Here is a 56,542-nt window from a genome sequence, read left to right as displayed (position 1 = left end):
CGATGCCGTTGAGTTCGGCGACGGCTTTGGGGGCGGAAATACGCAGTGGCTGCGCCAATAGTGCGGCAAGTTCGTTGACCCGTGCCGGCGACAGATCGTTCTGGCGTTCGGCAAAGGACAACACCGCGCGTTGTTCCTTGAGAGTCAGCGGGACCGGTGTGCGCCGCGGTTCGGCTTCGGGCAGTTGCGGCCGGGTCAGTGGGCGTTCGCTGTAGACCACCAGCGTGCCGGCGGCGATATCGCCGAGGCGTTTGAAAGTGGGGTGATGCAGGCAACTCAAGGTGCCGAGGAAATAACCGAACGGCAGCAGATCGACAAAGCGCAGCAGATTGCGCAGCAGCGAGGCCGACCAGCCCACCGGTGTGCCGTCGTCGTGCACCACACGCAAACCCATCCATTGTTTGCCGGGTGAGCGGCCTTGTCGCAGCACTTCAAACAACACCATGTACCACCAACTTATAGCGAACAGCAGCAGCGAACCGAGGCCCATGCCGAGCTTGCCGAGAAACGCCAATGCGATGAACAACACGCCCATGATCACCCCGCGCAAAGCCAGATCAATGGCGAAGGCCACCGCGCGCGCCGGCAACCCGGCCGGGCGCAAGGGCAGGTCGATACCCTCCGGCGTTTCGACCTGATGCCGCGTATCCAGCGGTGGGGCCAGCGGTGCTTTCCTTGGCGGTGCTGTGGGCTCGAGCATGGGCTACCTGATGTTCGCCGGTTCGGGTGCAAGTGAGGCCGATGCTAGCAGCCTCTCGGGGGAAAACGACATAACTATGTATTGCACTGCATGTAAAAGCCGCCGGTTGAAAATCCCACAGGGAAACGCATTTGCAGCTGTAGGAATCCGGAGAAATGACTGTTCGAGGGCTTCGAGGCTGGCCGTGGCAACCCGGTAGCGCCTAGACTTCGCCGATCTTCAGTTCAGGGACCGCCCGTGACTTCCATCTTCTGGTATGACTACGAAACCACTGGCATCAATCCGCGCAACGATCGTCCGTTGCAGGTGGCCGGGATTCGCACGGACCACGCACTCAATGAAATCGACGAGCCGGTCAACCTCTATTGCCAGCCGAGCGACGACATCCTGCCGCATCCGGCGGCGTGCGCGATCACCGGCATCACGCCTGGCCAGCTTGCCGAAAAAGGTTTGAGCGAAGCCGATTTCATGACCCGCGTGCACGCGCAACTGGCGGCACCGGGCACCTGTGGCGCCGGCTACAACACCCTGCGTTTCGATGACGAAATGACCCGCTACAGCCTGTACCGCAATTTCTTCGACCCCTACGCTCGTGAATGGCAGGGCGGCAACAGTCGCTGGGACCTGATCGATGTGGTGCGCGCCGCCTATGCATTGCGCCCCGATGGCTTGGTCTGGCCGACCGACGACGAGGGGCGGGTGACGCTCAAGCTCGAACGCCTGACCGCCGCCAACCAGATCGATCACGGCCATGCTCACGAAGCCTTGTCGGACGTGCGCGCGACCATTGCGCTGGCCAGGCTCATTCGCGAAAAACAACCGAAACTCTATGACTGGCTGTTCCAGTTGCGCAGCAAACAGAAAGTCATGGACCAGATTCGCCTGCTGCAACCGCTGGTGCACGTCTCTGGGCGGTTCTCGGCGGCGCGCAGTTATGTCGGTGTGGTGCTGCCTCTGGCCTGGCACCCAAAGAACCGCAACGCCCTGATCGTCTGCGATTTGCATCTCGACCCGCAGGGATTGCTGGATCTGGATGCGCAAACCCTGCGTCAGCGTTTGTACACACGCCGTGACGAGCTGGCAGAGGGCGAGTTGCCAGTGCCGCTCAAGCTCATTCATGTCAACCGTTGCCCGGTGGTGGCCCCGCTTGCAGTGTTGCGTGCGGAAGATAAGCAGCGTCTGGGCCTGGACATGGCTTTGTATCAACAGCGCGCACTGCGGCTAACTGACGCACAACAAGTCTGGAAAGATAAAGTTGCCGAGATTTATGTCGCTGAAGATTTCACTCCCAGCGAAGATCCGGAACAACAGTTGTACGACGGATTTATCGGTGATCGCGATCGGCGCCTGTGCGAGCAAGTGCGAAATGCCGACCCGGCTCAACTGGCACAAGAGCAATGGCCGTTCGATGATGAACGTTTACCCGAATTGCTCTTTCGATATCGCGCACGCAACTTTGCCGAGACCCTGACGGGCGAAGAGCAACAACGCTGGCGAATATTTTGCCGGCGGCGTTTGACCCTGCCTGAATACGGCGCGCCGAATACCGTGCAATCTTTTACCGAGGCCGCCGAGCAATGGGCAGTTAATGCCACACCGTTGCAGAGAGAGGTACTCAATGGCTGGAAAAATTATGTCCAGGCATTGCGCAAACGTTTGGATCTTTGAATTCGAACATGCCGGGGCTTAAATGCCAGGCATAAAAAAACGCCAGCGTTCGCTGGCGTTTGTTTTTCACGGATTGCTCTGCGAAAAAGCTTGCGGCTTAGCCCAGCAGGGTAGCCCAGCCTTCAACCACGTCACCGCCCCACTTGGCTTTCCACTCTTTCAGAGTCTTGTGGTTGCCACCTTTGGTTTCGATGACTTCGCCGTTGTGCGGGTTTTTGTATTGTTTAACTTTGCGTGCACGCTTGGTGCCGGTAGTTTTCACTGCGCCGCCACGTGGTGCCTTGGTTTTTGCTTCCGGATCCAGCAGCGCGATGATGTCGCGCAGGGATTTGGAGTATTCGCCCATCAGGGTGCGCAGTTTGCCTTCGAATTCCAGCTCGGCTTGCAGTTTGTCGTCTTGCGACAGGTTCTTCAAACGAGCTTGCAGCTCTTTGATGGCTTCTTCGGTGGCGCGATATTCGTTGATCAGGGACATGGTTACTACCTTGGTGAAGTGTTGAATGGCAGGGGGACAGTGTCGCAATAATAGTCAGGGTGTTTCATCAAGTAAACATTTAACCAAGGTTTTTATTTGAATTAGTTACGAGAAACTGCCGACTTTTGAATATTCCGTTAAATAATGTGATCGGCTCGTCACCGATATTCACAGTTGCCTGATCGAATGCCGCCTCAGCGTTTGAGTGGTTGACGTTGAGTGCCAACTAAAGGCGTAGCGCCCGCCGTGGCGAGGCCTGGTGCCGATCACTACTGCAGTTTTCCCGCGCAGTCGCTAGAATGGCGGCCTTTGCGAAGTTCTGGAGTTCCCCCTCATGCGCACTTTTCGTCTGGTGATCTCTTGCCCGGACCGCGTTGGCATCGTTGCCAAAGTCAGTAATTTTCTGGCCTCTCATAACGGCTGGATCACCGAAGCGAGCCACCACTCCGACAATCAAGTGGGCTGGTTCTTCATGCGTCACGAAATTCGTGCCGACTCGCTGCCGTTCGGTATTGAAGAGTTGCGCGAGAAGTTTGCGCCGATCGCCGAAGAGTTCTCGATGGACTGGCGCATCACCGACACTGAGCAGAAAAAGCGCGTGGTGTTGATGGCCAGCCGTGAGTCCCACTGTCTGGCGGACTTGCTGCACCGCTGGCACAGCGACGAACTGGACTGCGAAATCTCCTGTGTGATTTCCAACCACGACGACCTGCGCAGCATGGTCGAGTGGCATGGCATTCCTTATTACCACGTCCCGGTCAATCCGCAGGACAAGCAGCCGGCGTTCGCCGAAGTGTCGCGGCTGGTCAAGCAGCACGACGCCGAAGTGGTGGTGCTGGCGCGCTACATGCAGATCCTGCCGCCAGAGTTGTGTCGCGAATACGCACACAAGGTCATCAACATTCACCACAGCTTCCTGCCGTCGTTTGTCGGCGCCAAGCCGTATCACCAAGCCTCGCTGCGTGGCGTGAAACTGATCGGTGCGACCTGCCACTACGTCACCGAAGAGCTGGACGCCGGTCCGATCATCGAGCAGGACGTGGTGCGCGTCAGCCACAGCGACAGCATCGAAGACATGGTGCGTTTCGGCCGTGACGTCGAGAAGATGGTCCTGGCCCGCGGCCTGCGCTATCACCTCGAAGATCGCGTGCTGGTGCACGGCAACAAGACGGTGGTGTTCTGATCGAACCCACGGGCTTGAAAAAAACAGGGTCTGGGCGTTGAATCGCTCAGGCCCTTTTTTATACCAGCCACTCGGAGCAAGCCGATGAGCGATCCACTCGACAAAGCCACCTCCAAAGCCCCGGCGACCTTGGGCGAAGGCTGTTTGAGCCGCTACGACCCGGAGGACATGAGCCCTGACGACGGTACGGAGTTTCCCGGAGCCGCCGACTTGTGGGAGCAGCTTCAGGATCAGCAGGACGACGCTAAGAAACCTGCCTGACGTTCATCAGTTTCTTCAGCAGCGGCCGGCCGAGCATCAACACGAACACCGGGCCACCGACCAGCAGATAGAAGTAATACGTCACCACCCGCCAGATCAGGATCGCTGCCGCTGCGGTGGATTTGCCCACCATCGGCGCCAGCAGCGCGGCCGACGTCAACTCCGCCGCCCCGGCGCCACCCGGCAGCAGGCTGAACTGCCCGGCGCCGAGCGAGAGCATCTGTATCAGAAAACTCCACGCCCACTGCAAGTCCGCGCCCAGCCCGCGCAGCGCCAGATACAGCACGCTGTAGCGCAGCAGCCAGTGCACGCAAGTCAGGGCGAAGACCTTGATCAGGGTTTGCCAAGGCAACTTCAGGGTGTCAGTGAACGCGGCGAGAAAATGCAATAACTTGCGCGCCCAGCGCCGTCGCGTGCGCGCCGTGACGTTCATGCCGGCCAGCAGTCGCCCGCTGAGGCGAATCAATGCGCGGTGATAACGCGCAATCAGCACACAACTGAACAACCCGCCAAACAGCGAAACTGCACTGAGCATCAACAGCCACTCAAGACGATCGCTCAGATGCTGGAACAACGCATAAATCAGGATGCCGCTCAGGGCACAGAGAAAGAACAGCAGATCGCTGAGCTGATCCATGGCAAACACCGCACTGCTGCGCGCCGGGCGTACACCGAAGCGCGCCAGCAAGGCCATGATGGTCAACGGTCCGCCGCTGCCGCCGGGGGTGGCGCAGTAGGCGAATTCTGCGGCCATGACCACGCCGAGGCTCTTGATCGGCGGCACCTGCCCACGCTGGTCGCCCAGCAACAAGCGCAAACGCAGGGTGTTGATGCCCCAGCAGAGCAGAATCATGCCGAACATCAGCAGCAACCAGCGCAGCGGGAAGCTTTGCAGGCGCGCCCAGGTTTCGCCACCGCCGAGCACGACTGGAATCAGCACCGCGACGAGCAGGCCGATCAGCAATAACAGGCTGCGTTTCATGCGGTGCTTTCCATTTGCATACGTTGTCGAGCGAGCCAGTTGACCTTGGTCAGCGGTTCGCGTCCATCCGCCAGCAGGCGTTCAAGGGTTTGCAGCCAATAAGTGCGCGAGAAGGGGTGGCGCATGTCCACCGGGTGCAGGCCCAGGCGAATCACTGGCGCCTGACGCCAGCGCTGTTCGCGTTGATCGCTGAGCACTTTGGACAAACCACGCCGCCACGCACTGCGCGCGCTCCACACCAAGCCCGGTGCGTCGATGGCGGTGAAGTCCGGTAGTCGATAAATGCGCTGCGGATCGCTGGTGTACTGCAACGGCAACTCACGCAACGCCTGGCGCGTACCGTCGCTCATCAGCCACGCCGGGGCGACGAAACCGTGCACCGGCCAGTCATGACGTTGAAAGATCTCAAGACCGGCATGCAAGCGGGAAAGGGCGGTTTCGCGGGACAAGCGATAAAACTCGCCTTCGTGGGTGTAGACCCGACGCATGAACCAGTCACGCGGTGTTCTAGGGCCCGGCTCATGGTCGTCGTGATAGTAACCGTGCAGGGCCAGTTCATCGCCCCGGGCCAGCTGCTTGTCAAGCAAGCGGCGGAACGCCGGGTGCGCATCAAGTGCATTGCGCCGATGAAAATCCGGTACCACCAGCCAGGTCATCGGCACCGCGCCCATGGCATCGACCGCTTCGACAAACGGCTGATAATCGGCCCACGTTTCCGGCGCCACGTCATGCAAGACCAGCAGTACGGCGCGGCGATTGTTCGATTCAGCCATTCGCCACCCTGGGAATCGCGTGGCCGAGTACGGCGTGATAGTGACTGAGCAGACTGTCGACCACATTGTCCCAGGCGTAATGCTGCTCGACGTGCTGGCGCGCTTGTCGTCCAAGTTTTGCGCAGCCGCGACTGAACAGTTCGCGCACGGCATTGGCCATTGCCTGCGGGTTATTCGGCGCACAGAGCAGGCCGCAGGATTCATCGACGATTTCTTCGAAGGCTCCCGCGGCCACGGCAACCACCGGAATGCCGCAGGCCATGGCTTCGAGGATCACCAGACCGAAAGTTTCCTGGTCACCGGCATGCACCAGTGCGTCGGCGCTGGCCATCAGTTGTGCTACCCGCGCCGGTGGGCAGAATTCGTCAATGACGCTGACATTGTCCGGGACGATGGCCGGCATCGACGAACCGACCAGCAGCAAGTGATAACGCGGGCCGAGGCGCTTCATGCATTTGAGCAGCACCGGCAGATTCTTCTCCTTGGAACCGCGCCCGGCGAAAATCAGCAGGCGTATGTCCTCGGCGATGCCCAGTTCCGCACGCAGATTGCGCTCGCACGCGCCGGGATGGAAGGTCTGCAGATCAACGCCCAGCGGCTGCACGTAGACGTTGCGCACGCCCAGCCCGGTGAGCTTGTCCGCCATCACTTGGCTGGGGGCCAACACACGGTCGAAGTTGCCGTAGAGCTTGGTTACGTAAGCCTCGACATTCGGCGTGACCCAATGGCCCATGCGGTTGCCGACCAGCAACGGCAGGTCCGAGTGATAAAAGCCGATCACCGGCACATCCAGCTGCCGCCGCGCATCCAGCGCCGCCCAAGCGGTCAGGTACGGATCGCCGACTTCGATCAGATCAGGCTGCAAATCCTGCAGGACGTTGCGCCATGGCGCCAGCCGTAGCGGGAAGCGATAGCCCTTGCCGAAGGGCAGGGCAGGGGCCGGAACGCTGTAAACGCCGTCGTTTTCGCCATAACGGGCGCCGGGAATCAACAGGCTGTGGCGAATGCCGGATCTGCCCGTCAACCGACGGTGCTTGGCATCCAGATAAGTCCGCACGCCGCCGCTGGCCGGGGCGTAGAACATGGTGATGTCGGCGATATGCACGGTGATCATCCCTCCGCTGCTGGGTTCTCCCTTGTTGACCTTTATCGAGAATGGATGTTCGGTCGGGATTGCGCGGTGGGTTTGAGGAGCGCCCTCACCCTAACCCTCTCCCGGAGGGAGAGGGGACTGATCGCGTTGGATGTTTGATCCAGGTCGACCTGGCGGTACGAGTCGAACTCAGGTTTGAAAAGCTTGAAGATCTGCTCCCTTTCCCCTCGCCCCCTTGGGGGAGAGGGCTGGGGTGAGGGGGAGGCTCTTGATCTTCGATCCTGAAGCTGCCCACCAGCTGCTTCAGCCGCGCAGCCTGCTGCTCCAGATCCGAACAGGCACGCAAGGTCGCGTGCAGGTTTTCCACGCCTTCCTGGTTCAGCGTGTTGATCTCGGTGATGTCGACGTTGATCGACTCAACCACCGCAGTCTGCTCCTCGGTCGCGGTCGCCACCGACTGGTTCATGCCGTCGATTTCACTGATGCGCAGGGTCACGCTGTTCAAGCGCTCGCCGGCGAGATTGGCGATCTCGACACTGTCCTGGCTGTGGCGCTGGCTGTCGCTCATGGTGCTCACCGATTCACGGGCGCCAACTTGCAGTTCCTCGATCATGGTCTGCACCTGCTGCGCCGATTCCTGGGTGCGGTGGGCCAGATTGCGCACTTCATCGGCGACCACGGCGAAACCACGGCCAGCCTCGCCGGCGCGCGCCGCTTCAATTGCCGCGTTGAGCGCCAGCAGGTTGGTCTGCTGGGAAATGCTGGTGATCACTTCGAGAATCTGCCCGATGTTCACGGTTTTGCTGTTCAGCGACTCGATGTTGCTGCTCGATGCACTAAGCATGCTCGACAGCCGGTTCATTGCTTGAATGCTGCGTTCGACCACTTGCTGGCCATCTTCGGCGAGACCGCGCGCATCGCTGGCCTGATTCGACGCCTGCGCGGCGTTGCGGGCGATTTCCTGCGCGGCGGCGCCGAGCTGGTTGATCGCTGCCGCCACGCTGCTGGTGCGCGAGGCCTGCTGATCGGAGTTGTACATCGACGAGTTCGAGGCTGCGACCACCCGAAGGGCGACTTCGTTGACTTGCCCGGTGGCCGACGAAACTTCGCGGATCGAGCCGTGAATACGCTCGACGAAACGGTTGAATGCAGTGCCCAGCACGCCAAACTCATCGTGGTTGACGATGGTCAGGCGTTTGGTCAGGTCGCCTTCGCCGTCGGCGATGTCTTCCATGGCGCGGGTCATGACATGCAGCGGCTGAATCAGGATGCGGATCAGCATGCCCAGCAACGCGAGAATGATCGCCACGGCAATCACCGTCGCGATCACCGCCGAGGTGCGGAATTCGCTGAGCATCGCGAACGCCTGATCCTTGTCCACCGACAAGCCGATGTACCAGTTCACCGAGGGCAAACCCTTGATCGGCGCGAAGGTGACGATGCGGGTCTTGCCATCGACGCTGACTTCGCTGAAGTCGCTGCTGATGCGCGGCGTGTCCTGCGGATAGGCTTCTTTGAGTGACTTCATCACCAAGGCCTTGTCCGGATGCACGAGAATCTTGCCGTCGGCGCTGACCAGAAACACATAACCCATGCCGTCGAAATCCCGCGCGGCGAGGGTGTCGACCAGCGATTGCAGGCTCAGATCACCGCCGACCACGCCGACGCTCTGGCCGGCCTTTTTCGAGGCGGTGGCGATGGAAATGATCAACTGGCCGGTTGCCGCATCGATGTACGGCTCGGTCAGGGTCGAGGTGCTGCTGCTTTCGGCGCCCTTGTACCAGGGACGCACGCGCGGATCGAAACCGTCCGGCATTTTCGTGTCGGGACGGATGGTGAAATGGCCGGTGGCATCACCCAGGTAGGTGGCCATGAACGTCGAGGTCAGGGTTTTCTGCTCGAGCAGGCTGGCGACGTTGGCAGGTTCCGGATTGGCGGCGATGTTCTGGGCGGCGTTCTCGATCAGCAGAATGCGACCGGTCAGCCAGGTCTGGATATTACCGGCAGTGACCTCGCCCATTTCCTCGAGGTAGCTGTTCAGGTCATCGCGGATCGCGTTGCGTTGCAACCAATCGTTATACAGGGTGAACGAGGCGAAGGCGGCGATGACGACGAGGGCGGCGGCAAGCAGGATTTTATGGCTGAAGCGCAGATTTTTGTTCATGGCTTGGGGTTCCGCTAAGGTCTTAATGTCCCGGGCGTGCTTTTATAGAGGCACGTGAAACGGGCAAGGGTCAAAAAAAGCTGATATTTCCGTCTCTCCTTAGGGAAATGTCCGGCTGACCCGGGTCGGGTCTCTCAACCTTTTTATCGGCCATGCAGCATCAAAGATTAACCATTGGGTGACAAAATGCCTGACTCCTCGCAACTCGTAATCGGCGCCGATCCGGCTGGCCAGCAGACTGCCCAGGCGATGCGCCTGGCGAACCGCCACGGCCTGATCGCCGGCGCCACCGGCACCGGTAAGACCGTCACCTTGCAGCGTCTGGCCGAAGCCTTCAGCGACGCCGGTGTCGCGGTGTTCGCCGCCGACATCAAGGGTGACCTGTGCGGCCTCGGTGCCGCCGGCAATCCACAGGGCAAGGTCGCCGAACGCATCGCCGGCATGCCGTGGCTCAACCACACCCCGCAGGCGTATCCGGTGACCTTGTGGGATATTCATGGCGAATCCGGGCATCCGCTGCGTACCACCCTGAGCGAAATGGGCCCGCTGTTGATGGGCAGTCTGCTGGAGCTCACTGACAGTCAACAGTCGGCGCTGTATGCGGCGTTCAAGGTCGCCGATCGCGAAGGTCTGTTGCTGCTCGATCTGAAAGACCTGAAAGCGCTGCTCAATCACCTCAAGGACAATCCTCAGTTGCTCGGCGAAGACGCCGCGCTGATGACCACCGGCTCCAGTCAGGCGCTGCTGCGCCGCTTGGCAACCCTTGAGCAGCAGGGCGCAGAAGCCTTGTTCGGCGAGCCGGCACTGCAACTGGAAGACATTCTGCAACCGACCGCCGACGGACGCGGGCGTATTCATCTGCTCGACGCCAGCCGTCTGGTGCACGAGGCGCCGAAGGTCTATGCAACGTTCCTGTTGTGGCTGCTGGCCGAACTGTTCGAGCAATTGCCGGAGCGGGGCGATGCCGACAAACCGCTGCTGGCGCTGTTCTTCGATGAGGCGCATTTGCTGTTTGGCGACACACCGAAGGCGTTGCAGGAGCGTCTGGAACAAGTGGTGCGGTTGATTCGCTCCAAGGGCGTTGGCGTGTATTTCGTCACCCAGTCGCCCGCCGATCTGCCGGATGACGTGCTGGCCCAACTGGGCTTGCGCATCCAGCACGGCTTGCGTGCGTTTACTGCCAAAGAGCAGAAATCCTTGCGCGCGGTGGCCGAGGGGTTCCGCCCGAATCCGGCGTTCGACAGCTTGTCGGTATTGACCGAGTTGGGGATTGGCGAGGCCTTGGTCGGCACGCTGACCGAGAAGGGCACGCCGGAAATCGTCCAGCGTGTGCTGGTCGCGCCGCCGCAATCGCGGATCGGGCCGCTCAGCGCAACCGAACGCACCGTGCTGATTGCCGGATCGCCGTACAAGGGCCGTTATGACAAACCGATCGACCGCGAGTCGGCGTATGAAATCCTGATGGGACGTAAAGGCCTGGCGCCGGAAGCTGAAGCGCCCGCAGGCAAAGCAGCTGCCGAAGAACCAAGCCTGGCCGACCGGGCCGGGGAGTTCCTCGGCACCGCGGCGGGGCAGGCACTGAAGTCAGCCATGCGCCAAGCGGCCAACAATCTGGGCAAGCAACTGGTGCGCGGTTTGATGGGCTCTTTGCTCGGCGGCAGCAAACGCCGCTAAAACAATGCAGGAGTGAGCCTGCTCGCGATGGCGATGCAACGGTCGACACTTGTAGTGACTGATCTACCGCTATCGCGAGCAGGCTCGCTCCTGCGGGATTTGCTGATTTCAGGTTTTGGCCTTGGCGTGCGCTGCCAGTCGTTCCAGCGCCGCACGCAAACCCGGATCGCTGATCCCATTGGCCGTTTCCTGAATCGTCGCGGCAGCATCGGTCGACAGATCCATGGTGTGCCCGGTCGCGCCGCGCTGCACCGTCGGCGGCTGCACCTTGAACAGAATCCGCGTCAGGCTGGCGAACTCGTCGAACATCTGCAATTGCCGCTGCAAGCGTTTCTGCTGATAGCGCAAACGTGTTGCCCAGTGGCCGTCGGTAACAATCAGCAGCAGACTGCCCTCGCGCCACGACGCCACATGGCAGTGTTCGCGGGCGGCGGGTTGCAGCTGGCTTTCGAGCAGGCGTTGCAAATGCCCCAGCCGTTGGGCATGGCCGAGGATGGCTTTGAGCGGCTTGGCTTCGCGTAGCAGAACGGCGGGTGCTCTGGCCGTGAGAGGGCGAAATGCCATGATCGAACACCTGAAGTAACAGAGGCGCCATGGTAGCAGAAAGCTGCGGAACCACTCGCCCATTGCTTTTGTCCCTGCTTTGCTCATTAAATCAACGACTAACTTCTTGCCCGCGTGGCTTGAAGTTGAGCAAAACGCCCTTATTTCAAGTGAGCCCCGTCAAAGCGCAGTGCCAGCATCGTGGAACATCGCCACTTTCCTCACCACCGTTTCCGGGTAGAATGCTCGTTCGCATGCGGCCATGAGGGCTGCACGGGCGACTCACGGGGCCGCCCTCCATCCCTTTAGTGTGGAAGATCCTGCCGATATGTTTGCGCCTTTGTTAAAGAAACTTTTTGGAAGCAAGAACGAGCGTGAAGTCAAACGCATGCTCAAGACGGTGCAGCTCGTCAATGCCTTCGAAGAGCAAATGGTGGCCCTTTCGGACGATCAATTGCGCGCCAAGACTCAAGAGTTCAAGGACCGCATCGCCAAAGGGGAAACCCTCGACAAGCTGTTGCCTGAAGCCTTTGCCGTGGCCCGCGAGGCCGGCAAGCGCGTGATGGGCATGCGCCACTTCGACGTGCAACTCGTCGGTGGCATGACCCTGCACGAAGGCAAGATCGCCGAAATGCGCACCGGTGAGGGTAAAACCCTGGTGGCGACCCTCGGCGTTTACCTCAACGCACTGTCCGGCAAGGGCGTGCATGTGGTGACGGTGAACGACTACCTGGCCCGTCGTGACGCCAACTGGATGCGTCCGCTGTACGAATTCCTCGGCCTGACCGTCGGCGTCGTGACGCCGTTCCAGCCGCCGGAAGAGAAGCGTCTGGCCTATGCTGCCGACATCACCTACGGCACCAACAACGAATTCGGTTTCGACTACCTGCGCGACAACATGGCGTTCAGCATGGAAGAAAAATTCCAGCGCGAACTCAACTTTGCCGTGATCGACGAAGTCGACTCCATCCTCATCGACGAAGCGCGTACCCCGCTGATCATTTCCGGTCAGGCCGAGGACAGCTCCAAGCTGTACATGGAGATCAACAAGCTGATCCCGCAGCTGGAACTGCACGTCGAAGAAGTCGAAGGTCAAGTCACCAAGGCCGGCCACTACACCGTTGACGAAAAGACCCGTCAGGTCGAACTCAACGAAGCCGGTCACCAGTTCATCGAAGACATGCTCACCCGCGTCGGCCTGCTGGCCGAAGGCGAGAGCCTGTATTCGGCGCACAACCTCGGTCTGTTGACCCACGTTTATGCCGGTCTGCGTGCGCACAAGCTGTTCAACCGCAACGTTGAATACATCGTGCAGGACGGTCAGGTCGTGCTGGTCGACGAACACACCGGTCGTACCATGCCGGGTCGTCGTCTGTCCGAAGGCCTGCACCAGGCCATCGAAGCCAAGGAAGGTCTGAACATTCAGGCCGAGAGCCAGACCCTGGCCTCGACCACCTTCCAGAACTACTTCCGTCTGTACGAAAAGCTGTCCGGCATGACCGGTACCGCTGACACCGAAGCGTTCGAATTCCACCAGATCTACAACCTGCCGGTCGTGGTCATTCCGCCGAACAAACCGTTGGCGCGCAAAGACTACAACGACCTGGTGTTCCTGACCGCCGAAGAGAAATACGCGGCGATCATCAACGACATCAAGGAAGGCATGGCCCAGGGCCGTCCGATCCTCGTCGGTACGGCGACCATCGAAACTTCCGAGCACGTGTCCAGCCTGCTCGCCAAGGAAGGCATCGAACACAAGGTCCTGAACGCCAAGTTCCACGAAAAAGAAGCTGAAATCATCGCTCAGGCCGGTCGTCCGGGCGCCCTGACCATCGCCACCAACATGGCCGGTCGCGGTACCGACATTCTGTTGGGCGGCAACTGGGAAGTGGAAGTCGCGGCGCTGGAAAACCCGAGCCCTGAGCAGATCGCGCAGATCAAGGCCGACTGGCAGAAGCGTCACCAGCAAGTGCTGGAATCGGGCGGCTTGCAGGTGATCGCTTCCGAGCGTCACGAATCGCGTCGTATCGACAACCAGTTGCGTGGCCGTGCCGGCCGTCAGGGCGATGCCGGTTCGAGCCGCTTCTACCTGTCGCTGGAAGACAGCCTGATGCGCATCTTCGCCTCTGACCGGGTGAAGAACTTCATGAAAGCCCTTGGCATGCAGCCGGGCGAAGCGATCGAGCACCGCATGGTGACCAACGCGATCGAGAAGGCGCAGCGCAAGGTTGAAGGGCGCAACTTCGACATTCGCAAGCAATTGCTCGAGTTCGACGACGTCAACAACGAACAGCGTAAAGTGATCTATCACATGCGTAACACGTTGCTGGCCGCCGACAACATCGGTGAGACCATCGCCGACTTCCGTCAGGACGTGCTCAACGCTACCGTCAGCGCGCACATTCCACCGCAATCGCTACCCGAGCAGTGGGACGTCGCTGGTCTGGAAGCGACGATCGAAAGCGACTTCGGCGTGAAACTGCCGATCCAGCAGTGGCTCGACGAAGACGATCACCTGTACGAAGAAACCCTGCGCGAGAAGCTGATGGCCGAGCTGATCGCCGCGTACAACGAAAAAGAAGATCAGGCCGGTGCCGAAGCACTGCGCTCGTTCGAGAAGCAAATCGTGCTGCGCGTACTGGACGACCTGTGGAAAGACCACCTGTCGACCATGGATCACCTGCGTCACGGCATCCACCTGCGTGGCTATGCGCAGAAGAACCCGAAGCAGGAATACAAGCGCGAGTCGTTCACGCTGTTCTCCGAGCTGCTCGATTCGATCAAGCGCGACTCGATCCGTGTGCTGTCGCACGTTCAGGTTCGCCGCGAAGATCCGGAAGCCGAAGAGCAACGCCTGCGTCAGGAAGCCGAAGCGCTGGCCGCCCGCATGCAATTCGAACACGCCGAAGCGCCAGGGCTGGATCAGCCCGAAGCGCTGGGTGAAGAGGTCGATGTCGCCCTCGCCACCGCACCGGTGCGCAACGAGCAGAAGCTGGGCCGCAACGAGCTGTGCTATTGCGGTTCGGGCAAGAAATACAAGCATTGCCACGGGCAGATCCAGTAAAACCCGTCGCACTCGCTGAACACCCCGCGCCGCGACCGGCTTCTGCCGTCGCGGCGTTTTGCCATTCACACCACCGTCGCTGCGAGTGGCGGTGCTGACATCATTGAGTAAGGAGCGCATTCATGGCTGTTGGTCTTGGTCCGTTGCCAACGTTGCACCCGGTTGCCGGTTTTGAACTCGGTATCGCCTCGGCCGGCATCAAGCGCCCAGGGCGCAAGGATGTGGTGGTGATGCGCTGTGCCGAAGGTTCGACCGTGGCGGGCGTGTTCACCTTGAACGCCTTCTGTGCGGCGCCGGTGATCCTGGCGAAAAAGCGCGTGCAGAATGCCGTGCGCTACCTGCTGACCAACACCGGTAACGCCAACGCCGGCACCGGTGAACCAGGCCTGGCGGCTGCCGAGCGCACCACCGCGAAACTGGCCGAGCTGACCGGCGTCGACGCCAGCCAGATCCTGCCGTACTCCACCGGGGTGATCGGTGAGCCGCTGCCGGTCGAGAAGATCGAAGGCGCACTGCAAGCCGCGCTCGACGATCTGTCGGAAAACAACTGGGAAGCCGCCGCCACCGGAATCATGACCACCGACACCCTGCCGAAGGGCGCCAGCCGCCAGTTCGAGCATGACGGCGTGACCATCACCGTCACCGGCATCAGCAAAGGCGCCGGCATGATTCGCCCGAACATGGCGACCATGCTTGGCTACATCGCCACCGATGCCAAAGTTTCGCGCGATGTGCTGCACAACCTGATGCTCGACGGCGCCAACAAGTCGTTCAACCGCATCACCATCGACGGCGACACCTCGACCAACGACTGCTGCATGCTGATCGCCACCGGCAAGGCTGCGCTGCCGGAAATCACCCGTGCTGAAGGCGAGCTGTTCGCCAAGCTCAGGCAAGCGGTGTTCGAAGTGTGCATGGACGTGGCCCAGGCCATCGTGCGTGACGGTGAAGGCGCAACCAAGTTCGTCACTGTTGAAGTCAACGGTGGCGGCAACCATCAGGAATGCCTGGACGTCGGCTACACCGTGGCCCACTCGCCGTTGATCAAGACCGCGCTGTTCGCTTCCGACCCGAACTGGGGCCGTATTCTCGCCGCCGTCGGCCGTGCCGGTGTGCCGGAGCTGGACGTGAGCAAGATCGACGTGTTCCTCGGAGAGGTATGCATCGCCAGCCGCGGCGCCCGTGCGGCGACCTACACAGAAGCGCAAGGCTCGGCGGTGATGCAGCAGGAAGAGATCACTATCCGCATCGAGCTGGGTCGCGGCGATTGCAGCGAAACCATCTGGACCACCGACCTGTCGCACGAGTATGTGAAGATCAACGCTGAGTACCGCACCTGATCCGAGACCGAGCCGCCTGCATCGCCAGCAGGCTGGCTCCCACAGGGATCTGTGTCGTTCACAAATCCCCTGTAGGAGTGAGCCTGCTCGCGATTGCGCCAGCCCGGACACCACTTATCTAGAGTTTCCCTCTGACGAAAAGGCGCCACCACCATGTCCCTGCACCTGATCATCGGCGACAAACTGCTTTCCTCCTGGTCCCTGCGCGCCGCGCTGGCGCTGGAGCTGACCGGCGCACCCTACAGCGAAGAACTGATCAGACTCGGCAAGCCCGACACCCGCGCGCTACTGCTCAAGCATTCGCCGACCGCCAAGGTGCCGCTGCTCAAAACCACGCGCGGCACCATCGCCGATTCGCTGGCGATCGCCGAATACCTCGCCGAGCAATTCCCCTCCGAGCAGCTCTGGCCGAGCGATATTTTCGCCCGCGCACAGGCCCGCTCTGCCTGCGCGCAGATGCACAGCGGCTTCTTTGCCATGCGCAATCACATGCCGTTCAACCTCAATCACGACGCGCCGCTCGATCCGGTGCCGCCAGAAGTGAAGGTCGACATCGAGCGCATGCTCGCCTTGTGGGCGGAATGTCGTGCAGCGGCCACCGAAGAAGGGCCGTACCTGTTCGGTCGCGTAAGCCTGGCGGATGCTTTTTTCGCGCCGATCGCCGTACGCCTGCGCACCTATCAAGTGCAACTGCCGGCCGCTGACGAAGCCTATGTTGAAACCGTCTACCAATGGCCTGCATTCAAAGCGTGGCAGAAGGCCGGACTGGAGGAATTGAAGCCGTGAAACGCGTTCACGTCGCCGCTGCAGTCATTCGTGACGCCAGCGGCAAAATCCTCATCGCTCGCCGCTCCGACACCCAGCATCAGGGTGGTCTGTGGGAGTTTCCCGGCGGTAAGGTCGAGGCTGACGAATCGGTTGAAAGCGCGCTGGCGCGGGAGTTGAACGAGGAACTGGGCATCGTCGTTGGCGCTGCCCGGCCGCTGATCAAGGTTCGCCACGATTATCCGGACAAACAAGTGTTGCTGGATGTCTGGGAAGTCTCGGCATTCACTGGCGAACCGCATGGCGCCGAGGGCCAGCCGTTGGCCTGGGTCACGGCGAAGGAACTGGTGAATTACGACTTCCCGGCGGCCAACCAGCCCATCGTCGCAGCGGCGCGTTTGCCCGCCGAGTACCTGATCACCCCCGAGGATCTGGAAACCCCGGCGCTGCTGCGCGGGATCCAGAAGGCGATTGCGGGTGGCATCAAGCTGATTCAGTTGCGTGCGCCGAATGGCTACGACCCCAAGTACCGCGATCTGGCGGTGGATGCGGTCGGCCTGTGTGCCGGCAAGGCGCAATTGATGATCAAGGGGCCGTTCGAATGGCTCGGCGATTTCCCGTCGGCCGGCTGGCACATCACCTCGGCGCAGTTGCGCAAATACGCGGCGGCGGGGCGGCCGTTGCCGGCGGAGCGCTGGCTCGCCGCGTCGTGTCACGACGCCGAAGAGCTGGCACTGGCCGAGCAGATGGGTGTGGATTTTGTCACCCTGTCGCCAGTGCAGCCGACGCTGACCCACCCGGATGGGCAGCCATTAGGGTGGGAGCAGGCCGAGACTTTGATCGAGGGTTTCAGCAAACCGGTATTTTTGCTCGGGGGGGTAGGGCCTGCGGAGCGGGACAAGGCCTGGGGTGCCGGCGCGCAGGGTGTCGCGGGGATTCGCGCATTCTGGCCTGAATCTCTATAAAGGCTGATGGCCCATTCGCTGGCAAGCCAGCTCCCACAGGGTTTTGTGTCGTTCACAAATTTTGCGTAAGCCACTAAACCTGTGGGAGCTGGCTTGCCAGCGATGGCGGCTAAACAGGCGCTACATTTCTGTTGGCTTTGGGGCCGCCTGCCACAAAATCTCCGCCACCCCTTGCCGCCGCGCAATCAACCTTGCCGCAACAAACAGCAAATCCGACAACCGATTGATATACGCCAGGCCAACCCCGGCCAGCGGTTCCAGCGCATTCAAGTGCTGACAGCGCCGCTCGGCACTGCGCGCCAGGCTGCGGCACACATGCGCTTGAGCGATGAGCATTGAGCCACCGGGCAAGATGAAATTCTCCAGCGGCCCCAACTCTTCATTCCACACGTCGATCGCCGCTTCCAGCCGTTCGATTTCCGCTGCGTTCAACGCTTGATATTCCGGCATTGCCAGTTCGCCACCCAAATCAAACAGGCGATGCTGACAGGGTGCCAATACCTCGATCAGCTCATTCAGCCCCGGGCAGCTTTCACGCTCGGCGATCAATCCGGCCAGCAGCACGCCGACCTGACTGTTCAGCGTATCGACTTCGCCGATCGCTTCGATGCGTGGATGATCCTTGGGCACGCGACGGCCATCGCCCAGGCCTGTTTCGCCGGTGTCGCCGGTGCGGGTGTAGATTTTCGACAGGCGAAAGCCCATGGGTTACCTCGGTAGTTGATTGTTTTCAGCGGCGATGGGTGTTGGCTGGGTCAGTGGCAGACGCAAGGTGAAACAGGTGCCCTGGCCCGGCGCGGACTGCACTTCCATCTGCCCTTTGTGATTGTTGGTGATGATGAAGTACGACACCGACAGGCCCAGCCCGGTGCCCTGGCCGATTTCCTTGGTGGTGAAGAACGGCTCGAAGGTGCGTTTGCGCACGCTCTCGCTCATGCCGATGCCGTTGTCTTCGACCTGAATTTCGGCCCAGGGCGGATTGAGCCTGGTGCGCAAAATGATCCGCCCCGGCTCGCCGTCGTCTTCGCGCTGGTGAATGGCTTGTGCGGCGTTTTTCAGCAAATTGAGCAGCACCTGCTCGAGCTCGTTGGCGGTGCCCGGTACCGGGCCGAGCGCCGGGTCGAACTGGCGGATGATCGCCTGGCCCTTGAAGTCGAAACCGATGGCCAGATCGAAGTCGTTGCCCGCGATTTCCACGGCTTGGTCGATCAGTGCCGGCAAGTCGCACGGGGCCATTTGCCGAGTGCTGCGGCGGCTGAAACTGAGCATGTGTGTAACGATTTTCGCCGCTCGCGCACCGGCCTGTTGGATGCCGTCGAGCAGTTGCGGCACTTCGCGCCCTTGCAGGTAGCGGTTGACCGTGTCCAGTTCGATGCCCAGTTGTTCGGCGGTTTCCAGGTTCTTCGGCAGATCCGCGGACAGGCGTCGGCGGATGTTTTGCACGTTGTGCAGGATCGCGCCCAGCGGGTTATTGATCTCGTGGGCCATGCCGGCGGCGAGGCCACCGACCGAGAGCATTTTTTCCGACTGCACCATCATTTCTTCCAGCGACAAGCGCTGGGTGATGTCATCGATGCGGATCACCACGCCGCGCCCGGCACCGCCCATCAGCGGATAAAAGGTCAGCGCATAGTGCTTCGGCTCGTCGTCCTTGAACCAGGTGACCCGCTCGATTTTCGCCACGGTGTGCTGCTCGACGGTCTGCTTGAGTTGCGGCAGAAACGGCTTGAGCGGTTCGAAGGCAAGGAAGATCGGCTGGTTCAATGCTTCGTCCAGACGCGTGCCGGAGAGGGCGCTGGCTTCCTGATTCCATTGGGTGACGTAGAGCTGCTCGTCGAGGGCAATCAGCGCTGAGGGCATCGAGTCGATGATGCTGTTGAGGTAGTTCTGGAAACCGGTGAGCTTTTTCTCGATCTTGCTGCGCACCTGGACTTCCAGTTCCAGTTTGCGATTGGTGTGGCGGGTTTCTTCGGCCAGCCCCTGAGCCTGATCGTAAGCCGCCTGCGAATCATCGCGGGCGCGCTTGAGCTGCTGCTCGCGCGCTTCGATGCGCGACAGCATGGTGTTGAAGGCCTCGGCCAGACTGCCGATTTCATCGTGGTTGCCGCGTGCGGCCCGCAGGGCGTAGTTTTCCTCGCGGGTGACCTGGCGCGACAGCTCCTCGAGCTGATGGATCGGCCGGGTGATCAGACGTTTGATCTGCCGGGCAATCACTAGCCACAGCAGCACGCTGAAAATCAGGATGCCCAGGCTTGCAGTCAGGGTGCCGGTGTAGAACGCCATCGGCAGCTCACTGCTGGCAACCAGCAGCAAATGGCCCGGTGAGGTGCCGGGACGGGGCAGGGTGATCAGTTGGTTGCTGCGAAATTCGGTCAGTTGCCAGGCCTCGACGTGGCGGTAATGCTCCGGCAGGCTGAGCTTGTCGCCACGCTGCACTTGCGCCAGGCGTTGCCCTTTGCCGTCGTAGAGGGCGGCGGCGCGCAGCGGTGAATAACTGTCGAGCTCCTTGAGCAGGCGCTCGGCACTTTGCGGTGATTGCAGGGCTTCACTGACCAGACTCGGGTTGGAGATCAGCCGGCCGATGGTCTGCAAGGCTTGCGGCGCCATGCTTTCCTGGGAGATGTAATAGGCGGCGCTGATAAAGGTCAGGTTGGCGACCAGCAGAACCGTGGTCAACAACACCAACAGGGCGGCCAACAGTTTCTGGCCGACCGGCAGGTTTTCGAGGCGCTGGCGCAATGGCATCAGGTTTATCGCAGCAAAGGAACAAGTCGCCAGCGTAGCCGCTGCTCAGTCGCTGGGCAATCCGAGGCTGCGCAGATGGCCGATCAGGCGCTGCTGCAATTGTTGCAGGTGCGGCAGGTTAACCTGATGGCGCTCGGCAACTTTGCAGGCGTGGCCCAGCAGGTAACTGATTTCGGTACGGCGCTGGTTGGCGACATCCTGGTACATCGAGGAATAATTGGCCGCCGTGGCTTGGATCACCCGCTCGACTTCCGCTTGCAGGTTGTCCGCCGCTGCCGGTTGGCCGCAGCGCTCAAGCAACTCGGCCAGCTCGCCACACAGGGTGGCGACTTCGCAGTGATGCTCGGTCAGTCCGCCGTTACGGCAGCCGTGCAACACCGTCAGCGGGTTGATCGCACAGTTGAGCGCCAGTTTGCGCCACAGGCGGGTGAGGATGTCAGCGGTCCATTCATGGGGAATGTTCGCCGCTTGCAGATCGTCCAGCCAGATCGGCGCCAATGGGTTTGCGGCATCGCCGAGCCAGGTAAACCCATGCCCGGCAAACACCACGCGCCAGTCGCCATCACGGAACGCACCTTCGGTGCTCGAGGCGCTGATGCAACGTGCATGCGGCACTTGGGCGGCGACCGCGTCCTGACTGCCGAGACCGTTCTGCAGCAGGATCAGCTCGGCATCGGCCGCCAGTCGCGGCGCGATACGGGCGACGGCGTTCTCGGCGTCATAGGCCTTGCACGCCACCAGCAGGCGGCGGATCGGCGCGGGGTGGTCTGCGGTTTCGGCGGGAACTGCATGGGTACTGGCTTGTCCGTTTTCTACCAGGGTCAGTCCACCGGCGGCCTCGTAGCTGCGCAAACGCGTTGGGTCGCGCACGATCAACCGCACCGGCAGGCCCGCGCGGGCCAGGCGGGTCGCCCATAACGTGCCGAGACTGCCGGCGCCCAGTATATGCCAGGGAGTCGACATCAGTTTTTTGCTCGATTGCTTGCAGGCATGTGCGGCGCGCCGTATCGGTGGGAAAAGAGCCGTTATAATGAGCCCGATTTTAACCGCAAGCCAAGCGCGCTCCATCACCATCGAGCGCGCCTTTTTATTGGAGAGATTACATGCCGTCGTTCGACGTGGTATCCGAACTGGACAAACACGAGCTCACCAACGCGGTCGAGAACGCCGTGAAGGAACTCGACCGTCGTTATGACCTGAAAGGCAAAGGCAGCTTCGAGTTCAAGGAAAAGGACCTGACCGTCAGCCTGACCGCCGAGGCCGAATTCCAGCTCGAGGCGATGATCGAAATCCTCAAGCTGGCGCTGGTCAAGCGCAAGATCGACGTGCAGTGCCTTGAGGTCAAGGACGCCTATGCCTCGGGCAAGCTGATGAAGCAGGACGCCGTGCTCAAGGAAGGCATCGACAAGGAACTGGCGAAAAAGATCGTCGGCCACATCAAGGAAGCCAAACTGAAAGTGCAGGCCGCCATTCAGGGCGAGCAAGTGCGTGTGACCGGCAAGAAGCGCGACGACCTGCAGGAAGCCATCGCGGCGCTGCGCGCCAAGGAATTCGGCATGCCGCTGCAGTTCAACAATTTCCGCGACTAAACTGCTCTGTGACTGTGTGGGAGCGAGCGTGCTCGCGAATGCAAGGTGTCGGTCAATTCATCTTTGAATGACACACCGCATTCGCGAGCAGGCTCGCTCCCACATTATTTTGTGTACACCCCGGGAAGCCGGAAATCAGGAGAAAGAACATGGATTTGAATGCTGAGGTGGACCACCTGGTCAAGGCGTCCCAGGCGTGGATTCCGATGATCATGGAGTACGGCAGCCGCGTGCTGCTGGCGGTGATTACCCTCGCCATCGGCTGGTGGCTGATCAACAAGGTCACGCAAAAGCTCGGCGGTCTGTTGGCCTTGCGCAATGCCGACCTGGCACTGCAAGGCTTTATCAGCAGCCTGGCGAACATCATTCTCAAGGTACTGCTGATCGTCAGCGTCGCGTCGATGATCGGCGTGGAAACCACCTCGTTCGTCGCGGCCATCGGTGCGGCCGGTCTGGCCATCGGTCTGGCCTTGCAGGGCAGCCTGGCAAACTTTGCCGGTGGCGTGCTGATTCTGCTGTTCCGGCCGTTCCGCATCGGTGACTGGATCGAAGCGCAAGGCGTGGCGGGCACTGTCGACAGCATCCAGATTTTCCACACCGTGCTGCGTACCGGCGACAACAAGACCATCATCCTGCCCAACGGCAATCTGTCGAACGGCATCATCACCAACACCAATCGTCAGCCGACGCGCAAGGTTGTGTTCGATGTCGGTGTCGATTACGAAGCAGACCTGCAAAAAGCCCGTCAGGTGTTGCTGGACCTGGCCAAGGATGAGCGCGTATTGCAGGACCCTGAGCCACAGGCGGTGATTTCGACACTGGGTGACAGTTCGATCACGGTTTCCTTGCGGGTCTGGGTTAAAACTGCCGACTACTGGGATGTTATGTTCATGTTCAATGAACTGTCGCGCGATCGCCTGAAAGCCGCCGGGATTGATATTCCTTTTCCGCAGCGGGTTATTCGTGTAATGCAGGAACCGGCAACTAAATGATAGGTTGCTAATTAAACTGTCTGACTCGGCAGTCAACGCAGTTGAATGCAGCAGCAATAAAAAAGGCCCATCCTGAGATGGGCCTTTTTATGTGTTATCGCAAACTAACTGGATGCGATTACAACAGCGACAGCGGGTAGTCAACGATCAGACGGAACTCTTTGATGTCGCCTTCGCCCTGGTCAGCGTTAGCCTGGTGCCATGCTTGACGAATGCGGAAGGAGAGATCTTTTGCCGGGCCAGACTGAACAACGTACTTGGCTTCCAGGTTGGTCTCGTTGTGCTTGCCATCTTCACCGTACAGGCCAGCGTAAGCGCTGCCAGTTGGGGTGTTAGTGCCATCGATGTCCCAGCCTTTAACGTAACGGGTCATGAAGCTCAGACCTGGAACGCCGTACTCGGCCATTTTGATGTCATAACGGATCTGAGCGGATTTCTCGTTCGGACCGTTGAAGTCAGAGTACTGAATGGAGTTGGCGAGGAAGATCGAGTCGCCACCACGGTTGTTCTTGCCCACGCCGATGTAGTCGAAAGGCGTGTCACCGTTGACCTTCTGGAAGGCCAGGGTAATGGTGTGCGCTTTCAGGAACGAAAGAGCGGTTGCCAGGGAGAACGTGGTGTTGCTGATATCGCCGGCTTTCGCGTCACCGGTGTCGGTGGTGCGGTAGATGTTGAAGTCGGTGTTCAGCGAGGTGTCACCACTGAAAGGCGTGGTGAGGTTCACGTTGGCGTAGTACTGGTTCCAGATGTCTTCCAGCTTGGCGCCGTAGAGCGATGCGCTCAGGTTTTCGGTGATGCCGTACTTGCCGCCGAAGTAGTCGATGGTGTTGGCTTCTTCGCCAGCGTAGTTGGCGTACAGACCACCTTCGCGGGAGTTACGGTCCTGGCTGGTACCCGAGTAGAAGTGGCCGGCCTCGAGATCAAGATCTTTGATTTCGCTGCTCTGCAGCTGGAAGCCGCTGGCAGTTTGCGGGAGGATACGGGAACCACCGACTGCGAACACTGGAGAAGTGCTCGGCTGCATGTCGCCCACTTTCAGCTCGGTTTTCGATACGCGGAACTTGACCGCAGCACCGGCTTTGCCCTGGCTGTCGTTGACTTCGCCATCGGCATCGCGGCTCATGTTGCCGGTGCCGCCAGTGCCGTCACCGCCATCGAGTTTGATGGCCAGATAACCGAAGGCATCAATGCCCACGCCTACGGTGCCTTGGGTGTAACCAGAGCTGAAGTTGCCCCAGATACCCTGGGTCCAGTCTTTCTGGTCGTTGCCGCCATTCTTGTTATTGCGGTTGAAGTAATAGTTGCGAATCAGCAAGTCAGCTTTGGCGTCTTCAACGAAGCCCTTGGCCTCTGCCTGGTCACTAACGAACGGTGCGGCCGTAGCCAACTGAGAACCGGCAGCTGCTGCAACTGCCAGTGCGATCATGCTCCACTTCATCACGCGCATCGTGATTTGCTCCTTTGGTTTTAGAAGAGTACTGCCGTCCCACCTGTTTTATTATCTGGGCGGCTCTTTCTTTTTGTGTCGGCGCAAACTTATATCACGCCGACAATGTTGGCGATACTTGCGAATTCAACCTTTCAGCTTCTTTACGACGTTGTCGCGAATGACTGGATGGATGTCGCAAATTCACAGTACCGACGCAGCCGGACTGACAACTTTCTCGCTGTTCATGGGCCTTTTTGCATCGGTAAAAAAGAGTCCCTGGCAAAACACTTGAATCTCCATCGGGCAACCCTGCCACTGTTTTTATGGGGCTTAGGCATCCACTTCCGGTGGTGCGCTTATAGTCCATATGAGTACGAATGCAACAAGCGTGCTCAAACCGCGTTTTCCTTGCGGTTATTTTCCCCAGCGCCTCTCTGCATTTGTGAAAACCTTGTGAAACGGGGGCTTCGAGGCTGTTTTTTTCAGCGCTTGACGTTAGCCCTGCCATGGTGTTGTCACGCTGTTTCGCGCGCGTGACAATCAAAAACGTTACCCGTTCACCCCGTCATTGAGTATTCGGCGGATGCCCGACGCACTGAGCGTAGACGGGTTGTGCGATTTTGGTGCAAATAATTTTCTGCCCCTGTTCGGCTTCCCGCGGCTTTGAGCGCTTGAGAGGCCGAGCATTGCGTGTGTTTCGATCTTTCATCGAGATAGCGATGGGTATCGGGTCCGTGTTGGTGCGTAGCGTTCGCAAATGTCCCATGTCGGGGCGTCGGCGCGACGATGGCAGGCAGCGCTGTCGTGAAGGCTCGCGCATTCACAGGTATGCTGCACGCCTGTCGCTTGGCGGGCCGTCCACAGTGATCGCCGCTAAGCTGAATATGTCGATCAGCCGGGAGTGCGCGCAGTGTTTGCTTTAGATTCACGACTTCAACAGGACACGCTGGTCATCGGTGACTTCCCGCTTTGCCGTTTGCTGCTGTCCAACGATAGCCAGTACCCGTGGTTCATCCTGGTGCCGCGTCGCGAGGATATCAGCGAGTTGTTTCAGTTGGATGTCGCTGATCAGCAGCAGCTCTGGCAGGAAACCACCATGCTGGCCGAACTGCTCAAGGATTCGTTCGACGCCGACAAACTGAACGTCGCCACCTTGGGCAACGTTGTCAGCCAGTTGCACATGCATGTCATCGTGCGCAAACGCGATGATGCCGCGTGGCCAGCGCCGGTCTGGGGCAAGCACCCGGCCCGACCGTATAGTGCAGAGCAGGTCGCCGCCATCCGCGAGCGCCTGCGCCTGGTGCTGACCGACGATTTCACTTTTGTGGAGGGCTGAGTCATGACTCTGGAACAACGCGTTACCGATCTGGAGAGCCGGCTGGCCTTTCAGGACGATACGATTCAGGCGTTGAATGACGTTCTGGTGGAGCAGCAGCGCGTGGTCGAGCGCCTGCAGCTGCAGATGGCGGCACTGCTCAAGCGCCAGGAAGAAATGGTCGGGCAGTTCGGTTCTTTCGAAGAAGACGCACCGCCGCCGCATTATTGATTTCATGCAGGCATAAAAAAACCGCGAGCAGCCAGGCTGTTCGCGGTTTTTTGCTTTGGGTCAGCGGCGCGGCAGCGCGGCGATGACGTCCTCGGCTTGCAGGCCCTTGTCGCGGTTCATCACCGAGAACTCCACGCGCTGGCCTTCGACCAGAACGCGGTGACCTTCGCCACGGATCGCACGGAAGTGCACGAAAATATCATCGCCGGAATCGCGCGAGATAAAGCCGAAGCCTTTGGAGGTGTTGAACCACTTGACGGTGCCGGTATCACGGTTGGTCATGTCGTAGCTGGTCGGCGCGGCGGCCGGTGAAGAACGATAGAAGCTCACCGCCAGGTGAACGACCACCGCAACCAGTGCGATCACCAGGCTGAACAGCACGGCAGGCTGGCCGGCAATGACCGGCATCGGTGCGATCAGGGTCAGGGTTTGCAGGACGACGGTCAGTACCAGAAGAGCGCTGACCAGGTTTTGCAGATGCTGACGCGGGCCTTTGTTCCAGTAGGGAATCACTGGCGCAAGGATCAGGTTCAGCAGGCCGAAAAAGGCCAGGTAAAGTGCATCGGGTTGTTGCAGGTAGGGAACGGCTTCGGATTTCAAGCTGGGTATGAACGACAGCAGCAAGGCCGCTGCGCCCATCAGCAGGTGGACGATTTTCAACATTTTGATTGGCTCACGTTTATGACGGCTCACAAGGAAGAGCTGAAGGCGAACGGTTCGCTTCGGAACAAAAAAAGAGGCGGTGGACACGTTCACGGCATCAGCCTATGCGCGAACACCCCGAAAAACGGGGCATGGCGACACATCGCCTATTTAACAGCAAAGCCTGCGGCGACTCAAATCAGCCCGGCCAGTGGCAGTGCGTTGGTCGTTTTGTCGCAGTGCAAGCGTTTGATCGGGGCTGCGGGGTGGCGGCAGCCTTGCTAGAGTGGGCCTGCATCTTTTGGATGAAATCAATCGCCCTCAGGAGGTCACAATGGCAATCGATATCGGTATTAGTGAAGAAGACCGCAAGTCCATCGTCGAAGGACTGTCGCGTCTGTTGTCGGACACCTACGTGCTGTATCTGAAAACCCATAACTTCCACTGGAACGTCACCGGCCCGATGTTCCGTACCCTGCATCTGATGTTCGAAGAGCAGTACAACGAACTGGCGCTGGCGGTGGACTCGATCGCCGAGCGCATTCGCGCCCTGGGCTTTCCGGCGCCGGGTGCCTATGCCACCTACGCACGTCTGTCGTCCATCAAGGAAGAGGAAGGCGTGCCGAGCGCCGAAGACATGATCAAACAACTGGTCGAAGGCCAGGAAGCGGTGACCCGCACGGCGCGCGGGATTTTCCCGCTGCTCGACAAGGTCAGCGATGAACCGACCGCCGACCTGCTGACCCAGCGCATGCAGGTGCACGAGAAGACCGCGTGGATGCTGCGCGCATTGCTCGAAGCCTGATTGCCGTACGCAGGCCTTGTCTCTCAAGGCCTGCGTACCCGAGCAAAGTCTTACTTGTATCGTTGGCTTATCCTACGGCGACGGTCTAAAAGTCGTCTGGCTATAACTTTGTGTCTGCGCTTTTATAAAAGCCACAGGATGTGACTTTTTCAGACAAGCAGAGATGACAAAGGAGTGTCAGCGATATGGTTGAAGGAGACAGGCGCGGCGACCGCAGAGTCGGCGCGCCACATGCTTTAAAGGTCGATCCGTTCGTCAGCGGATTCGACATGGCGCTGATCAGGCCATTGTCGAGGTCCGTACGCCTGAACGGTTACGCCACCTGCCTGCGTCTTGAGCAGGTCTACTGGAATATCCTCGGCTCAATGGCGGCGGACAACTGCTGTTCGATCAGCTCGCTGTTGTCTCACGTCGACCGTGAGGTGCATCTGCGTCACGGCGGGGTGAAGAATTTCAGCGCACTGGTGCGGGTTGTGTGTGTGATGAACGGCATTGGTCAGGAGGCGCGGTCCGATTCGCTCTGATACGGCACGTGCAAACGAGGTCGCGGCCTGTGCTGCATACCGGCTGCACAGGCCGCATTTAATCGATATAATCCCGCTCTTTCGCCGCAAAGCCCTGCGCGCGGCAGCAATCTGATCGCCGAGACACCTCCATGCCGATGTACGATTACCAATGTGCTTCCTGTGGTCATCAGTTGGAAGCCATTCAGAAGATCAGCGACGCACCGCTGGTCGACTGCCCTGCCTGTCAGGCGCCCGAACTGAAGAAACAGCTGTCCATGCCGGGTTTTCGCCTCAGCGGCAACGGTTGGTACGAGACCGATTTCAAGACCGGAGCCAAGAAGAATCTGGCCGGTGGCGACAAAGCTGACTAGGGTTCAAGCCCTGAACGAACGACACGCGTGAGTTTCCGCATTGCTTGAGCAACGGGATCTCCACCGAATATCGAATGACGAGAAGCGAACCATTATCATGATGCGCAGCCACTATTGCGGCCAACTGAACGAAAGCCTGGAAGGTCAGGAAATTACCCTTTGCGGATGGGTTCACCGTCGTCGCGACCACGGCGGGGTGATTTTCCTCGACATCCGTGATCGTGACGGTCTGGCCCAGGTGGTCTTCGATCCGGATCGCGCCGAGAGCTTTGCCGCCGCCGATCGCGTGCGCAGCGAATACGTGGTGAAGATCACCGGCAAGGTGCGTCTGCGTCCTGCTGGCGCAACCAACGCCAACATGGCCTCGGGCATGATTGAAGTGCTGGGTTACGAACTGGAAGTGCTGAACGAGTCGGAAACCCCGCCGTTCCCGCTCAACGAGTTCTCCGACGTCGGCGAAGAAACCCGTCTGCGTTATCGCTTCCTCGACCTGCGTCGTCCGGAAATGGCCGAGAAGCTGCGTCTGCGTTCGCGCATGACCACCAGCATCCGTCGCTTCCTCGACGAAAACGGTTTCCTCGACGTCGAAACACCGATCCTGACCCGTGCCACTCCTGAAGGTGCGCGTGACTATCTGGTGCCGAGCCGTACCCATGCCGGTTCGTTCTTCGCCCTGCCGCAATCGCCGCAGCTGTTCAAGCAACTGCTGATGGTGGCCGGCTTCGATCGTTACTACCAGATCGCCAAGTGCTTCCGCGACGAAGACCTGCGCGCCGACCGTCAACCGGAATTTACCCAGATCGACATCGAGACCAGCTTCCTCGATGAAAAAGAGATCATGGGCCTGACCGAGCAAATGATCCGCAACCTGTTCAAGGAAGTGCTGGATCTGGAATTCGGCGAATTCCCGCACATGACCTTCGAAGAGGCCATGCGCCGCTACGGTTCCGACAAGCCGGACCTGCGTATTCCGCTGGAACTGGTGGACGTTGCCGACCAGCTCAAGGAAGTCGAATTCAAGGTGTTCAGCGGTCCGGCCAACGATCCGAAGTGCCGCATTGCCGCACTGCGCGTTCCAGGCGGGGCGAGCATGCCGCGCAAGCAGATCGACGACTACACCAAGTTCGTCGGCATCTACGGCGCCAAGGGCCTGGCCTACATCAAGGTCAACGAGCGCGCGGCCGGTGTTGACGGTCTGCAATCGCCGATCGTCAAGAACATCCCTGAAGACAAGCTCAACGTGATCCTTGATCGCGTCGGCGCGATCGATGGCGACATCGTGTTCTTCGGTGCCGACAAGGCCAAGATCGTCAGCGAAGCCTTGGGCGCGCTGCGCATCAAGCTCGGTCACGACCTCAAGCTGCTGACCTGCGAGTGGGCGCCAATGTGGGTCGTCGACTTCCCGATGTTCGAAGAGAACGACGACGGCAGCTTCTCGGCGCTGCACCACCCGTTCACTGCACCGAAGTGCACCCCGCAGGAGCTCGAGGCCAACCCGGCCGGCGCACTGTCGCGCGCCTACGACATGGTATTGAACGGCACCGAGCTGGGCGGCGGTTCGATCCGTATTCACCGCAAGGAAATGCAGCAAGCGGTATTCCGCCTGCTGGGCATCAACGAAGCGGAACAGGAAGAGAAGTTCGGCTTCCTGCTCGACGCGCTGAAGTACGGTGCACCGCCGCACGGTGGTCTGGCCTTCGGTCTGGACCGTCTGGTAATGCTGATGACCGGCGCCCAGTCGATCCGTGAAGTGATCGCCTTCCCGAAAACCCAGAGTGCTGCCGACGTGATGACGCAGGCTCCGGGCGTTGTGGATGCCAAGGCATTGCGCGAGCTGCATATTCGTTTGCGCGAAACGCCAAAGGCTGAGTAAGACGGGCCTGAAGGCGCATCTTCGGATGCGCCTTTTTTCTTTCTATAAGAGCAGGTCGAGATTTTTGTGTTTGCTGGCCGCTGCGCACGCAGGGCGGGCAACGTTTCAAAGAGAATTCGGAGCGAGTTATGGCAGGTCATTCCAAGTGGGCGAACATCAAGCACCGCAAAGAACGTCAGGATGCCAAGAGGGGCAAGATCTTCACCAAGTGGATCCGCGAACTGACCGTTGCGGCCCGTCAGGGCGGCGGTGATCCCGGTTCCAACCCGCGTCTGCGTCTGGCCCTGGACAAGGCGTTGAGCGCGAACATGAGCCGCGACATCATCGACCGCGCCGTTGCGCGCGGCGCCGGTGCGACCGAGGCGGACAACGTTGAAGAGCTGACCTACGAAGGCTACGGCCCGGGCGGCGTGGCGGTGATGGTCGAGTGCATGACCGACAACCGCAATCGTACCGCTGCGGCGGTGCGCCACGCGTTCAGCAAATGCGGCGGCAACCTCGGCACCGACGGTTCGGTGGCGTATCTGTTCGAACGCAAGGGCCAGATCAGCTTCGCGCCGGGCGTTGACGAAGACGCGCTGACCGAAGCGGCGCTTGAGGCTGACGCCGATGACGTCGTCACGCACGAGGACGGCTCGATCGACGTGTTCACCTCGTTCACCAGCTTCTACGCAGTGCGTAACGCGCTGGAAGCGGCCGGATTCAAGGGCGACGACGCGGAAATCGTCATGCAGCCGACCACCAGCGCCGAGCTGGATCTGGAAGGTGCGGAGAGGGTGCTCAAGCTGATCGACATGCTGGAAGACCTGGATGACGTGCAGAACGTCTATTCCAATGCGGACATTCCAGAAGACGTCGCCGCTCAGCTCGGCTAAGAGCGACTAGGCTTCAATGTGGGAGCTGGCTTGCCAGCGATGGCGTCGGCGCATCAGCATTGATGGCGCCTGACACTCCGTCATCGCTGGCAAGCCAGCTCCCACATTTGTTTTTGTGTTATTTCGAACCAGCAGGCCTATGACTTTAATTCTTGGTATCGACCCCGGCTCGCGCATTACCGGTTACGGGATTGTTCGCGATACCGGACGGGGTGGCTGCATTTATGTGGCGTCTGGCTGCATCCGTACCGGTGCGGGCGAGCTGCACGAGCGTTTGCAGATTGTTTATCGCGGCGTGCGCGAAATCATCCAGACTTACGGCCCTGTCACCATGGGTATTGAAAAGGTCTTCATGGCGAAGAATGCCGACTCGGCGCTCAAGCTCGGGCAGGCTCGTGGGGCGGCTATCGTTGCGGGCGCCGAAGAGTGCCTGGAAATTGCCGAGTACACGGCCACTCAGGTCAAGCAGGCCGTGGTGGGTACCGGCGCCGCCAATAAAGAACAAGTGCAAATGATGGTCATGCACATGCTGAAACTGACCAGCAAACCGCAGATCGACGCTTCCGATGCCCTCGCAATCGCCATTTGCCATGCGCACACGCGTTCCAGTCTGCTACCGCACGGCCTGGGGACCGCACGCAGTCGTGGCGGGCGCCTGCGTCTCTGATAGCATCAGCAGCAATTTTCCTGAAAGCGGATTCATGCGCCTGTGTCGTCGGCGCGAATTTCGCCTTTCGACAGTCGCCAGCCCACGGCTGGCCAACGCTCAAGGATCTGAAACGTGATTGGACGCTTGCGCGGCACCCTGGTTGAAAAACAGCCGCCGCACCTGATTCTGGATGTAAACGGCCTCGGGTATGAGCTGGAAGTGCCCATGACCACCCTCTATCGCCTGCCGTCTGTCGGTGAACCGCTGACCCTGCATACCCATCTGGTCGTACGCGAAGATGCGCAGTTGCTCTATGGTTTTGCCGGCAAGCGTGAGCGAGACTTTTTTCGCGAGTTGATAAGGCTCAATGGTGTCGGGCCGAAATTGGCACTGGCACTGATGTCGAGCCTGGAGGTCGACGAGCTGATCCGTTGCGTGCAGTCGCAGGACACCTCAGCGCTGACCAAAGTGCCGGGTGTCGGCAAGAAGACCGCCGAACGCCTGTTGGTCGAATTGAAGGATCGCTTCAAGGCCTGGGAAACCTCGCCGGCCATGTTTGCGCTGGTGCCGAATCAGCCGGACGGCCCGGCGCCGGTCAATACCGCCGAAAACGATGCGGTCAGCGCGCTGATTTCCCTGGGCTACAAGCCGCAGGAAGCGAGCAAGGCGATTTCCGCCATCAAGGACAAGAACCTGAGCAGTGAAGACATGATCCGCCGCGCCCTGAAGGGAATGATTTAAGTGATTGAAGCTGATCGTCTGATCGCCGCTGCGCACAGCCCGCGCGAGCGCGAAGAAGTCCAAGACCGCGCCATTCGCCCGGTCAGCCTGGCCGACTACATTGGCCAGCCGACCGTGCGCGAGCAGATGGAGTTGTTCATCCAGGCTGCGCGTGGCCGCAGCGAGTCGCTGGACCACACGCTGATTTTCGGCCCGCCGGGGCTGGGTAAAACCACGCTTGCCAATATCATTGCCGAAGAAATGGGCGTGTCGATCAAGAGCACCTCCGGCCCGGTGCTGGAGCGTCCGGGGGATCTGGCGGCGCTGCTGACCAATCTCGAGCCGCACGACGTGTTGTTCATCGACGAAATCCATCGCCTGTCGCCAATTGTCGAAGAAGTGCTGTACCCGGCCATGGAAGATTTCCAGCTCGACATCATGATCGGCGAAGGGCCGGCGGCGCGTTCGATCAAGCTCGACCTGCCGCCGTTCACCCTGGTCGGCGCCACCACCCGCGCCGGCATGCTGACCAATCCACTGCGTGACCGCTTCGGTATCGTCCAGCGCCTGGAGTTCTACAGCACGGCGGATCTGGCGACGATCGTCAGCCGTTCGGCGAGCATTCTCGGCCTGCCGCTGGACCCGGAGGGTTCGTTCGAGATCGCTCGTCGCGCTCGAGGCACGCCGCGAATTGCCAACCGTTTGCTGCGTCGGGTGCGCGACTTCGCTGAAGTCCGCGCCAAGGGGCACATCACCAAGTCGGTGGCGGACCTGGCGTTGAACCTGCTGGATGTTGACGAGCACGGTTTCGATCATCAGGACCGGCGTCTGCTGCTGACGATGATCGAGAAGTTCGACGGTGGCCCGGTCGGTATCGACAGCCTGGCGGCGGCGATCAGTGAAGAGCGCCATACCATCGAGGACGTGCTCGAGCCGTATCTGATTCAGCAGGGCTACATCATGCGTACGCCGCGGGGCAGGGTAGTGACCCGACATGCGTATCTGCATTTCGGTTTGAACATCCCGTCACGCATGGGCGAGATGCCCATGGCAGACGAGTTTCTCGATGCTGCGGACGATTGATACACATTTGTTGGCGATTTATTCAGGGTTTGTACTGTCAGAGCACGGTACTTTTGCGTTAAAGCTCTGAAACCACGAAAAACAGTTGTCTCGCCGGATTGGCAACCTGAGGAGTAAGCACTAGAGTATGCGCGCGCAAAACGGGCTTGGGCCGTTCGCACATCGTTGTCGCGTTTATTACGAGGACACCGATGCGGGCGGCATCGTGTATTACGTTAATTACCTCAAGTTTATGGAACGGGCTCGAACCGAGCGGCTCCGAGAGCTGGGCTTTGCCCAATCTGCGCTTGCCGGGGAGGACCTGTTGTTTGTCGTGCATTCCAGCGAAGCGCGTTACCACGCGCCGGCGCGACTGGACGACGAATTGCTGGTAAGCGCTGATGTAACCGAATTGAACCGTGCCAGCCTGCGCTTCAAGCAGCAGGTCAGGCGGGCGACGGATAATGTGCTGCTCTGCGAAGGGCAGTTTCTGGTGGCCTGTGTGCGCACCGACAGTTTGAAACCCCGGGCCCTTCCCGAAAACTTGCGGGCGGCCTTCGCCGACGCGGTCGGTCCGGGTACACACTCAAAGCAGGAGATAAAGCGTGGAAGCTAACGTCGTCGACCATTCCTCCATGTGGAGCCTGGTCAGCAATGCCAGCATCGTGGTGCAGTTGGTAATGTTGACCCTGGTGGCCGCATCGGTGACCTCATGGATCATGATCTTTCAGCGCAGCAATCTGCTGCGTGCCGGTCGACGCGCCCTGGAGAGCTTTGAAGAGCGCTTCTGGTCGGGTATCGATCTGTCCAAGCTGTACCGTCAGGCCGGTAGCAACCCGGATCCGGATTCGGGCGTCGAGCAGATCTTCCGTGCCGGCTTCAAGGAATTCTCCCGTCTGCGTCAGCAGCCAGGTGTCGATCCTGAAGCGGTGATGGAAGGTGTGGCCCGTGCCATGCGCGTCGCCATCTCGCGTGAAGAAGAGAAGCTTGAGCAGAGCCTGCCGTTTCTCGCCACCGTCGGTTCGGTCAGCCCGTACATCGGTCTGTTCGGTACCGTGTGGGGCATCATGAACTCTTTCCGCGGTCTGGCCAGCGCTCAGCAAGCGACCCTCGCCACCGTGGCACCGGGTATCGCCGAAGCACTGATCGCCACCGCGATCGGCCTGTTCGCTGCGATCCCGGCCGTGATCGCTTACAACCGTTTCGCTGCGCGCAGCGAAACCTTGCTGGGCCGCTACTACACCTTCGCCGATGAATTCCAGGCGATCCTGCACCGCAAAGTGCACACCAGCGAAGAATAAGCAGGTATTTCCCGATGGCTTTAATCGCTCGAGCTCGCAAAAAGCGCAAGCCGGTCGCCGAGATGAACGTAGTGCCCTACATCGACGTGATGTTGGTGCTGCTGGTCATCTTCATGGTGACCGCGCCGATGCTCAATCAGGGCGTGAAAGTTGATCTGCCCAAGGTTTCCAGCGAAGCCTTGCCGCAGGACAACAACACCCAGGTCCTGACCATTTCGATCAAGGCTGACAAGACCTACTACTGGAACCTTGGCAGCGAAGTAGACACCGAGAAACAGCAGGATCGCGCCATGACCCTGCCGCAGATGACTGACGCTGTGACCAAGATCATTCGCGCCGGCACCGAGGGCGGCAAACGCACCCAGGTGTTCATTCGTGGCGACAAGACTGTCGACTACGGCGCCGTCATGGGTGCCATGGGCGGGTTGCAGAAGGCCGGGGTCGGTAACGTTGGTCTGATTACCGAGGCCCCCTGATGCAGCAACAGCGAGAGCCGTCCGCCTCGGAAAGCTACTTCTGGCCCAGCGTTCTGGCGATTGTCCTGCACGTGCTGGTGTTCGGCATGCTGTTCGTCAGTTTTGCCTTTACGCCTGAACTGCCGCCGGCCAAGCCGATCGTCCAGGCGACCCTGTACCAGCTGAAATCGAAAAGTCAGGCAACCACCCAGACCAATCAGAAGATTGCGGGTGAGGCGAAGAAATCCGCCGCGCGCCAGACCGAAGTCGAGCAGATGGAACAGAAAAAGATCGAGCAGGAAGCAGTGAAGGCGGCGGAACAAAAGAAAGAGGAAGCGGCTCAAAAGGCCGAGGAAGCCAAGAAGGCCGACGAGGCGAAGAAAGCGGACGAAGCGAAAAAGGCTGATGAAGCCAAGAAAGCCGACGACGCGAAGAAAGCCGAAGCGAAAAAGGCCGAAGAGAAACAATTGGCTGATATAGCCAAGAAGAAAGCCGAAGACGAAGCCAAGAAGGCCGCTGAAGAAGAGGCCAAGAAAGCCGCTGCGGAAGAAGCCAAGAAGAAAATCGTCGAAGACGCGAAAAAGAAAGCCGCCGAAGACGCCAAGAAGAAAGCTGAAGCTGAAGAGGCGAAGAAGAAAGTCGCCGAGGACGCGAAGAAGAAAGCTGCTGCCGATGCTGCGAAGAAGAAAGCGCAGGAAGCGGCACGCAAATCTGCCGAAGACAAAAAGGCTCAGGCCCTGGCAGATCTGCTTTCCGACACGCCGCAGCGCCAGCAGGCCTTGGCCGATGAGCAGGGTGACGAAGTCGCGGGCAGTTTCGATGACCTGATTCGTGCGCGAGCGGCAGAAGGTTGGGCACGTCCACCTTCGGCACGCAAAGGCATGACGGTGGTACTGCAGATCGGCATGTTGCCGGACGGCACGGTGACTTCGGTCAGCGTGGCCAAGTCCAGTGGTGATGGTCCGTTCGATGCTTCGGCAGTCGCGGCAGTGAAGAATATTGGACGTTTGACAGAAATGCAGGGAATGAAGCCGAGCGATTTCGCTCCGTATCGTTCATTCAAGATGACATTCACACCTGAGGATCTAGCCTTGTGAGAAACCTTCTTCGAGGAATGCTGGTCGTGATCTGCTGCATGGCAGGGATCGCGATGGCAGAGGAAAAGAACATTCTGGTCACCAGCGGCAGCGATCGGGCAACGCCGATCGCCGTCGTACCGTTCGGCATGCAGGGCGGTGCGGTGCTGCCGGATGACATGGCTGAAATCATTGGCAACGATTTGCGCAACTCGGGCTATTACTCGCCGATTCCAAAAGCCAACATGATCAGCCAGCCAAGCCAGCCGAGCGAAATCATCTTCCGTGACTGGAAGGCGGTGGGTGCTCAGTACATGATGGTCGGCAGCATCGCTCCAGCGGGCGGTCGCCTGCAGGTGCAGTGGGCATTGTTCAACGTTGCCACCGAACAAAAAGTGGCTGACGGCAGTGTTTCCGGTACGACCGATCAACTGCGTGACATGGCGCACTTCATCTCCGACCAGTCGTTCCAGAAACTGACCGGTATCGACGGTGCCTTCTCGACGCGTCTGCTGTACGTGACCGCCGAGCGCTTCTCCGAGAAAAACACCCGCTACACCCTGCAGCGTTCCGACTACGACGGCGCCCGTGCAGTGACCCTGCTGCAATCGCGCGAGCCGATCCTGTCGCCGCGTTTCGCACCGGATGGCAAGCGCATCGCGTATGTGTCGTTCGAACAGAAGCGCCCGCGCATCTTCATGCAGAACATCGACACCGGTCGCCGCGAGCAGATCACCAACTTCGAAGGCCTGAACGGTGCGCCAGCCTGGTCGCCGGATGGCACGCGTCTGGCGTTCGTACTGTCGAAAGACGGTAACCCGGACATCTACGTCATGAACCTCGGTTCGCGTCAGATCACCCGCGTGACCTCGGGACCTGGCATCAACACCGAACCGTACTGGGGCAAGGATGGCTCGACCATCTACTTCACCTCGGACCGTGGCGGCAAGCCGCAGATCTATAAAACCAGCGCCAGTGGCGGTGGTGCCGAGCGTGTGACGTTCGTAGGTAACTACAACGCCAACCCGAAACTGTCGGCTGATGAAAAGACTTTGGTGATGATCCATCGTCAGGATGGCTTCACCAATTTCAAGGTGGCAGCTCAGGATCTGCAGCGGGGTAGTGTAAAGATCCTCACTGATAGCACTCTGGACGAGTCACCTACTGTTGCGCCCAACGGCACCATGGTAATCTACGCCACCCGCCAACAGGGCCGGGGAGTCTTGATGCTCGTGTCCATTAATGGGCGCGTGAGGCTCCCGCTTCCTACCGCTCAAGGCGAAGTCAGAGAACCGTCCTGGTCCCCTTACCTGAAGTGAGCGGGCGCTACACGTTTTACTTAACACACTGGGGTTCATTAGGAGTTTCACGATGGAAATGCTGAAGTTTGGTAAATTTGCTGCGCTGGCTCTGGCCATGGCTGTAGCTGTAGGTTGCTCGTCCAAAGGCGGCGACAACGCCGGTGAAGGCGCTGTTGATCCAAACGCTGGTTACGGCGCAAACACCGGTGCCGTTGACGGTTCCCTGAGCGAAGAAGCTGCTCTGCGCGCAATCACCACCTTCTACTTCGAATACGACAGCTCGGACCTGAAGCCAGAAGCCATGCGCGCTCTGGACGTTCACGCCAAAGACCTGAAAGCAAACGGCGCTCGCGTTGTTCTGGAAGGCAACACCGACGAACGTGGTACTCGTGAGTACAACATGGCACTGGGCGAGCGTCGTGCGAAAGCCGTTCAGCGCTACCTGGTACTGCAAGGTGTTTCCCCAGCTCAGCTGGAACTGGTTTCCTACGGCGAAGAGCGTCCAGTTGCTACCGGCAACGACGAGCAGTCCTGGGCCCAGAACCGTCGCGTCGAACTGCGTAAGTAATTCGATATGCGAACGTGCCGTCGTGCTGTAACTGTTCTGGCTCTCAGCCTCGCGCCGCTTGCGGCGTGGGCTGCGGTTCCTGTGGTCGATGACAACTCCGGTTATAACAATAGCGGGAGCAGTTATCCGCCTGCGGGTTACGGTACGAACGGCGCCTATGCCGGGGGAGCGGCTTCGGCCCCTGCCTCGGCACAAGGCATGCTGTTCAACCAATTGCAACAGATGCAGGATCAGATCTCGCGCCAGCAAGGCGTGATCGAAGAACTGCAAAATCAGGTTGCGCGCATGAAGCAGGAATCCCTGGAGCGATACCAGGATCTTGATCGGCGCATAGGATCCGGCGTTGCACCAGCCGCGACTCCCGAGAATTCTTCTGCCGGTGGCGATGCAAGTGCTGCTGCCGGTGCTGCCGCCGGTGCGGGGGCTGCCACGGCTGCCCAGGCGCCTGCCGCAGGTAGCGAACCGGCTGATCCGGCCAAGGAAAAGCTGTATTACGATGCCGCTTTCGACCTGATCAAAGCCAAGGATTTCGACAAGGCCAGCCAGGCGTTTGCCGCTTTCCTGCGTAAATACCCGAACAGTCAGTACGCGGGCAACGCCCAGTACTGGCTGGGCGAAGTGAACCTGGCCAAAGGCGATCTGCAAGGTGCAGGTCAAGCGTTTGCCAAGGTTTCGCAGCTGTATCCCAAGCACAACAAAGTGCCGGATTCGCTGTACAAGCTGGCTGACGTAGAACGCCGTCTCGGTCACACCGACAAGGTCAAAGGCATCTTGCAGCAGGTGGTTTCCCAGTATCCGGGGACTTCCGCCGCGCAGCTGGCCCAGCGCGATCTGCAACGCATGTAAGCAGGCTTGACCCGTTTGGAAGAAACCCGCGCTTGTCGCGGGTTTTTTCGTTAGAATTCACGCCCTTTTTCTGAAACACGCTTCTTGTGGTCCACGCGTTGGCGGGATTGCCTGAAGTGCCTGACGGAGGCGGACAGCCTGTTTAGCTGTTACGCCCGTGGCGACTATGCAAGACACATTGAGAATCACCGAAGTTTTCTACTCGTTGCAGGGGGAAACGCGGACTGCCGGGCTGCCTACGGTTTTCGTGCGCCTGACTGGTTGCCCCTTGCGTTGCCAGTACTGTGACAGCGCCTACGCCTTCAGCGGCGGCACCGTGCGCACCCTCGAGGACATCCTCGAGCAGGTCGCCGGGTTTCGCCCGCGCTACGTCTGCGTCACCGGCGGAGAACCGCTGGCCCAGCCGAACGCCATTCCTTTGCTCAAGCAGTTGTGTGACGCCGGCTACGAGGTCTCGCTGGAAACCAGCGGCGCCCTCGACGTTTCGGCGGTCGATCCGCGCGTCAGTCGCGTCGTGGATCTGAAAACACCGGGCTCAAAAGAAGCCCATCGCAACCGCTACGAAAATATCGAACTGCTCACGCCCAACGATCAGGTGAAGTTTGTCATCTGCTCGCGCGAGGACTACGACTGGGCGGTATCGAAACTGATTCAATACGGTCTCGACCGCCGCGCCGGGGAAGTACTGTTTTCCCCCAGTCACCATGACTTGAACGCGCGTGAGCTGGCGGACTGGGTGGTGGCGGACAACCTGCCGGTGCGCCTGCAATTGCAGCTGCACAAATATCTTTGGAATGACGAGCCGGGGCGCTGAGATGACTGAACAACTGAACACTACCGAAAAACGTGCGGTCATCCTGCTGTCCGGCGGCCTCGACTCGGCCACCGTGGTAGCCATGGCCCGTGCCGAAGGTTATGCCTGCTACACCATGAGCTTCGATTACGGTCAGCGCTCTCACGCCGAATTGCACGCCGCTGCGCGCGTGGCTCGCGACTTGGGCGTTGTTGAGCACAAGGTCATCGGCCTCAATCTGAATGGGATGGGCGGCTCAGCATTGACCGACAGCAGCATCGACATCCCTGAAGAGCTGGGCGAGGGCATTCCGGTCACTTACGTGCCGGCACGCAACACCGTGTTCCTGTCGCTGGCACTGGGCTGGGCAGAAGTGCTCGGCGCGCGTGACATCTTCATCGGCGTCAATGCAGTGGATTATTCCGGTTACCCGGATTGCCGCCCGGAGTTCATCGAATCGTTCGAGCGCATGGCCAATCTGGCGACCAAGGCCGGCGTCGAGGGCAATGGCTTCCGTATCCAGGCGCCTTTGCAGAACCTGAGCAAGGCGCAGATCGTCCAGGCTGGTGTGAAGCTCGGCGTCGATTATGGCCTGACCGTTTCCTGCTATCAGGCCGACGATGACGGCCGTGCGTGCGGTAAATGCGACAGCTGCCGACTGCGCGCAGAAGGCTTCGTGGCAGCGGGTGTGGACGATCCAACCCCTTATTTTTGATTTTTTTCAAAAAGGTGTTGAATAGTCCTTAAAAATCAGTATTATACGCGCCACCACACAGCGGGTCGTTAGCTCAGTTGGTAGAGCAGTTGGCTTTTAACCAATTGGTCGTAGGTTCGAATCCCACACGACCCACCATATTTGGCGGTTTAGAAAATCCGGAAGGCCCACGAAAGTGAGGATTTCCGGGTTTTTTTTTGCCTGCAATTCGGCCATCGCCTGTTTCGCTGACCCCTCGGCTGACACAGGTCAGAATGATCTTTTGTATCAACGGGATATTCTGTAGCCTTGCGCAGCTTCAACGCTGTCCGTGCCTGATACTACTCACTCTCCCGGCGGTACCCTCAAGCGGTCCGGAGCCGGGTGTATACTCGACTTTCGCGCGAATGCGCCTGCAGGTCTTGCGAACATGACGCAGATTTCCGAACGCCTCCTGGTTCAAGCCCACCTCGACGCCAAACAGCCCAAACCGCTGACGGCAGAGGAAGAGGCTTATTACCGTTCCGCCATTGCCGCCGAGCTCAAGGCTCAGGACGCGGTGCTCGTGGCTCACTTCTATTGCGATCCGGTGATTCAGGCCCTGGCCGAGGAAACCGGTGGTTGCGTGTCCGACTCACTGGAGATGGCGCGCTTCGGCAATGCCCACCCGGCCAAGACCGTGGTGGTCGCAGGCGTGAAATTCATGGGCGAGACGGCGAAGATTCTCAACCCGGAAAAACGCGTGCTGATGCCAACCCTGGAGGCGACCTGCTCGCTGGACCTCGGTTGCCCGGTCGACGAGTTCTCGGCGTTCTGCGATCAGCATCCGGAGCGCACCGTGGTGGTCTACGCCAACACCTCGGCAGCGGTAAAGGCACGTGCCGACTGGGTGGTGACCTCAAGTTGCGCGCTGGAAATCGTCGAAAGCCTGATGGACAACGGCGAGACGATCATCTGGGGCCCGGACAAGCACCTGGGTACCTACATTCAGCGCAAGACCGGCGCCGACATGCTGCTCTGGGACGGTGCCTGCATCGTCCACGAAGAGTTCAAGTCCAAGCAGCTCGAAGACATGAAAGCGCTGTACCCGGACGCGGCGATTCTGGTGCACCCGGAGTCGCCGACTTCGGTGATCGAGCTGGCCGATGCCGTCGGCTCGACCAGTCAGTTGATTGCAGCCGCGCAAAGCCTGCCGAACAAGACGCTGATTGTGGCGACCGACCGTGGCATCTTCTACAAGATGCAGCAGCTGTGCCCGGACAAGGTCTTCATCGAAGCGCCCACCGCCGGTAACGGCGCGGCATGCCGCAGCTGCGCACATTGCCCGTGGATGGCCATGAACACCCTTGAGCGCACGCTGAAGAGCTTGAAGGAAGGCACGAACGAGATCTTTGTCGATCCGGCATTGATTCCGCAGGCGATCCGACCGTTGAAGCGCATGCTGGACTTCACCCAAGCCGCGCGGATGAAATTGGCCGGTAACGCCTAGATCTTTCAGGCAACAAACAAACCTGTAGGAGTGAGCCTGCTCGCGATAGCGGTGTGTCAAACAACGAATATGTTGACTGACACACCGCTATCGCGAGCAGGCTCACTCCTACATTGGTTTTGGGTGTCTGGAAGTTATTTGGTCTTCTTCGGGATCCGCACAACATGGCTATCCGAATAGATGTCATGCCAGGTGCGCTTCTGCTTGTCAGACAGCGACCAGAAGAATCCCAGTCCCACGCACAGCCACGACGCGATCGACACCATGAAGCGCAACAGCGCTTGCCACAGGCTGATTGCCGTGCCATTGGCGTTCTGCACGCGGATGCCCCACACCTGCATGCCCAGCGTCTGCCCGCCATGGGTCCAGAACTTGGCGAAAAAGCCGAACAGCACCAGCAGCAGCACCGTCGAGTAAAGCGGATCGCCATCGAGCTGCCCGGCATCCGTCATCGCCCGCAGGCGTTCTTCGCCAATGATCGCGGCCTGAATCAGCTTGTAGACGAAGCCGGTGACGATCAGCAGGGCGGTGCACAGCAGAAAGTCATAGAACATCGCCGCCAGGCGTCGACCAAGACCGACGGCAGGAAAGTCGCCCTGTGGGGTGAGCAGGTTTTTCGACATGGCAGCCTCTGGACGCGAAGGGAAACGGCATTTTACGGATTCGCGCGCACAAAAAAGCCCCTGATATCAATATCAGGGGCTTTTTCGTAGCAGAAATCAGGCTTCGGCTTGTACTTCGTCAGCCTGCATGCCTTTCTGGCCCTGCACAGCAACGAAGGTCACTTTCTGGCCTTCCTTCAAGCTTTTGAAGCCGTTGCCCTGAATGGCGCGGAAATGCACGAACAGATCCGGACCGCTTTCAGGAGTGATAAAACCAAAACCTTTCTCGTCGTTGAACCACTTGACGGTACCGCTCTGACGTGTGGACATTTCTTATTTCCTTTGACGCATTAAATTGATGACAGTCTCTTTCTCATGAAAGAGTACTGGGGCTGGTTGCAGGAGAGTAAGAAGACGTCGAGCGGGATGTAGCTAACTTGTAGGCTACTGCCCAGGTCACGATTCAAAGCTGACCCATGCAAACACAGTGAACGAACTCTACGCCAACTACGGGAGAAAAAACAAGCCCCGCGAAGGCCCCGGTTTTACTGCGGTTGCTGGCATTTTGTCAGTTTGTTAGTGCAGCCTTACACCGACTGGTTGTTCGCTTTTTTGCAAAGGTTATAAGTAAAGTTCATATTCGAATCAAACGCTGGCTAATGCACTTTTTTGTGGCGATTGCGTTACACATTAGTGCACGCATAACGCAATCGCGTTACTTATGGAAACAGTCAATCAGCCGCGGTAGTAGCGTTGTGGAACAAATGGCATTTTGCTTACAAGCATTTGCACCTTTTTCCCACGCACGATGGCCCACACCGGCGTTTCAAGCGCGGCATATACACTGTCGAGATAACCCATCGCCAACGGCCCACCCAAGGTTGGGCCGAAACCACCGCTACACACGCTGCCGATGATTTCGCCGGCTTCGTTGACGATCTCTGCGCCTTCACGCACTGGCGTACGTTCCTGTGGCAGCAGGCCGACGCGCTTGCGGGCGATGCCGTTTTTCTGTTGCGCAAAAATCTGTTCCGCGCCGGGGAAACCGCCGGCCCGCGTGCCATCCACGCGGCGTGCCTTGGAAATCGCCCAGAGCAAACTGGCCTCGATCGGCGTGGTCTCGGTGTTCATGTCGTGGCCGTACAGGCACAGGCCGGCTTCCAGACGCAGCGAGTCGCGTGCACCGAGGCCGATGGCCTGGACCTCCGATTCAGCGAGCAGGGCGCGTGTGATTTTTTCCGCGTCAGCGGCCGGTACCGAGATTTCGAAACCGTCTTCACCGGTGTAGCCCGAACGGCTGACAAAACAGTCGACACCCAGCAGATTGACGCGGGCGAATTGCATGAAGGTCATCTTCGCCACGTCCGGAGCCAGTCGTGCCAGCACGGTAATGGCTGCCGGTCCTTGGAGCGCCAGCAGCGCGCGCTCTTCGAAGAGCGCCGTAATGGTGCACTGATCGCCGATGTGTTGTTGCAGATGCGCCAGGTCCTGATCCTTGCAGGCGGCGTTGACCACCAGGAACAGTTCGTCGTTGCCAAGGTTCGCGACCATCAGGTCATCGAGGATGCCGCCGCTGTCATTGGTGAACATGGCGTAGCGCTGCATGCCCACTGGCAGGTCGATGATGTCCACCGGCACCAGGGTTTCCAGGGCTTTTGCGGCGTTTGCGCCGCTCAGACGGATCTGGCCCATGTGCGAGACGTCGAACAGGCCGGCCTGTTCGCGGGTGTGCTGGTGTTCTTTCATCACGCCGAGCGGGTATTGCACGGGCATGTCGTAGCCGGCGAAGGGCACCATGCGGGCGCCGAGTTCGAGGTGCAGCGCGTGGAGCGGGGTTTTCGAGAGTTGTTGTTCGGTGGACATGCGTGGCTCCTTTGAAATTCGGTTCAGGTGAAGGGCAAGATCAAGAGCCCCTCACCCCAGCCCTCTCCCGGAGGGAGAGGGGGCTAGTTACGTTCAGCATTCGATAATGTTGACCGCCAGGCCGCCGCGGGCGGTTTCCTTGTATTTGCTTTTCATGTCGGCGCCGGTCTGGCGCATGGTGCGGATGACTTTGTCGAGGGAAACGAAATGCTGGCCGTCGCCGCGCATGGCCATGCGTACCGCGTTGATCGCTTTCACCGAGCCCATCGCGTTGCGCTCGATGCACGGTACTTGCACCAGCCCGCCAATCGGGTCGCAGGTCAGGCCGAGGTTGTGTTCCATGCCGATTTCCGCGGCGTTCTCGACTTGCTGCACGCTGCCGCCGAGGACTTCGCAAAGTGCGCCGGCCGCCATCGAACAGGCGACGCCGACTTCACCCTGACAACCGACTTCAGCGCCGGAGATCGAAGCATTTTCCTTGTAAAGAATGCCGATCGCCGCAGCGGTCAGCAGAAACCGCACGACGCCGTCGTCATTCGCGCCGGAGATAAAACGCATGTAGTAATGCAGCACGGCCGGAATGATCCCCGCCGCGCCGTTGGTTGGCGCCGTGACCACGCGCCCTCCGTTGGCGTTTTCTTCGTTGACCGCCAGCGCATACAGGTTGATCCAGTCGAGCACTGACAGCGGATCGCGCAGCGCCGATTCCGGGTTTTTGCAAAGCTGTCGGTGCAGCGCCGCCGCCCGGCGTTTCACTTTCAGACCACCGGGCAAAATACCTTCGTTACGGCAACCCGCCGCGACGCAGTCCTGCATCACCTGCCAGATCTTCAGCAGACCGGTGCGAGTCTCCGCTTCCGGGCGCCAGGCGCTTTCGTTGGTCAGCATCACCTGGCTGATCGACAGGCCGTAGGTGCTGCAATGTCCGAGCAAGTCCTTGGCGCTCTTGAACGGGAACGTCAGCGGTGTGGCGTCCTCGACGATGCGGTCAGCACCGGCGGCATCCTCATCGACGACAAAACCACCGCCCACCGAGTAGTACTCACGGCTGCGAATCTGCAGCCCCGCCGCATCGAAGGCGCGGAAAATCATGCCGTTGGGGTGATAGGCCAGCGGTTTGCGAATCATCGCCAGATGTTCTTTCTCGTTGAACGCAATGCTCTGTTCGCCGAGCAGATTCAGCTGGCCGCTGCCACGAATCTCTTGCAGACGCGCGGTGACGGTTTCGGTGTCGACGGTGTCCGGGTGCTCGCCTTCGAGGCCAAGCAGCACGGCCTTGTCGCTGCCGTGTCCTTTGCCGGTGGCGCCGAGCGAGCCGTACAGCTCGACGCGAACGCTGGCGGTGGCCGCCAGCAGGTTTTCACGCCGCAGACCTTCGGCGAAACGCGCCGCCGCGCGCATCGGCCCGACGGTATGGGAACTGGAAGGGCCGATGCCAATCTTGAACAGGTCGAACACGCTTAACGACATGAGTGTTTCTCCGGTTTCTTGTTATGGGAATTGGCTAATTTCCTTGGCTCGCCGCATTCCCTTGTAGGAGTGAGCCTGCTCGCGATAGCGGTGTATCAGCCAACACAACTGTTATCTGACGCACCGCTATCGCGAGCAGGCTCACTCCTACAGGGATCTGCGGTGTTTGCGGGATGAGCGATAACTGATCCCGCATACGTTTAAGCGTAGCTTTCGATCGACGGGCAGGCGCACACCAGGTTGCGATCGCCGAAGACGTTGTCGACGCGACCGACCGGTGGCCAGTATTTGCCTTCAACCAGCGACGCCACCGGGTACACCGCTTGCTCGCGGCTGTACGGATGAGTCCACTCGCCCACCAGTTCCGCCGCGGTGTGCGGGGCGTTTTTCAGTGGGTTGTCGTCTTTGTCCAGAGTGCCGTTTTCCACTGCGCGGATTTCTTCGCGGATGCGGATCATGGCGTCGCAGAAGCGGTCCAGTTCTTCTTTGGATTCGCTTTCGGTCGGCTCGATCATCAGTGTGCCGGCGACCGGGAAGGACATGGTCGGGGCGTGGAAGCCGAAGTCGATCAGGCGCTTGGCAACGTCATCGACGCTGATGCCGCTGCTGTCTTTCAACGGACGCAAATCGAGAATGCACTCGTGCGCCACCAGGCCGTTACTGCCGGTGTACAGCACCGGGTAGTGCTCTTCGAGGCGGCGGGAAATGTAGTTGGCGTTGAGGATCGCCAGTTGCGAAGCGCGTTTCAGACCGGCGCCGCCCATCATGCGGATGTACATCCAGGTGATCGGCAGAATGCTCGCGCTGCCGAACGGTGCCGCGCAAACTGCGCCTTCCTTGCGTTCCATCTGGCCGTGGCCCGGCAGGAACGGAGTCAGGTGCGACTTGACGCCGATCGGGCCGACGCCCGGGCCGCCACCGCCGTGAGGAATGCAGAAGGTCTTGTGCAGGTTCAGGTGCGACACGTCGCCGCCGAACTTGCCCGGTGCGCAGAGGCCGACCATCGCGTTCATGTTGGCGCCGTCGATGTACACCTGGCCGCCGTTGTCATGAATGATCGCGCAGATTTCGCGGATGCCTTCCTCGAACACGCCGTGGGTCGACGGGTAGGTGATCATCAGCGCGGCGAGGTGTTCGCGGTGCTCGATGGCTTTGGCGCGCAGGTCTTCGATGTCGACGTTGCCACGCGCATCGCACGCGGTGACGACGACGCGCATGCCGGCCATGTTGGCGGTGGCCGGGTTGGTGCCGTGGGCCGACGACGGGATCAGGCAGATATCGCGGCGTTCATCGCCACGGCTCTGGTGGTAGGCGCGGATCGCCAGCAGGCCGGCGTACTCGCCTTGCGAACCGGCGTTCGGCTGAAGCGAGATCGAGTCGTAGCCGGTAGCGGCGCAGAGCATCGCTTCCAGTTCATCGGTCAGTTGCTGGTAACCAGCGCTTTGTGCGGCCGGGGCGAACGGGTGTAGCGCACCGAATTCGGCCCAGGTCACCGGGATCATTTCGCTGGCGGCGTTGAGTTTCATGGTGCATGAGCCCAGCGGGATCATCGTGCGATCCAGTGCCAGGTCCTTGTCCGCCAGTTTGCGCAGGTAGCGCATCAGCTCGGTTTCCGAGTGATAACGGTTGAACACCGGGTGGCTGAGAATCGGCGACTGGCGAACCAGCGAGGCCGGAATGGTGCTCTGCACCGTCGCGGCCAGCGCAGCGAAGTCCGGCAGGGTCTTGCCGTCAGCGAACAGGTCCCACAGGGTTTCGATATCGGCTTGGGTGGTGGTTTCGTCGACCGACAGGCCCAGGCGTTCGGCGTCGATGACGCGCAGGTTGATCTGCGCCGCGTGCGCCTTGTCGTGCAGCGCGGCGGTTTGCGCGCCGGTGGCCACAGTCAGGGTGTCGAAGAAACTGGTTTGTTCGACGTTAGCGCCCAGAGCAGTCAGGCCCTTGGCCAGAATCGCGGTCAGGTGATGCACGCGGTTGGCGATCTGCGTCAGGCCTTTCGGGCCGTGATACACGGCGTACATGCTGGCGATGTTGGCCAGCAGCACCTGCGCGGTGCAGATGTTCGAAGTGGCTTTCTCGCGACGGATATGTTGCTCGCGGGTCTGCATGGCCAGACGCAGCGCCGGCTTGCCGAAGCGGTCAACCGAAACACCGACCAGACGGCCCGGCATGTCGCGCTTGAACGCATCTTTGGTGGAGAAGTAAGCGGCGTGCGGGCCACCGAAGCCCAGCGGTACGCCGAAGCGTTGCGCCGAACCGATTGCCACGTCAGCACCGAACTCGCCCGGGGCGGTCAGCAGGGTCAGGGCCAGCAGATCGGCAGCGACCGCAACCAGCGCATTGGCGGCGTGGAAGCGTTCGGTCAGTTCGCGGTAGTCGAACACATCGCCGTTGCTGGCCGGGTATTGCAGCAGTGCGCCGAAAAACGGCGTCACGTCGGTCAGTTCGCGCTCATCGCCGACCACGACGTCGATGCCCAGCGGCTCGGCACGGGTGCGCAGCACGTCGAGGGTTTGCGGGTGGCTGTGGATCGAGGCGAAGAACTGGTGGCTGCCCTTGTTCTTGCTCAGGCGTTTGCAGAAGGTCATGGCTTCGGCAGCGGCGGTGGCTTCGTCGAGCAAAGAGGCGTTGGCGATCGGCAGGCCGGTGAGGTCGCTGATCATCGTCTGGAAGTTCAGCAGCGCTTCGAGACGGCCCTGGGAAATCTCAGGCTGGTACGGCGTGTACGCGGTGTACCAGGCCGGGTTCTCCAGCAGGTTGCGCAGGATCGGCGACGGCGTGTGGCAGTTGTAGTAGCCCTGGCCGATGTAAGTCTTGAACAGCTGGTTTTTGCCGGCGATCGATTTGATCATCGCCAGCGCGTCGGCTTCGCTGAGGCCGTCGTCCATACCGAGGACGCTGGTGCCCTTGATGCTTTCCGGGATGACGCTGGCGCTCAGGGCTTCGAGGGAATCGAAGCCGAGGCTGTTGAGCATGGCTTGCTCGTCGCCGGCGCGCGGGCCGATGTGACGGGCGATGAATTCGTTGGCGGTGCCGAGGTTTACTTGGGTCATGACGTTAATCCTCAGGCTTCGGCTTGGGCTTTGATCAGACGGTCGTAAGCGTCCTGATCGAGCAGTTTGGCGACGGCCGCGGCGTCGCTTGGCTGGAAGCGGAAGAACCAGCCCTGGCCCAGCGGATCTTCGTTGACCAGTTCCGGGGCATCTTCCAGCGCCGGGTTGACTTCCAGTACGTCGCCATCGAGCGGCATGTACACGCCGCTGGCAGCCTTTACCGATTCCACGGTGGCGGCTTCGGCGCCTTTTTCGTAGGTCTGCAGCTCAGGCAGTTGCACGAACACCACGTCGCCCAGGGCGTTCTGCGCGAAAGCGGTAATGCCGACAGTAACGCTGCCGTCAGCTTCGGTGCGCAGCCATTCGTGATCTTCAGTAAAACGCAACTCGCTCATGGAAACTCCTCAGGGGCCAGACTCGTCTGGTGGACGCGGTGGAAAGCGTGGGCGGTGATGCCCTTATTGATGAGGAGATGAGTAGCAAGAATGCGGCCAACAAGATATTTACCTTTAGGATCAACAGGTTACAGATTGGCGGGGCTGCCTTGAAATCGGCAGGTGTAGCGAAATCGCTACAGTGGTAGGCAAAGAAAAAAGCTGAGCGGGATCAAAGCCTTGGACAGCGGTGATCAGGGGAGGGTGTAGCGAAATCGTTCCGCTGTAGCGGTTTCAGTACAGATGAAGGTCGTTTTTGAGCGGATTTCGAATCCGCCCCTTTCCTTGTGGGAGCTGGCTTGCCAGCGATAGCGGTCTACCAGTCGCGATCAATGGTGCCTGTGCCGCCATCATCGCTGGCAAGCCAGCTCCCACAGGGGATGAGGTGATCTTAAAGTTTGTTGGGTATGCCGTACTTGCGCAGCCGGTGGGCGATCGCGGTGTGCGAGGTCTGCAAACGGCTCGCCAGTTGTCGGGTTGACGGGTAGCTCACATAGAGCTTTTCCAGCAGTTCGCGCTCGAACCCTTCGACTGCCTGTTCAAGGCTGTCGACGTCGGTGTCGGTCTGCCGCGCGACCGAGGTGCCGGCGATGTCGAGGTCGCCGATATCCACCAGGCTGCTTTCACAGATCGCCGCCGCGCGGAAGATCACGTTCTGCAGCTGCCGCACATTGCCCGGCCAGCGGTTGCCGAGCAGCGCCGGGTAAGTCCCCGGCGCGAGGCGGCAGACCGGGCGTTGAATCTGTGCACAGGCTTGCTGCATGAAATAGCGTGCTAGCAGCAGAATGTCCTGGCCGCGTTCGCGCAGCGGCGGCACTTCGACGTTGAGCACGTTGAGGCGATAGAACAGGTCTTCGCGGAACAGGCCTTCGCTGACCATTTTTTCCAGATCGCGATGGGTGGCGCTGAGGATGCGCACATCGACCTTCACTTCGCGATCACCGCCCACCCGGCGGAAACTGCCGTCGTTGAGAAAACGCAGCAGTTTGGCTTGCAGGTACGGTGACATTTCGCCGATCTCATCGAGAAACACCGTGCCCTGGTTGGCCAGCTCCATCAGCCCCGGTTTGCCACCGCGCGCCGCGCCGGTAAAGGCGCCGGGGGCGTAGCCGAACAGCTCGCTCTCGGCGAGGTTTTCCGGCAGCGCCGCGCAGTTGAGCGCGAGAAACGGCGCACTGTGGCGCGCGCTGATCGCATGGCAGGCGCGGGCGACCAGTTCTTTACCGGTACCGGTTTCGCCCTGGATCAGCAGCGGCGCATCCAGCGCGGCAACCCGCTGCGCGCGGGCCTTGAGGGTGCGGATTGCCGGGGATTCGCCGAGCAGCGCATCGAAGCCTTCGGCGTGATCGTGGTGCAGTGCCGAGAGCTGTTCGCCGATGCGGTTCGGTTGATACAAGGTCAACAGCGCGCCAGCGTCGGTGATCGGCGTGGCGTCGAGCAGCAGGGTCTGGCCGTTGACGGTGATCTCGCGCAGCGGCAGGCGAAAGCCATGTTCGAGCAGGGTGTCGAGCAGCGCCGGGTCGTTGAACAGTTCCGCGACACTTTCCCCGGCCGGTTCGCGACCGTACAGCGCGATCAACGCCGGGTTGGCCAGCAGCACCTTGCCGGCGCTGTCGAGGGCCAGCACCGGGTCGGTCATCGCCGCCAGCAGGGCATCGAGTTGCAGGTGCCGACGCTGGCCGGGAAGGATGTCGACCACCGTCACCGCCTCGACGCCACGGACCCGAAACAGCGCATCCTTGAGCTCTTCGAGCACTTGCGCGCTCAGGGTCGGCGCATCGATGTAGACGTTCGGCGGGATCATCTCCACCGCATCCAGATTGAGATTGCGCCCACCGAGGATAGCCAGGACTTCCTGGGTAATGCCGACGCGGTCGATGAAGCTGACGTGGATACGCATGGGGCGGTTCAGTGATCTGCGGAGCGGAGCGCGCAAGTATGCCTTAAATTAAAAGCACCCTCACCCCAGCCCTCTCCCAGGGGGAGAGGGAGCTGACCGCGGTGTCTTGGGTGATACTTGGACCTGAACGATCGAGGCGATTATGGATTCAGTGACGCAGTATCAGGACGGCGTAATTCCGAAGCATCCACCGTTCAGTCCCCTCTCCCTCCGGGAGAGGGCTAGGGTGAGGGGCTTTTGATCTTTATTCGAAATGCTCAGGATTCACCGGATCCCCGGAGTGCATATTCAGCTTCTGCCGAATGTCCTCGAACATCAGATCGTAATGCTTGTGCACCGAGCCGATCTGGCTGTGGGTCTTGGGAATCCCGTACTTCTCTGCAATCCGCGTCACATCGCGGGCGAAGTTGTAAGCCTCTTCCCTGGGCAGGAAAAACGTCTCCTTCACGTCCTTGCCTTGCATGCTGCCATGCAGGGTGAACTGGATGCCTTTGCCTTTCTGCGGATCGGTGAACACTTCGTAGTCCAGGCACACGTTGTAATTGACGTCATCGTCGGTCAACGCGTGTCGCTCGATGTGCAAATGACCAGGTTCGAATTGGGCCATTGAGTTACTCCTTTCAAGGCATGGGAGAAGGGCAGGCCCAGGGCCTGCCCCCGGAGTTATCGTTCTCGGTAGCTGATGCCGGGCTTGGCCGTGGACACGCGCGTACCGGCGGTGCCTTGCACGATCGCTTCGATATCCGCCAGCGAGCCGATCACTGCAACCTTGCCAGTATGGCGCGCGAATTCGCAGGCTGCCTGCACCTTCGGTCCCATGGAGCCGGCGGCGAAACCCAGCCGTTCGAGTTCATCCGGGTGCGCTTCGGCGATGGCTTTCTGCGTCGGTTTGCCATAGTCGATGAACGCCGCATTGACGTCGGTAGCGATCACCAGCAGATCGGCCTCCAGCTGTTCAGCGAGCAGCGCCGAACACAGGTCCTTGTCGATCACCGCCTCGATGCCCTTGAGGTTGCGCTGCTCGTCGTACATTGTCGGAATCCCGCCGCCGCCGGCGCAGATCACGATGCTGCCTTTGTCGAGCAGCCATTTGATCGGGCGGATTTCGAAGATGCGTTTCGGCCGTGGGCTGGCCACCACACGACGGAATTTGTCGCCGTCCGGGGCAATCGCCCAGCCTTTCTCGGCGGCGAGTTTTTCCGCTTCGGCCTTGTCGTACACCGGGCCGATCGGTTTGCTCGGGTTCTTGAAGGCCGGGTCGTTGGCGTCGACTTCGACCTGGGTGAGCAGGGTGGCGAACGGCACTTCGAAGTCGAGCAGGTTGCCCAGTTCCTGTTCGATGATGTAGCCGATCATGCCTTCGGTTTCGGCGCCGAGGACGTCCAGCGGGTAAGGGCTGACCGAGGTGTAGGCCGCCGCTTGCAGCGACAGCAGGCCGACTTGCGGGCCATTGCCGTGGGCGATGACCAGTTGGTTGCCGGGATGGATCTTGGCGATTTGCTCGGTGGCGATGCGGATGTTGGCGCGCTGGTTGTCAGCGGTCATCGGCTCGCCACGGCGGAGCAGGGCGTTACCGCCCAGAGCTACGACGATACGCATGGTGCATGTCCTTCTAGAAAACAGTGAGTTCGTGCAGGACGAATGCGATCCCTGTGGGAGCCGGGCTTGCCCGCGATAGCGGTGTATCAGTCAGTGTCTATGTCGGCTGACACACCGCAATCGCTGGCAAGCCAGCTCCCACAGGGACCGGGTCGATCAGTTAGAGATCAGCCAGGGTCGAGACCAGAATCGCCTTGATCGTGTGCATGCGGTTTTCCGCTTGCTCGAAGGCGATGCAGGCGGGCGACTCGAACACGTCGTCGGTCACTTCGATGCCGTTTTTCAGGTGCGGATACTGCTCGGCAATCTGCTTGCCGACTTTGGTATCGCTGTTGTGAAAGGCGGGCAGGCAGTGCATGAACTTGGTGCGCGGGTTGCCGCTGGCTTTCATCAGTTCGGCGTTGACCTGATACGGCAGCAATTGCTGGATGCGCTCGGCCCAGGCTTCCACCGGTTCACCCATCGACACCCAAACGTCGGTGTGGATGAAGTCGACGCCTTTGACGGCGGCTTTCGGATCTTCGGTCAGGGTGATGCGTGCGCCACTTTCTTCCGCATATTTATGGCAACGCTCAACCAGATCGTCCAGCGGCCACAGGGCCTTCGGCGCGCAGATGCGCACGTCCATGCCCAGTTTGGCGCCGATCAGCAGCAGCGAGTTGCCCATGTTGTTGCGCGCATCGCCGAGGTAGGCGTAGCTGATTTCGTGGATTGGCTTGTCGGCGTGTTCACGCATGGTCAGCACGTCGGCGATCATCTGGGTCGGGTGATATTCATCGGTCAGGCCGTTGAACACCGGCACCCCGGCGAACTTGGCCAGCTCCTCGACGATCTCCTGTTTGAATCCACGGTATTCGATCGCGTCGTACATGCGCCCCAGCACGCGGGCGGTGTCCTTCATGCTTTCCTTGTGGCCGATCTGCGAGGAATTCGGGTCGATGTAGGTAACGTTGGCGCCTTGGTCGTAGGCCGCTACTTCGAACGCGCAACGGGTGCGGGTCGAGGTTTTTTCGAAGATCAGGGCGATGTTGTTGCCCTTCAGGTGTTGTTGTTCGGTGCCGGTGTATTTCGCGCGTTTCAGATCGCGGGACAGGTCGAGCAGGTAACGCAGCTCACGTGGGGTGTGGTGTTCCAGGCTGAGCAGGTTACGGTTGTGGATGTTAAAAGCCATGATGGATCTCCTTCGGTGTCGGTTATCCCCCTGGCTGCACTCGGTAAGTGCCGGCCAGGGCTCAGAGGTTAGTAATCGATCGGGTCGCGGATAATCGGGCAGGTCATACAGTGGCCGCCGCCGCGGCCGCGGCCCAGTTCGCCGGCGCTGATGGTGATGACTTCCACGCCGGCCTTGCGCAGCAGGGTGTTGGTGTAGGTGTTGCGGTCGTAGCCGATGACCACGCCCGGTTCCACCGCCACCACGTTGTTGCCGTCGTCCCATTGCTCGCGTTCGGCGGCGAAGCTGTTGCCGCCGGTTTCCACCACGCGCAGCTTGGGCAGGTTGAGCGCCGCGGCGACGGTGTCGAGGAAACTGCCTTCTTCGCGGCGAATGTCGATGCCGCCCTGTTTGCTGTCGTCAGGGCGCAGGGTGAAGGCGACGATCTGGTTGACCACTTCGGGGAAGATCGTCACCAGGTCGCGGTCGCAGAAGCTGAACACGGTGTCCAGGTGCATCGCTGCGCGGGATTTCGGCAGGCCGGCGACGATGACTTTTTCCACGGCTTTGTTCTTGAACAGGTTCAGCGCCAGTTGGCCGATGGCCTGACGCGACGAACGTTCGCCCATGCCGATCAACACCACGCCATTGCCGATCGGCATGACGTCGCCGCCCTCAAGGGTGGAGCTGCCGTGATCCTTGTCCGGGTCGCCGTACCAGATCTCGAAGTCGGCGTTGGTGAACTGCGGATGGAATTTGTAGATGGCGGTAGTCAGCAGGGTTTCCTGACGGCGCGCTGGCCAGTACATCGGGTTGAGCGTCACGCCGCCGTAGATCCAGCAGGTGGTGTCGCGGGTGAACTGAGTGTTCGGCAGCGGCGGCAGAATGAAGCTGGAGTGGCCGAGGAAGTCGCGGAACATCTGGATGGTCTTGCCACCGAAGCTGTCCGGCAAATCGTCGGCGGAAACCCCGCCGATCAGAAACTCGGCAATGTGCCGTGGCTCGAGGCTTTTCAGCCAGGATTTGACTTCGTTGATCAAGCCCAGGCCTACCGAGTCGGCGGTGACCTTGCGCTCAAGAATCCAGTCCAGTGCCTCGGGGATGGCGACGATGTCGGTGAGCAGGTTGTGCATTTCCAGCACATCGATGCCGCGCTCACGCATCTTGGTGACGAAGTCGAAGTGATCGCGCTTGGCCTGCGCCACCCACAGCACGTCGTCGAACAGCAGTTCATCGCAGTTGTTCGGGGTCAGCCGCTGATGGGCCAGACCTGGGGAGCAGACCATGACTTTACGCAGTTTCCCGGCTTCGGAGTGGACGCCGTACTTCACTTTTTCCGTGGTCATTTCAATGTTCCTCCAGATGACAATTCAATCAGGGGTTACAGCGTCAGGAAGCCATCGTAGAGACCGTAGGCCGCCACGACGGCGCCTATGACCACTGCGGCGAAAATCAGCTTCTCGACGTTGGTGAAAATCGCTTGCTTGAGTTCCAGCTTGGCCTTGGCGAACAGGATCGCGCCGGGTGCGTAGAGCAGGGCCGAGAGCAGCAGATACTTGACCCCGCCGGCATACAGCAGCCACACCGCATAAATCAGGGCGATGCCGCCGATAATCAGATCCTTGCGCCGCTCGGCGGCGAAGCCTTCGTAACTCTCGCCACGCACCGCCAGCAGCAGGGCGTAAGCCGCCGACCACAGATACGGCACCAGAATCATCGACGTGGCGAGGTAGATCAGCGACAGGTAAGTGCTCGCCGAAAACAGGGTGATGATCAGGAAGATCTGCACCATCGCGTTGGTCAGCCACAGGGCGTTGACCGGTACGTGATTGGCGTTTTCCTTGCGCAGAAACTCCGGCATGGTGTGGTCTTTGGCGGCGGCGAACATGATCTCCGCGCACAGCAGCACCCACGACAGCAGCGCCCCCAACAGCGAGATGATCAGGCCGACGCTGATCAGCACCGCGCCCCAATGCCCGACCACGTGTTCAAGTACCGCAGCCATCGACGGGTTCTGCAGTTTTGCCAGTTCCGGCTGGGTCATGATGCCCAGCGACAGCACGTTGACCAGCACCAGGAACAGCAGCACGGTGATGAAACCGATCACCGTGGCTTTACCGACGTCGGAACGTTTTTCCGCCCGCGCCGAGAAGATGCTCGCGCCCTCGATGCCGATGAACACCCACACGGTGACCAGCATCATGTTGCGCACCTGGTTCATCACACTGCCCAGGTCAGGGTTTTTCACGCCCCAGATGTCGGCGGTGAAGATGTCCAGTTTGAAGGCGAAGACCGCGATCAACACGAACAGCAGCAGCGGCACGACCTTGGCCACCGTGGTCACCAGGTTGATGAACGCTGCTTCCTTGATCCCGCGCAGCACCAGAAAATGCACGCCCCACAGCAATACCGAGGCGCCGATCACCGCCGCCGGGGTGTTGCCTTCACCGAATATCGGAAAGAAATAACCGAGGGTGCTGAACAGCAGCACGAA

53 protein-coding genes, 1 tRNA gene and 1 pseudogene (1 of these 55 cut by a window edge) are annotated in these 56,542 nt (G+C 60.1%); 31 read left to right on the top strand and 24 right to left on the bottom strand.

The window, feature by feature from the left end; translation table 11 throughout:
* Positions 1–700, bottom strand: partial view of an RDD family protein gene (locus ACYYKW_RS10260; protein ID WP_464990048.1) — the 5' portion only. It extends 26 nt beyond the left edge of the window; 700 of the gene's 726 nt are visible here — the first part of the coding sequence; it begins with the start codon at positions 698–700; its stop codon lies beyond the left edge, outside the window.
* Between the two features lie 237 nt (positions 701–937).
* Here ACYYKW_RS10260 and sbcB point away from each other — a divergent pair, with 237 nt between their 5' ends.
* Positions 938–2,368, top strand: a complete 1,431-nt coding sequence (gene sbcB / locus ACYYKW_RS10255; protein WP_464990047.1) for an exodeoxyribonuclease I — start codon at positions 938–940, stop codon at positions 2,366–2,368.
* Between the two features lie 97 nt (positions 2,369–2,465).
* Here sbcB and mvaT read toward each other — a convergent pair whose 3' ends face one another.
* Positions 2,466–2,843 carry a histone-like nucleoid-structuring protein MvaT gene (gene mvaT / locus ACYYKW_RS10250; protein WP_085689457.1) on the bottom strand — a complete coding sequence of 126 codons (378 nt, stop codon included), beginning with the start codon at positions 2,841–2,843 and terminating at the stop codon, positions 2,466–2,468.
* Between the two features lie 334 nt (positions 2,844–3,177).
* Here mvaT and purU point away from each other — a divergent pair, with 334 nt between their 5' ends.
* Together purU and ACYYKW_RS10240 are read left to right on the top strand one after the other, a co-directional pair.
* Complete coding sequence (purU, locus tag ACYYKW_RS10245; RefSeq protein WP_090285672.1) at positions 3,178–4,026, top strand: formyltetrahydrofolate deformylase; 849 nt, start codon at positions 3,178–3,180, stop codon at positions 4,024–4,026.
* A gap of 84 nt (positions 4,027–4,110) precedes the next feature.
* Positions 4,111–4,287 carry a hypothetical protein gene (locus tag ACYYKW_RS10240; protein WP_464990046.1) on the top strand — a complete coding sequence of 59 codons (177 nt, stop codon included), beginning with the start codon at positions 4,111–4,113 and terminating at the stop codon, positions 4,285–4,287.
* On the opposite strand, the gene ACYYKW_RS10235 is transcribed toward ACYYKW_RS10240, so the two are convergent.
* From ACYYKW_RS10235 to ACYYKW_RS10220, 4 genes and pseudogenes are all read right to left on the bottom strand, one after another.
* Positions 4,271–5,269 carry a lysylphosphatidylglycerol synthase transmembrane domain-containing protein gene (locus ACYYKW_RS10235; RefSeq protein WP_336355291.1) on the bottom strand — a complete coding sequence of 333 codons (999 nt, stop codon included), beginning with the start codon at positions 5,267–5,269 and terminating at the stop codon, positions 4,271–4,273. The genes ACYYKW_RS10240 and ACYYKW_RS10235 overlap by 17 nt on opposite strands.
* Positions 5,266–6,042: a DUF2334 domain-containing protein gene (locus ACYYKW_RS10230; RefSeq protein WP_464990045.1), complete on the bottom strand. Its 777-nt coding sequence runs from the start codon at positions 6,040–6,042 to the stop codon at positions 5,266–5,268. The genes ACYYKW_RS10235 and ACYYKW_RS10230 overlap by 4 nt, the downstream gene beginning before the upstream one ends.
* A complete protein-coding gene (locus ACYYKW_RS10225) occupies positions 6,035–7,156 on the bottom strand; it encodes a glycosyltransferase family 4 protein (protein WP_464990044.1) in 1,122 nt (373 codons plus the stop codon). The genes ACYYKW_RS10230 and ACYYKW_RS10225 overlap by 8 nt, the downstream gene beginning before the upstream one ends.
* Positions 7,157–7,412: 256 nt before the next feature.
* Positions 7,413–9,299, bottom strand: a pseudogene (locus ACYYKW_RS10220) (methyl-accepting chemotaxis protein); the annotation flags it as partial.
* Positions 9,300–9,485: 186 nt separating this feature from the next.
* Here ACYYKW_RS10220 and ACYYKW_RS10215 point away from each other — a divergent pair.
* On the top strand, positions 9,486–10,973 hold the full coding sequence (locus ACYYKW_RS10215; RefSeq protein WP_464990043.1) for a helicase HerA-like domain-containing protein: 1,488 nt from the start codon (positions 9,486–9,488) through the stop codon (positions 10,971–10,973).
* A gap of 108 nt (positions 10,974–11,081) precedes the next feature.
* Here the strand turns inward: ACYYKW_RS10215 and ACYYKW_RS10210 are convergent, their stop codons facing one another.
* Positions 11,082–11,537, bottom strand: a complete 456-nt coding sequence (locus tag ACYYKW_RS10210) for a DUF721 domain-containing protein (protein WP_090285657.1) — start codon at positions 11,535–11,537, stop codon at positions 11,082–11,084.
* A gap of 307 nt (positions 11,538–11,844) precedes the next feature.
* On the opposite strand from ACYYKW_RS10210, the gene secA reads away from it, so the two are divergent.
* The 4 genes from secA (at position 11,845) to ACYYKW_RS10190 (ending at position 17,650) form a co-directional block, all read left to right on the top strand.
* Entirely contained in the window at positions 11,845–14,580 is a 2,736-nt protein-coding gene (secA, locus tag ACYYKW_RS10205; RefSeq protein ID WP_093098948.1) for a preprotein translocase subunit SecA, read from the top strand.
* 122 nt (positions 14,581–14,702) lie between these two features.
* On the top strand, positions 14,703–15,920 hold the full coding sequence (argJ, locus tag ACYYKW_RS10200) for a bifunctional glutamate N-acetyltransferase/amino-acid acetyltransferase ArgJ (protein ID WP_336355288.1): 1,218 nt from the start codon (positions 14,703–14,705) through the stop codon (positions 15,918–15,920).
* 153 nt (positions 15,921–16,073) lie between these two features.
* Entirely contained in the window at positions 16,074–16,706 is a 633-nt protein-coding gene (locus ACYYKW_RS10195; RefSeq protein WP_464990042.1) for a glutathione S-transferase family protein, read from the top strand.
* Complete coding sequence (locus ACYYKW_RS10190; protein ID WP_464990041.1) at positions 16,703–17,650, top strand: Nudix family hydrolase; 948 nt, start codon at positions 16,703–16,705, stop codon at positions 17,648–17,650. The genes ACYYKW_RS10195 and ACYYKW_RS10190 overlap by 4 nt, the downstream gene beginning before the upstream one ends.
* 120 nt (positions 17,651–17,770) lie before the next feature.
* On the opposite strand, the gene ACYYKW_RS10185 is transcribed toward ACYYKW_RS10190, so the two are convergent.
* From ACYYKW_RS10185 to ACYYKW_RS10175, 3 genes are read right to left on the bottom strand one after another with little or no spacing between them, the layout of a single operon-like run.
* Positions 17,771–18,355: a cob(I)yrinic acid a,c-diamide adenosyltransferase gene (locus ACYYKW_RS10185; protein ID WP_434709726.1), complete on the bottom strand. Its 585-nt coding sequence runs from the start codon at positions 18,353–18,355 to the stop codon at positions 17,771–17,773.
* Positions 18,356–18,358: 3 nt separating this feature from the next.
* Positions 18,359–20,395, bottom strand: coding sequence for a sensor histidine kinase (locus ACYYKW_RS10180; protein WP_464990040.1), 2,037 nt, complete (start codon positions 20,393–20,395; stop codon positions 18,359–18,361).
* A gap of 45 nt (positions 20,396–20,440) precedes the next feature.
* A complete protein-coding gene (locus tag ACYYKW_RS10175; RefSeq protein ID WP_464990039.1) occupies positions 20,441–21,358 on the bottom strand; it encodes a putative 2-dehydropantoate 2-reductase in 918 nt (305 codons plus the stop codon).
* 140 nt (positions 21,359–21,498) lie between these two features.
* Between ACYYKW_RS10175 and ACYYKW_RS10170 the strand changes: the two genes are divergently transcribed.
* Both ACYYKW_RS10170 and ACYYKW_RS10165 read left to right on the top strand, forming a co-directional pair.
* On the top strand, positions 21,499–21,984 hold the full coding sequence (locus ACYYKW_RS10170) for a YajQ family cyclic di-GMP-binding protein (protein ID WP_090285634.1): 486 nt from the start codon (positions 21,499–21,501) through the stop codon (positions 21,982–21,984).
* 149 nt (positions 21,985–22,133) lie between these two features.
* Positions 22,134–22,976, top strand: coding sequence for a mechanosensitive ion channel family protein (locus ACYYKW_RS10165; RefSeq protein ID WP_090285631.1), 843 nt, complete (start codon positions 22,134–22,136; stop codon positions 22,974–22,976).
* Positions 22,977–23,094: 118 nt separating this feature from the next.
* On the opposite strand, the gene ACYYKW_RS10160 is transcribed toward ACYYKW_RS10165, so the two are convergent.
* A complete protein-coding gene (locus ACYYKW_RS10160) occupies positions 23,095–24,423 on the bottom strand; it encodes an OprD family porin (protein ID WP_090285629.1) in 1,329 nt (442 codons plus the stop codon).
* Positions 24,424–25,315: 892 nt separating this feature from the next.
* Between ACYYKW_RS10160 and ACYYKW_RS10155 the strand changes: the two genes are divergently transcribed.
* Both ACYYKW_RS10155 and ACYYKW_RS10150 read left to right on the top strand, forming a co-directional pair.
* Positions 25,316–25,741, top strand: a complete 426-nt coding sequence (locus ACYYKW_RS10155) for an HIT family protein (protein ID WP_464990038.1) — start codon at positions 25,316–25,318, stop codon at positions 25,739–25,741.
* A 3-nt stretch (positions 25,742–25,744) separates the two neighbouring features.
* Positions 25,745–25,951 carry a SlyX family protein gene (locus ACYYKW_RS10150; protein WP_090285625.1) on the top strand — a complete coding sequence of 69 codons (207 nt, stop codon included), beginning with the start codon at positions 25,745–25,747 and terminating at the stop codon, positions 25,949–25,951.
* Positions 25,952–26,011: 60 nt separating this feature from the next.
* On the opposite strand, the gene ACYYKW_RS10145 is transcribed toward ACYYKW_RS10150, so the two are convergent.
* A complete protein-coding gene (locus tag ACYYKW_RS10145) occupies positions 26,012–26,614 on the bottom strand; it encodes a cold-shock protein (protein ID WP_090285622.1) in 603 nt (200 codons plus the stop codon).
* A gap of 313 nt (positions 26,615–26,927) precedes the next feature.
* On the opposite strand from ACYYKW_RS10145, the gene ACYYKW_RS10140 reads away from it, so the two are divergent.
* The 19 genes from ACYYKW_RS10140 to nadA all read left to right on the top strand — a co-directional run bounded on the left by ACYYKW_RS10140 (position 26,928) and on the right by nadA (position 41,977).
* Entirely contained in the window at positions 26,928–27,398 is a 471-nt protein-coding gene (locus tag ACYYKW_RS10140) for a Dps family protein (RefSeq protein WP_007951212.1), read from the top strand.
* Positions 27,399–27,583: 185 nt separating this feature from the next.
* Positions 27,584–27,922, top strand: a complete 339-nt coding sequence (locus ACYYKW_RS10135; RefSeq protein ID WP_090285620.1) for a ribbon-helix-helix domain-containing protein — start codon at positions 27,584–27,586, stop codon at positions 27,920–27,922.
* Between the two features lie 131 nt (positions 27,923–28,053).
* Positions 28,054–28,275, top strand: a complete 222-nt coding sequence (locus tag ACYYKW_RS10130; protein WP_016773499.1) for an FmdB family zinc ribbon protein — start codon at positions 28,054–28,056, stop codon at positions 28,273–28,275.
* 97 nt (positions 28,276–28,372) lie between these two features.
* Positions 28,373–30,148: an aspartate--tRNA ligase gene (gene aspS, locus ACYYKW_RS10125; RefSeq protein ID WP_464990037.1), complete on the top strand. Its 1,776-nt coding sequence runs from the start codon at positions 28,373–28,375 to the stop codon at positions 30,146–30,148.
* A gap of 128 nt (positions 30,149–30,276) precedes the next feature.
* Complete coding sequence (locus ACYYKW_RS10120; protein WP_464990036.1) at positions 30,277–31,023, top strand: YebC/PmpR family DNA-binding transcriptional regulator; 747 nt, start codon at positions 30,277–30,279, stop codon at positions 31,021–31,023.
* 139 nt (positions 31,024–31,162) lie between these two features.
* Positions 31,163–31,690: a crossover junction endodeoxyribonuclease RuvC gene (gene ruvC / locus ACYYKW_RS10115; RefSeq protein ID WP_007962095.1), complete on the top strand. Its 528-nt coding sequence runs from the start codon at positions 31,163–31,165 to the stop codon at positions 31,688–31,690.
* 114 nt (positions 31,691–31,804) lie between these two features.
* Positions 31,805–32,413 carry a Holliday junction branch migration protein RuvA gene (gene ruvA / locus ACYYKW_RS10110; RefSeq protein WP_090285615.1) on the top strand — a complete coding sequence of 203 codons (609 nt, stop codon included), beginning with the start codon at positions 31,805–31,807 and terminating at the stop codon, positions 32,411–32,413.
* Positions 32,414–33,475 (top strand): Holliday junction branch migration DNA helicase RuvB, encoded by a 1,062-nt coding sequence (gene ruvB / locus ACYYKW_RS10105; protein ID WP_464990035.1) that lies wholly within the window; start codon positions 32,414–32,416, stop codon positions 33,473–33,475.
* 127 nt (positions 33,476–33,602) lie between these two features.
* On the top strand, positions 33,603–34,070 hold the full coding sequence (ybgC, locus tag ACYYKW_RS10100; RefSeq protein WP_464990034.1) for a tol-pal system-associated acyl-CoA thioesterase: 468 nt from the start codon (positions 33,603–33,605) through the stop codon (positions 34,068–34,070).
* Positions 34,060–34,755, top strand: a complete 696-nt coding sequence (gene tolQ, locus ACYYKW_RS10095) for a protein TolQ (RefSeq protein WP_008080223.1) — start codon at positions 34,060–34,062, stop codon at positions 34,753–34,755. The genes ybgC and tolQ overlap by 11 nt, the downstream gene beginning before the upstream one ends.
* A 23-nt stretch (positions 34,756–34,778) precedes the next feature.
* Positions 34,779–35,231 (top strand): protein TolR, encoded by a 453-nt coding sequence (gene tolR, locus ACYYKW_RS10090; protein ID WP_160767866.1) that lies wholly within the window; start codon positions 34,779–34,781, stop codon positions 35,229–35,231.
* Entirely contained in the window at positions 35,231–36,307 is a 1,077-nt protein-coding gene (gene tolA, locus ACYYKW_RS10085) for a cell envelope integrity protein TolA (protein WP_016773505.1), read from the top strand. Before tolR ends, tolA begins: the two co-directional genes overlap by 1 nt.
* 17 nt (positions 36,308–36,324) lie before the next feature.
* Entirely contained in the window at positions 36,325–37,605 is a 1,281-nt protein-coding gene (gene tolB / locus ACYYKW_RS10080; protein WP_172833323.1) for a Tol-Pal system beta propeller repeat protein TolB, read from the top strand.
* Positions 37,606–37,657: 52 nt separating this feature from the next.
* Positions 37,658–38,155, top strand: coding sequence for a peptidoglycan-associated lipoprotein Pal (pal, locus tag ACYYKW_RS10075; protein ID WP_003178634.1), 498 nt, complete (start codon positions 37,658–37,660; stop codon positions 38,153–38,155).
* Positions 38,156–38,161: 6 nt separating this feature from the next.
* Positions 38,162–39,001: a tol-pal system protein YbgF gene (gene ybgF, locus ACYYKW_RS10070; protein WP_090285605.1), complete on the top strand. Its 840-nt coding sequence runs from the start codon at positions 38,162–38,164 to the stop codon at positions 38,999–39,001.
* A 166-nt stretch (positions 39,002–39,167) separates the two neighbouring features.
* Positions 39,168–39,815 (top strand): 7-carboxy-7-deazaguanine synthase QueE, encoded by a 648-nt coding sequence (gene queE / locus ACYYKW_RS10065; protein ID WP_464990033.1) that lies wholly within the window; start codon positions 39,168–39,170, stop codon positions 39,813–39,815.
* Position 39,816: 1 nt separating this feature from the next.
* Entirely contained in the window at positions 39,817–40,509 is a 693-nt protein-coding gene (gene queC, locus ACYYKW_RS10060) for a 7-cyano-7-deazaguanine synthase QueC (protein WP_464990032.1), read from the top strand.
* A 62-nt stretch (positions 40,510–40,571) separates the two neighbouring features.
* Positions 40,572–40,647: transfer RNA gene (locus ACYYKW_RS10055), tRNA-Lys, on the top strand.
* 271 nt (positions 40,648–40,918) lie between these two features.
* Entirely contained in the window at positions 40,919–41,977 is a 1,059-nt protein-coding gene (gene nadA / locus ACYYKW_RS10050) for a quinolinate synthase NadA (RefSeq protein ID WP_016773509.1), read from the top strand.
* A gap of 134 nt (positions 41,978–42,111) precedes the next feature.
* Here the strand turns inward: nadA and ACYYKW_RS10045 are convergent, their stop codons facing one another.
* The 12 genes from ACYYKW_RS10045 to ACYYKW_RS09990 all read right to left on the bottom strand — a co-directional run.
* On the bottom strand, positions 42,112–42,600 hold the full coding sequence (locus ACYYKW_RS10045; protein ID WP_464990031.1) for an RDD family protein: 489 nt from the start codon (positions 42,598–42,600) through the stop codon (positions 42,112–42,114).
* A 96-nt stretch (positions 42,601–42,696) separates the two neighbouring features.
* Complete coding sequence (locus ACYYKW_RS10040; protein WP_003227496.1) at positions 42,697–42,909, bottom strand: cold-shock protein; 213 nt, start codon at positions 42,907–42,909, stop codon at positions 42,697–42,699.
* A gap of 405 nt (positions 42,910–43,314) precedes the next feature.
* Entirely contained in the window at positions 43,315–44,442 is a 1,128-nt protein-coding gene (gene gcvT / locus ACYYKW_RS10035) for a glycine cleavage system aminomethyltransferase GcvT (protein ID WP_464990030.1), read from the bottom strand.
* 93 nt (positions 44,443–44,535) lie between these two features.
* Positions 44,536–45,912 carry an L-serine ammonia-lyase gene (locus tag ACYYKW_RS10030; protein ID WP_464990029.1) on the bottom strand — a complete coding sequence of 459 codons (1,377 nt, stop codon included), beginning with the start codon at positions 45,910–45,912 and terminating at the stop codon, positions 44,536–44,538.
* A gap of 200 nt (positions 45,913–46,112) precedes the next feature.
* Complete coding sequence (gene gcvP / locus ACYYKW_RS10025) at positions 46,113–48,965, bottom strand: aminomethyl-transferring glycine dehydrogenase (protein WP_464990028.1); 2,853 nt, start codon at positions 48,963–48,965, stop codon at positions 46,113–46,115.
* Positions 48,966–48,976: 11 nt separating this feature from the next.
* Entirely contained in the window at positions 48,977–49,360 is a 384-nt protein-coding gene (gcvH, locus tag ACYYKW_RS10020) for a glycine cleavage system protein GcvH (protein ID WP_093098996.1), read from the bottom strand.
* A gap of 430 nt (positions 49,361–49,790) precedes the next feature.
* Positions 49,791–51,299 carry a sigma-54-dependent transcriptional regulator gene (locus ACYYKW_RS10015; protein WP_336355277.1) on the bottom strand — a complete coding sequence of 503 codons (1,509 nt, stop codon included), beginning with the start codon at positions 51,297–51,299 and terminating at the stop codon, positions 49,791–49,793.
* A 244-nt stretch (positions 51,300–51,543) separates the two neighbouring features.
* A complete protein-coding gene (locus ACYYKW_RS10010) occupies positions 51,544–51,906 on the bottom strand; it encodes a DUF5064 family protein (protein ID WP_464990027.1) in 363 nt (120 codons plus the stop codon).
* A gap of 56 nt (positions 51,907–51,962) precedes the next feature.
* A complete protein-coding gene (gene arcC, locus ACYYKW_RS10005) occupies positions 51,963–52,898 on the bottom strand; it encodes a carbamate kinase (RefSeq protein ID WP_464990026.1) in 936 nt (311 codons plus the stop codon).
* Positions 52,899–53,058: 160 nt separating this feature from the next.
* Positions 53,059–54,069, bottom strand: a complete 1,011-nt coding sequence (locus ACYYKW_RS10000; protein WP_053123054.1) for an ornithine carbamoyltransferase — start codon at positions 54,067–54,069, stop codon at positions 53,059–53,061.
* A 68-nt stretch (positions 54,070–54,137) separates the two neighbouring features.
* Positions 54,138–55,394 (bottom strand): arginine deiminase, encoded by a 1,257-nt coding sequence (gene arcA, locus ACYYKW_RS09995; protein WP_093099008.1) that lies wholly within the window; start codon positions 55,392–55,394, stop codon positions 54,138–54,140.
* 35 nt (positions 55,395–55,429) lie between these two features.
* Positions 55,430–56,542, bottom strand: a 1,113-nt coding sequence (locus tag ACYYKW_RS09990) for a basic amino acid/polyamine antiporter (RefSeq protein ID WP_464990025.1), incomplete at its 5' end; no start/stop codon positions are given.

This window comes from Pseudomonas sp. 15C (assembly GCF_055484735.1).
This window is presented reverse-complemented; position numbering and strand designations above follow the sequence as displayed.

What these genes read in the sequence shown, in the direction of transcription:
- mvaT (WP_085689457.1), bottom strand. Translation starts at nt 2,843, where the DNA reads ATGTCCCTGATCAACGAATATCGCGCCACCGAAGAAGCCATCAAAGAG.
- purU (WP_090285672.1), top strand. Translation starts at nt 3,178, where the DNA reads ATGCGCACTTTTCGTCTGGTGATCTCTTGCCCGGACCGCGTTGGCATC.
- ACYYKW_RS10240 (WP_464990046.1), top strand. Translation starts at nt 4,111, where the DNA reads ATGAGCGATCCACTCGACAAAGCCACCTCCAAAGCCCCGGCGACCTTG.
- ACYYKW_RS10235 (WP_336355291.1), bottom strand. Translation starts at nt 5,269, where the DNA reads ATGAAACGCAGCCTGTTATTGCTGATCGGCCTGCTCGTCGCGGTGCTG.
- ACYYKW_RS10230 (WP_464990045.1), bottom strand. Translation starts at nt 6,042, where the DNA reads ATGGCTGAATCGAACAATCGCCGCGCCGTACTGCTGGTCTTGCATGAC.
- ACYYKW_RS10225 (WP_464990044.1), bottom strand. Translation starts at nt 7,156, where the DNA reads ATGATCACCGTGCATATCGCCGACATCACCATGTTCTACGCCCCGGCC.
- ACYYKW_RS10215 (WP_464990043.1), top strand. Translation starts at nt 9,486, where the DNA reads ATGCCTGACTCCTCGCAACTCGTAATCGGCGCCGATCCGGCTGGCCAG.
- ACYYKW_RS10210 (WP_090285657.1), bottom strand. Translation starts at nt 11,537, where the DNA reads ATGGCATTTCGCCCTCTCACGGCCAGAGCACCCGCCGTTCTGCTACGC.
- secA (WP_093098948.1), top strand. Translation starts at nt 11,845, where the DNA reads ATGTTTGCGCCTTTGTTAAAGAAACTTTTTGGAAGCAAGAACGAGCGT.
- argJ (WP_336355288.1), top strand. Translation starts at nt 14,703, where the DNA reads ATGGCTGTTGGTCTTGGTCCGTTGCCAACGTTGCACCCGGTTGCCGGT.
- ACYYKW_RS10195 (WP_464990042.1), top strand. Translation starts at nt 16,074, where the DNA reads ATGTCCCTGCACCTGATCATCGGCGACAAACTGCTTTCCTCCTGGTCC.
- ACYYKW_RS10185 (WP_434709726.1), bottom strand. Translation starts at nt 18,355, where the DNA reads ATGGGCTTTCGCCTGTCGAAAATCTACACCCGCACCGGCGACACCGGC.
- ACYYKW_RS10180 (WP_464990040.1), bottom strand. Translation starts at nt 20,395, where the DNA reads ATGCCATTGCGCCAGCGCCTCGAAAACCTGCCGGTCGGCCAGAAACTG.
- ACYYKW_RS10175 (WP_464990039.1), bottom strand. Translation starts at nt 21,358, where the DNA reads ATGTCGACTCCCTGGCATATACTGGGCGCCGGCAGTCTCGGCACGTTA.
- ACYYKW_RS10170 (WP_090285634.1), top strand. Translation starts at nt 21,499, where the DNA reads ATGCCGTCGTTCGACGTGGTATCCGAACTGGACAAACACGAGCTCACC.
- ACYYKW_RS10165 (WP_090285631.1), top strand. Translation starts at nt 22,134, where the DNA reads ATGGATTTGAATGCTGAGGTGGACCACCTGGTCAAGGCGTCCCAGGCG.
- ACYYKW_RS10160 (WP_090285629.1), bottom strand. Translation starts at nt 24,423, where the DNA reads ATGCGCGTGATGAAGTGGAGCATGATCGCACTGGCAGTTGCAGCAGCT.
- ACYYKW_RS10150 (WP_090285625.1), top strand. Translation starts at nt 25,745, where the DNA reads ATGACTCTGGAACAACGCGTTACCGATCTGGAGAGCCGGCTGGCCTTT.
- ACYYKW_RS10145 (WP_090285622.1), bottom strand. Translation starts at nt 26,614, where the DNA reads ATGTTGAAAATCGTCCACCTGCTGATGGGCGCAGCGGCCTTGCTGCTG.
- ACYYKW_RS10140 (WP_007951212.1), top strand. Translation starts at nt 26,928, where the DNA reads ATGGCAATCGATATCGGTATTAGTGAAGAAGACCGCAAGTCCATCGTC.
- ACYYKW_RS10135 (WP_090285620.1), top strand. Translation starts at nt 27,584, where the DNA reads ATGGTTGAAGGAGACAGGCGCGGCGACCGCAGAGTCGGCGCGCCACAT.
- ACYYKW_RS10130 (WP_016773499.1), top strand. Translation starts at nt 28,054, where the DNA reads ATGCCGATGTACGATTACCAATGTGCTTCCTGTGGTCATCAGTTGGAA.
- aspS (WP_464990037.1), top strand. Translation starts at nt 28,373, where the DNA reads ATGATGCGCAGCCACTATTGCGGCCAACTGAACGAAAGCCTGGAAGGT.
- ACYYKW_RS10120 (WP_464990036.1), top strand. Translation starts at nt 30,277, where the DNA reads ATGGCAGGTCATTCCAAGTGGGCGAACATCAAGCACCGCAAAGAACGT.
- ruvC (WP_007962095.1), top strand. Translation starts at nt 31,163, where the DNA reads ATGACTTTAATTCTTGGTATCGACCCCGGCTCGCGCATTACCGGTTAC.
- ybgC (WP_464990034.1), top strand. Translation starts at nt 33,603, where the DNA reads ATGCGCGCGCAAAACGGGCTTGGGCCGTTCGCACATCGTTGTCGCGTT.
- tolA (WP_016773505.1), top strand. Translation starts at nt 35,231, where the DNA reads ATGCAGCAACAGCGAGAGCCGTCCGCCTCGGAAAGCTACTTCTGGCCC.
- tolB (WP_172833323.1), top strand. Translation starts at nt 36,325, where the DNA reads ATGCTGGTCGTGATCTGCTGCATGGCAGGGATCGCGATGGCAGAGGAA.
- pal (WP_003178634.1), top strand. Translation starts at nt 37,658, where the DNA reads ATGGAAATGCTGAAGTTTGGTAAATTTGCTGCGCTGGCTCTGGCCATG.
- ybgF (WP_090285605.1), top strand. Translation starts at nt 38,162, where the DNA reads ATGCGAACGTGCCGTCGTGCTGTAACTGTTCTGGCTCTCAGCCTCGCG.
- queE (WP_464990033.1), top strand. Translation starts at nt 39,168, where the DNA reads ATGCAAGACACATTGAGAATCACCGAAGTTTTCTACTCGTTGCAGGGG.
- queC (WP_464990032.1), top strand. Translation starts at nt 39,817, where the DNA reads ATGACTGAACAACTGAACACTACCGAAAAACGTGCGGTCATCCTGCTG.
- nadA (WP_016773509.1), top strand. Translation starts at nt 40,919, where the DNA reads ATGACGCAGATTTCCGAACGCCTCCTGGTTCAAGCCCACCTCGACGCC.
- ACYYKW_RS10045 (WP_464990031.1), bottom strand. Translation starts at nt 42,600, where the DNA reads ATGTCGAAAAACCTGCTCACCCCACAGGGCGACTTTCCTGCCGTCGGT.
- ACYYKW_RS10040 (WP_003227496.1), bottom strand. Translation starts at nt 42,909, where the DNA reads ATGTCCACACGTCAGAGCGGTACCGTCAAGTGGTTCAACGACGAGAAA.
- gcvT (WP_464990030.1), bottom strand. Translation starts at nt 44,442, where the DNA reads ATGTCCACCGAACAACAACTCTCGAAAACCCCGCTCCACGCGCTGCAC.
- ACYYKW_RS10030 (WP_464990029.1), bottom strand. Translation starts at nt 45,912, where the DNA reads ATGTCGTTAAGCGTGTTCGACCTGTTCAAGATTGGCATCGGCCCTTCC.
- gcvP (WP_464990028.1), bottom strand. Translation starts at nt 48,965, where the DNA reads ATGACCCAAGTAAACCTCGGCACCGCCAACGAATTCATCGCCCGTCAC.
- gcvH (WP_093098996.1), bottom strand. Translation starts at nt 49,360, where the DNA reads ATGAGCGAGTTGCGTTTTACTGAAGATCACGAATGGCTGCGCACCGAA.
- ACYYKW_RS10015 (WP_336355277.1), bottom strand. Translation starts at nt 51,299, where the DNA reads ATGCGTATCCACGTCAGCTTCATCGACCGCGTCGGCATTACCCAGGAA.
- ACYYKW_RS10010 (WP_464990027.1), bottom strand. Translation starts at nt 51,906, where the DNA reads ATGGCCCAATTCGAACCTGGTCATTTGCACATCGAGCGACACGCGTTG.
- arcC (WP_464990026.1), bottom strand. Translation starts at nt 52,898, where the DNA reads ATGCGTATCGTCGTAGCTCTGGGCGGTAACGCCCTGCTCCGCCGTGGC.
- ACYYKW_RS10000 (WP_053123054.1), bottom strand. Translation starts at nt 54,069, where the DNA reads ATGGCTTTTAACATCCACAACCGTAACCTGCTCAGCCTGGAACACCAC.
- arcA (WP_093099008.1), bottom strand. Translation starts at nt 55,394, where the DNA reads ATGACCACGGAAAAAGTGAAGTACGGCGTCCACTCCGAAGCCGGGAAA.